The organism is Candidatus Methylomicrobium oryzae (genome assembly GCF_016745425.1).
GTDB classification, from domain to species: Bacteria; Pseudomonadota; Gammaproteobacteria; order Methylococcales; family Methylomonadaceae; genus Methylomicrobium; species Methylomicrobium oryzae.
On record NZ_JAERVK010000011.1, the window covers coordinates 1 to 57,671 of the forward strand.

Annotated in this window: 47 protein-coding genes, 2 tRNA genes and 1 other RNA gene; 33 read left to right on the top strand and 17 right to left on the bottom strand. The window is 56.1% G+C overall.

Annotation, left to right across the window (positions count from 1 at the left end):
* The first annotated feature begins 227 nt into the window (after positions 1 to 227).
* Positions 228 to 1,700 (top strand): apolipoprotein N-acyltransferase, encoded by a 1,473-nt coding sequence (lnt, locus tag JJL52_RS12965; RefSeq protein ID WP_436231523.1) that lies wholly within the window; start codon positions 228 to 230, stop codon positions 1,698 to 1,700.
* 328 nt (positions 1,701 to 2,028) lie between these two features.
* Entirely contained in the window at positions 2,029 to 2,337 is a 309-nt protein-coding gene (locus JJL52_RS21660; RefSeq protein WP_336885073.1) for a septal ring lytic transglycosylase RlpA family protein, read from the top strand.
* A gap of 124 nt (positions 2,338 to 2,461) precedes the next feature.
* Here the strand turns inward: JJL52_RS21660 and lspA are convergent, their stop codons facing one another.
* The 4 genes from lspA to JJL52_RS12990 form a co-directional block, all read right to left on the bottom strand.
* Positions 2,462 to 2,935 (bottom strand): signal peptidase II, encoded by a 474-nt coding sequence (gene lspA / locus JJL52_RS12975; protein WP_202052888.1) that lies wholly within the window; start codon positions 2,933 to 2,935, stop codon positions 2,462 to 2,464.
* Positions 2,936 to 2,943: 8 nt separating this feature from the next.
* The gene (gene ileS, locus JJL52_RS12980) at positions 2,944 to 5,772 is read right to left on the bottom strand and encodes an isoleucine--tRNA ligase (RefSeq protein WP_202052889.1); all 2,829 of its coding nucleotides are present in this window, start codon (positions 5,770 to 5,772) and stop codon (positions 2,944 to 2,946) included.
* The gene (gene ribF, locus JJL52_RS12985; RefSeq protein ID WP_031430928.1) at positions 5,756 to 6,709 is read right to left on the bottom strand and encodes a bifunctional riboflavin kinase/FAD synthetase; all 954 of its coding nucleotides are present in this window, start codon (positions 6,707 to 6,709) and stop codon (positions 5,756 to 5,758) included. The genes ileS and ribF overlap by 17 nt, the downstream gene beginning before the upstream one ends.
* A 218-nt stretch (positions 6,710 to 6,927) precedes the next feature.
* Entirely contained in the window at positions 6,928 to 7,200 is a 273-nt protein-coding gene (locus JJL52_RS12990; protein WP_236994243.1) for a hypothetical protein, read from the bottom strand.
* A 345-nt stretch (positions 7,201 to 7,545) separates the two neighbouring features.
* Here JJL52_RS12990 and JJL52_RS12995 point away from each other — a divergent pair, with 345 nt between their 5' ends.
* From JJL52_RS12995 to JJL52_RS13035, 9 genes are all read left to right on the top strand, one after another.
* On the top strand, positions 7,546 to 8,475 hold the full coding sequence (locus JJL52_RS12995; protein ID WP_031430933.1) for an SPFH domain-containing protein: 930 nt from the start codon (positions 7,546 to 7,548) through the stop codon (positions 8,473 to 8,475).
* Between the two features lie 9 nt (positions 8,476 to 8,484).
* Positions 8,485 to 8,931: an NfeD family protein gene (locus tag JJL52_RS13000; protein WP_031430935.1), complete on the top strand. Its 447-nt coding sequence runs from the start codon at positions 8,485 to 8,487 to the stop codon at positions 8,929 to 8,931.
* 142 nt (positions 8,932 to 9,073) lie between these two features.
* Positions 9,074 to 10,783 (top strand): type I secretion system permease/ATPase, encoded by a 1,710-nt coding sequence (locus tag JJL52_RS13005; protein ID WP_031430937.1) that lies wholly within the window; start codon positions 9,074 to 9,076, stop codon positions 10,781 to 10,783.
* 18 nt (positions 10,784 to 10,801) lie between these two features.
* Positions 10,802 to 12,124 (top strand): HlyD family type I secretion periplasmic adaptor subunit, encoded by a 1,323-nt coding sequence (locus JJL52_RS13010; RefSeq protein WP_202052890.1) that lies wholly within the window; start codon positions 10,802 to 10,804, stop codon positions 12,122 to 12,124.
* 10 nt (positions 12,125 to 12,134) lie between these two features.
* On the top strand, positions 12,135 to 13,484 hold the full coding sequence (locus JJL52_RS13015; RefSeq protein WP_202052891.1) for a TolC family outer membrane protein: 1,350 nt from the start codon (positions 12,135 to 12,137) through the stop codon (positions 13,482 to 13,484).
* A gap of 1,172 nt (positions 13,485 to 14,656) precedes the next feature.
* A complete protein-coding gene (locus JJL52_RS13020; protein WP_202052892.1) occupies positions 14,657 to 21,874 on the top strand; it encodes a hypothetical protein in 7,218 nt (2,405 codons plus the stop codon).
* Between the two features lie 186 nt (positions 21,875 to 22,060).
* Positions 22,061 to 22,261 carry a DUF6447 family protein gene (locus JJL52_RS13025; protein WP_202052893.1) on the top strand — a complete coding sequence of 67 codons (201 nt, stop codon included), beginning with the start codon at positions 22,061 to 22,063 and terminating at the stop codon, positions 22,259 to 22,261.
* Positions 22,262 to 22,397: 136 nt separating this feature from the next.
* Positions 22,398 to 22,925, top strand: coding sequence for a hypothetical protein (locus tag JJL52_RS13030; protein WP_202052894.1), 528 nt, complete (start codon positions 22,398 to 22,400; stop codon positions 22,923 to 22,925).
* Between the two features lie 117 nt (positions 22,926 to 23,042).
* Positions 23,043 to 23,846, top strand: coding sequence for a SapC family protein (locus JJL52_RS13035; RefSeq protein WP_202052895.1), 804 nt, complete (start codon positions 23,043 to 23,045; stop codon positions 23,844 to 23,846).
* A 339-nt stretch (positions 23,847 to 24,185) separates the two neighbouring features.
* On the opposite strand, the gene JJL52_RS13040 is transcribed toward JJL52_RS13035, so the two are convergent.
* Entirely contained in the window at positions 24,186 to 25,349 is a 1,164-nt protein-coding gene (locus JJL52_RS13040; protein WP_202052897.1) for a slipin family protein, read from the bottom strand.
* Positions 25,350 to 25,441: 92 nt separating this feature from the next.
* Between JJL52_RS13040 and JJL52_RS13045 the strand changes: the two genes are divergently transcribed.
* Positions 25,442 to 25,639: a hypothetical protein gene (locus JJL52_RS13045; RefSeq protein ID WP_202052899.1), complete on the top strand. Its 198-nt coding sequence runs from the start codon at positions 25,442 to 25,444 to the stop codon at positions 25,637 to 25,639.
* Between the two features lie 99 nt (positions 25,640 to 25,738).
* Here the strand turns inward: JJL52_RS13045 and JJL52_RS13050 are convergent.
* The 3 genes from JJL52_RS13050 to JJL52_RS13060 all read right to left on the bottom strand — a co-directional run bounded on the left by JJL52_RS13050 (position 25,739) and on the right by JJL52_RS13060 (position 27,209).
* A tRNA-Ile gene (locus tag JJL52_RS13050) sits at positions 25,739 to 25,808 on the bottom strand.
* Positions 25,808 to 25,880: transfer RNA gene (locus JJL52_RS13055), tRNA-Trp, on the bottom strand. Before JJL52_RS13055 ends, JJL52_RS13050 begins: the two co-directional genes overlap by 1 nt.
* 102 nt (positions 25,881 to 25,982) lie before the next feature.
* Positions 25,983 to 27,209, bottom strand: coding sequence for an RtcB family protein (locus JJL52_RS13060; RefSeq protein ID WP_202052903.1), 1,227 nt, complete (start codon positions 27,207 to 27,209; stop codon positions 25,983 to 25,985).
* 275 nt (positions 27,210 to 27,484) lie between these two features.
* On the opposite strand from JJL52_RS13060, the gene rtcR reads away from it, so the two are divergent.
* From rtcR to JJL52_RS13115, 11 genes are all read left to right on the top strand, one after another.
* Positions 27,485 to 29,080, top strand: coding sequence for an RNA repair transcriptional activator RtcR (gene rtcR / locus JJL52_RS13065; protein ID WP_202052904.1), 1,596 nt, complete (start codon positions 27,485 to 27,487; stop codon positions 29,078 to 29,080).
* A gap of 40 nt (positions 29,081 to 29,120) precedes the next feature.
* On the top strand, positions 29,121 to 30,674 hold the full coding sequence (locus tag JJL52_RS13070; RefSeq protein ID WP_202052905.1) for a SulP family inorganic anion transporter: 1,554 nt from the start codon (positions 29,121 to 29,123) through the stop codon (positions 30,672 to 30,674).
* Between the two features lie 80 nt (positions 30,675 to 30,754).
* Entirely contained in the window at positions 30,755 to 31,474 is a 720-nt protein-coding gene (locus JJL52_RS13075; RefSeq protein ID WP_202052906.1) for a flagellar brake protein, read from the top strand.
* A 7-nt stretch (positions 31,475 to 31,481) separates the two neighbouring features.
* Positions 31,482 to 32,552 carry a glycolate oxidase subunit GlcE gene (gene glcE, locus JJL52_RS13080; protein ID WP_202052907.1) on the top strand — a complete coding sequence of 357 codons (1,071 nt, stop codon included), beginning with the start codon at positions 31,482 to 31,484 and terminating at the stop codon, positions 32,550 to 32,552.
* A complete protein-coding gene (gene glcF, locus JJL52_RS13085; RefSeq protein WP_202052909.1) occupies positions 32,552 to 33,757 on the top strand; it encodes a glycolate oxidase subunit GlcF in 1,206 nt (401 codons plus the stop codon). Before glcE ends, glcF begins: the two co-directional genes overlap by 1 nt.
* Before the next feature lie 64 nt (positions 33,758 to 33,821).
* The gene (locus JJL52_RS13090) at positions 33,822 to 34,076 is read left to right on the top strand and encodes a PA3496 family putative envelope integrity protein (protein ID WP_202052911.1); all 255 of its coding nucleotides are present in this window, start codon (positions 33,822 to 33,824) and stop codon (positions 34,074 to 34,076) included.
* A gap of 131 nt (positions 34,077 to 34,207) precedes the next feature.
* Positions 34,208 to 34,789 carry a PilZ domain-containing protein gene (locus JJL52_RS13095; protein WP_202052913.1) on the top strand — a complete coding sequence of 194 codons (582 nt, stop codon included), beginning with the start codon at positions 34,208 to 34,210 and terminating at the stop codon, positions 34,787 to 34,789.
* 34 nt (positions 34,790 to 34,823) lie between these two features.
* Entirely contained in the window at positions 34,824 to 35,819 is a 996-nt protein-coding gene (gene birA / locus JJL52_RS13100) for a bifunctional biotin--[acetyl-CoA-carboxylase] ligase/biotin operon repressor BirA (RefSeq protein WP_202052915.1), read from the top strand.
* Complete coding sequence (locus JJL52_RS13105; protein ID WP_202052917.1) at positions 35,816 to 36,538, top strand: type III pantothenate kinase; 723 nt, start codon at positions 35,816 to 35,818, stop codon at positions 36,536 to 36,538. The genes birA and JJL52_RS13105 overlap by 4 nt, the downstream gene beginning before the upstream one ends.
* Before the next feature lie 4 nt (positions 36,539 to 36,542).
* Entirely contained in the window at positions 36,543 to 37,949 is a 1,407-nt protein-coding gene (locus JJL52_RS13110) for a hypothetical protein (protein ID WP_202052918.1), read from the top strand.
* A gap of 438 nt (positions 37,950 to 38,387) precedes the next feature.
* The gene (locus JJL52_RS13115; RefSeq protein WP_202052920.1) at positions 38,388 to 38,576 is read left to right on the top strand and encodes a hypothetical protein; all 189 of its coding nucleotides are present in this window, start codon (positions 38,388 to 38,390) and stop codon (positions 38,574 to 38,576) included.
* 310 nt (positions 38,577 to 38,886) lie between these two features.
* Here JJL52_RS13115 and lpxD read toward each other — a convergent pair whose 3' ends face one another.
* Together lpxD and moaC are read right to left on the bottom strand one after the other, a co-directional pair.
* A complete protein-coding gene (gene lpxD, locus JJL52_RS13120; protein WP_202052922.1) occupies positions 38,887 to 39,927 on the bottom strand; it encodes a UDP-3-O-(3-hydroxymyristoyl)glucosamine N-acyltransferase in 1,041 nt (346 codons plus the stop codon).
* 345 nt (positions 39,928 to 40,272) lie between these two features.
* Positions 40,273 to 40,749, bottom strand: a complete 477-nt coding sequence (gene moaC / locus JJL52_RS13125; protein WP_202052923.1) for a cyclic pyranopterin monophosphate synthase MoaC — start codon at positions 40,747 to 40,749, stop codon at positions 40,273 to 40,275.
* Between the two features lie 75 nt (positions 40,750 to 40,824).
* Here moaC and moaD point away from each other — a divergent pair, with 75 nt between their 5' ends.
* Genes moaD through JJL52_RS13140 form a run of 3 tightly spaced genes read left to right on the top strand, consistent with a single transcriptional unit; the run spans position 40,825 to position 42,336 of the window.
* Positions 40,825 to 41,058 carry a molybdopterin converting factor subunit 1 gene (gene moaD / locus JJL52_RS13130; RefSeq protein ID WP_202052925.1) on the top strand — a complete coding sequence of 78 codons (234 nt, stop codon included), beginning with the start codon at positions 40,825 to 40,827 and terminating at the stop codon, positions 41,056 to 41,058.
* A 4-nt stretch (positions 41,059 to 41,062) separates the two neighbouring features.
* The gene (locus JJL52_RS13135) at positions 41,063 to 41,512 is read left to right on the top strand and encodes a molybdenum cofactor biosynthesis protein MoaE (protein WP_202052926.1); all 450 of its coding nucleotides are present in this window, start codon (positions 41,063 to 41,065) and stop codon (positions 41,510 to 41,512) included.
* A 29-nt stretch (positions 41,513 to 41,541) separates the two neighbouring features.
* Positions 41,542 to 42,336: a DUF2797 domain-containing protein gene (locus tag JJL52_RS13140; RefSeq protein WP_202053075.1), complete on the top strand. Its 795-nt coding sequence runs from the start codon at positions 41,542 to 41,544 to the stop codon at positions 42,334 to 42,336.
* Between the two features lie 82 nt (positions 42,337 to 42,418).
* Here the strand turns inward: JJL52_RS13140 and JJL52_RS13145 are convergent, their stop codons facing one another.
* The 5 genes from JJL52_RS13145 to ffs form a co-directional block, all read right to left on the bottom strand.
* Positions 42,419 to 42,757 (bottom strand): histidine triad nucleotide-binding protein, encoded by a 339-nt coding sequence (locus JJL52_RS13145; protein ID WP_202052927.1) that lies wholly within the window; start codon positions 42,755 to 42,757, stop codon positions 42,419 to 42,421.
* A 203-nt stretch (positions 42,758 to 42,960) separates the two neighbouring features.
* Positions 42,961 to 43,557 (bottom strand): recombination mediator RecR, encoded by a 597-nt coding sequence (recR, locus tag JJL52_RS13150; protein WP_202052928.1) that lies wholly within the window; start codon positions 43,555 to 43,557, stop codon positions 42,961 to 42,963.
* 2 nt (positions 43,558 to 43,559) lie between these two features.
* A complete protein-coding gene (locus JJL52_RS13155) occupies positions 43,560 to 43,883 on the bottom strand; it encodes a YbaB/EbfC family nucleoid-associated protein (protein WP_005370012.1) in 324 nt (107 codons plus the stop codon).
* 15 nt (positions 43,884 to 43,898) lie between these two features.
* Complete coding sequence (gene dnaX, locus JJL52_RS13160; RefSeq protein ID WP_202052930.1) at positions 43,899 to 45,527, bottom strand: DNA polymerase III subunit gamma/tau; 1,629 nt, start codon at positions 45,525 to 45,527, stop codon at positions 43,899 to 43,901.
* 41 nt (positions 45,528 to 45,568) lie between these two features.
* An RNA gene (ffs, locus tag JJL52_RS13165) (signal recognition particle sRNA small type) lies at positions 45,569 to 45,665 on the bottom strand.
* Positions 45,666 to 45,847: 182 nt separating this feature from the next.
* Here ffs and hemL point away from each other — a divergent pair.
* The gene (hemL, locus tag JJL52_RS13170; protein WP_202052932.1) at positions 45,848 to 47,128 is read left to right on the top strand and encodes a glutamate-1-semialdehyde 2,1-aminomutase; all 1,281 of its coding nucleotides are present in this window, start codon (positions 45,848 to 45,850) and stop codon (positions 47,126 to 47,128) included.
* Positions 47,129 to 47,339: 211 nt separating this feature from the next.
* A complete protein-coding gene (locus JJL52_RS13175; protein WP_202052934.1) occupies positions 47,340 to 47,726 on the top strand; it encodes a hypothetical protein in 387 nt (128 codons plus the stop codon).
* Between the two features lie 88 nt (positions 47,727 to 47,814).
* Here the strand turns inward: JJL52_RS13175 and JJL52_RS13180 are convergent, their stop codons facing one another.
* Both JJL52_RS13180 and JJL52_RS13185 read right to left on the bottom strand, forming a co-directional pair.
* Entirely contained in the window at positions 47,815 to 49,404 is a 1,590-nt protein-coding gene (locus JJL52_RS13180; protein WP_202052936.1) for a DHA2 family efflux MFS transporter permease subunit, read from the bottom strand.
* A 2-nt stretch (positions 49,405 to 49,406) separates the two neighbouring features.
* Positions 49,407 to 50,432: an HlyD family secretion protein gene (locus tag JJL52_RS13185; protein WP_202052937.1), complete on the bottom strand. Its 1,026-nt coding sequence runs from the start codon at positions 50,430 to 50,432 to the stop codon at positions 49,407 to 49,409.
* A gap of 85 nt (positions 50,433 to 50,517) precedes the next feature.
* Here JJL52_RS13185 and JJL52_RS13190 point away from each other — a divergent pair, with 85 nt between their 5' ends.
* The 5 genes from JJL52_RS13190 to JJL52_RS13210 are packed head-to-tail and all read left to right on the top strand — an operon-like array spanning position 50,518 to position 57,527.
* Positions 50,518 to 51,126 carry a TetR/AcrR family transcriptional regulator gene (locus JJL52_RS13190; protein ID WP_202052939.1) on the top strand — a complete coding sequence of 203 codons (609 nt, stop codon included), beginning with the start codon at positions 50,518 to 50,520 and terminating at the stop codon, positions 51,124 to 51,126.
* The gene (locus tag JJL52_RS13195) at positions 51,116 to 52,531 is read left to right on the top strand and encodes an efflux transporter outer membrane subunit (protein WP_202052941.1); all 1,416 of its coding nucleotides are present in this window, start codon (positions 51,116 to 51,118) and stop codon (positions 52,529 to 52,531) included. Before JJL52_RS13190 ends, JJL52_RS13195 begins: the two co-directional genes overlap by 11 nt.
* A 21-nt stretch (positions 52,532 to 52,552) precedes the next feature.
* Positions 52,553 to 53,623, top strand: a complete 1,071-nt coding sequence (locus tag JJL52_RS13200) for an HlyD family secretion protein (RefSeq protein ID WP_202052942.1) — start codon at positions 52,553 to 52,555, stop codon at positions 53,621 to 53,623.
* A complete protein-coding gene (gene rbbA / locus JJL52_RS13205; protein WP_202053076.1) occupies positions 53,620 to 56,400 on the top strand; it encodes a ribosome-associated ATPase/putative transporter RbbA in 2,781 nt (926 codons plus the stop codon). The genes JJL52_RS13200 and rbbA overlap by 4 nt, the downstream gene beginning before the upstream one ends.
* Before the next feature lie 2 nt (positions 56,401 to 56,402).
* The gene (locus JJL52_RS13210; RefSeq protein WP_202052943.1) at positions 56,403 to 57,527 is read left to right on the top strand and encodes an ABC transporter permease; all 1,125 of its coding nucleotides are present in this window, start codon (positions 56,403 to 56,405) and stop codon (positions 57,525 to 57,527) included.
* The last annotated feature ends 144 nt before the right edge of the window (positions 57,528 to 57,671 follow it).

Genomic DNA, 57,671 nt, shown 5'->3' on the forward strand with positions numbered 1-57,671 from the left:
CCGTCCTCTCCCCGAGGCCGGGGGTTTTTTTATGGCCGAGGTTCAGGCCGCTCGCTAAAATAATGTTTCATTTGCGTATGCACGGTAAAATGGCGCTGTTCTCTTGATAGTTCATTCGTGCAGCCTTCCCCTCCCAGACTCAGTGTAGCCGGCGTGTGAGCACCTTTCCAAAAAACCGTATATCATCCGCTAACAGTCTTTGGGACGTTCTATCGTTCGCTGCAGGCATTGCCTATACCCTAGCATTTGCGCCTTTCGATTTATATCTTACCGTTTTTCCCGCGCTGGCGTATTTGTTCTGGACCTGTATGCCGCTTACGCCGAAGCGTGGGTTACTGAGAGGCTATTTGTTCGGGCTTGGACAGTTCGGTTTAGGCGTTTCCTGGGTCTACGTCAGCGTTCATGATTATGGCGGAGGTGGCGCATTCGGCTCACTTCTCATAGCCGGCCTTTTTGTCGGATTTTGGTCTGCGTTTCCCGCTATTGCCGTTTACATGACGGCAAAGCTGCCGGGAAAACAATCCGGCCGTTTGATTTTCTATCCTCTGGTCTGGATATTGATCGAGTATCTGCGGGGAAAAATTGTATTGGAAGGCTTTCCGTGGCTGCAGATTGCCTACTCGCAACTGGATGCGCCTTTAGCAGGCTATATTCCGCTGATCGGCGCTTATGGGGCGGGGCTGCTTGGGGCTATATCGGCCGCCTTGCTCACTGGGATATTCATCCGGCCTAAATCCGCCTTATATCTATTGATCGGTATTATGAGCATATGGTTTGGCGGCGGAGTTTTGAAAACTGCCGAATGGACTCGCCCTTACGGTGAGCCGCTCAAAGTGACGCTGATCCAAGGCAATATTTCGCAGGATAAAAAATGGCTACCGGAAACCCGCGTCAGCACGATTCTGCAATATATCCGAATGACCGAGGCGCATTGGGACTCGCAAGTGATCGTCTGGCCGGAATCTGCAGTACCTGCTTATTTGCCGGATGTTTACGAGCCTTTTCTGAAGCCTCTGCATCAGAGCGCGAAAGCCCACCAGGCCGATTTGATCGTCAGCGTACCCTCCTATGGCGATGCGGAAGGAGAGAAATATAATTCGGTCATCACCTTGGGTCGGAATGAAGGCATTTACCGGAAGGTGCATTTGCTGCCTTTCGGGGAATACATGCCGTGGCAGCCGGTTTCTGGCTGGATACTTGAACATTTCAATTTGCGGCTGAGCCATTTTACTCCCGGAAGTGCCGATCAGCCGTTGCTGCGAGCCGGCGGCTATCCCTTCATTACTTCGATTTGTTATGAAGACGCGTTTTCGGAAAATGCTCTGCGTGGGCTCCAGGATGCGGCCTATCTGGTCAACGCGACCAACGACGCCTGGTTCGGCGATTCGATCGAACCGCACCAGCATTTGCAAAACGCACGGATGCGAGCATTGGAAACCGGGCGTTACCTGCTGCGTTCGACTAACACCGGTGTGACCGCAATCGTATCTCCAGACGGGCGAATACTGAAGCAGGCCCCTCTATTTACCACAACCGCATTGACGGGCACGATCAGACCGATGACCGGATTGACGCCTTATGCGTGGATAGGGGATAGGCCGGTCGTGGCATTTATAGCGGCGCTATTGTTTTTGATTTTACTGCTGACTCGTTCGGACAAAATGAGGTTATTTCGTATCGACGAAAAATGCCCGATATAATGTTCGAAAGTTAATTTTATATCCCAGCACTAGCTCATCCTGAGCAAGTAAGGCATTATTAAGCATTGTGCTTTATATTCACGATGTTTTTATCATCGTACTGAGTTGCCGCGTTATGATAATGCCTTTCTTCTCCACAATAGATCGGAAGAAAACCGCTCTGTTCTGTATCGTATGGACTGCGCTGCTATTTAACGGCTGTGCTACAGAGAAGGCCGTATCGCCGACTCTGCCGCTATATCGGCCTCAGGTTCAGCGCGCCGAACATTCCAAGCATAGGGCGGCTTATAACCGGCCTTACCGGGTTAAGGGAAAAACCTATTATCCGATGGCTTCGGCAGCGGGTTATAAAGAGATCGGTACGGCTTCCTGGTACGGCTCGGAGTCGGGAAATCGGACCGCGACCGGGTCACGGTTCAGGTCGCAACACATGACGGCTGCACACAAAACCTTGCCGCTGCCTTGCAAAGTTAGGGTGACTAATCTCCATAACGGCCGTTCGGTCGACGTGCTGGTCAATGATAGGGGCCCCTTTAAAAAAGGGAGGTTGATTGATTTGTCGCAGGCTGCGGCGAGAAGAATAGGGTTGCGGGGACTCGCTAAAGTCAAGGTCGAGTACCTGAGCAGTCTCGAATGACGAGATTGCGCCTTCGAATACTTAAGATCGCTTTTGTCGGCAGGGTCAATAGCTTGCGAAAATCAGGAAACTCTCAAATAAGGCCGTTATTGGGGTGCCGTTAATCGACATCCTGAACTTTTAACTAGGCTTTTTTAGCCGCACCGAACCAGCCGAACGATTCGGCCAGCATCAGGATTACGCCCAGATTGATTGCCGCATCGGCGATATTGAAAAACGGAAAATGCGAATTTCCGTAATATACGTCTATGAAATCAATTACATAACCGTAGGCAACCCGATCGATCAAATTGCCGATCGCGCCGCCGAGGATCAGCGCCAGCGCTGCCGCGAGCAGCGTTTCATGCTTTTGCAGTTTGGTGAGCCATACCGTAATTCCGGCACTGATGACCAGCGCGAGCCCGGAGAAGAACCAGCGCTGCCAGCCGCCCGCTTCGCTTAAAAAGCTGAACGCCGCACCGGTGTTATGCACGTAAGTCAGATTCAGATAGGGGATTAGCGGAATCGATTCATATAAATGCATCGAAGCGTCGATCGCCAGCTTGCTGCCCTGGTCGAGCAGGACAGCCAACAAGGTTAACCAGAGCCATTTCAACATCGGCATCATCACGCGAATTGGCGAGTTTCGCCGGCACCGGCAACGTTTTCGACACAACGTCCGCAAAGTTCCGGATGCTCGGGAGCGATGCCTACATCAGCACGCTGATGCCAGCAACGGACGCATTTGGGATATTCAGAAACATTAACCTTGATACGGACTCCCGGAATGTCGGTCGAAGCTGCATCAGTCGGGTCGTCGGCTTGCTCCGCCATTACCGAAGCGCCGGAAGTGATCAGCACGAAACGCAATTCCTCTCCCAAAAGCTTTAACGCCTGGAAATAGTCGCTGTTGCAATACAGTTCAACTTCGGCATTTAGCGACGCGCCAATATCGCCTTTGGCGCGGCTTTTTTCAAGTTCTTTGCTGACTGCGGTGCGTACGGCCATCACTTTTTGCCAGGTGTCGCGGCTGATCGCCGCATCGGCGTCGAGCTGGGCCAGTCCGTTGTACCAGGTTTCGAGAAACACCGATTCGCTGCGTTTGCCCGGCATGAAATGCCAGATTTCGTCGGCTGTGTAGCTGATGATCGGGGCGAGCCAGCGTACCAGGGCTTCGAGCACATGATACATCGCCGTTTGCGCGGAGCGCCGGGCCAGGCCGTCGGTTTTCGCGGTGTACTGGCGGTCCTTGATCACGTCCAGGTAAAAGCCGCCGAGATCAATCACGCAGAAGTGATGCACTTTCTGGAAAATCGATTGGAATTGATATGCCTCGTAGGCGGCTTTCACTTCTTCCTGCAATTGCCAGGCCCGATCCATCACCCAGCGGTCCAGCGCGAGCAGGCTGCCGGTTTCGACCAGATGCTGCGCCGGATCGAAATCGTTCAGGTTCGACAGCAGGAAGCGGGCGGTATTGCGCAGCCGCCGATAGCCGTCGGCGGTCCGATTCAAAATTTCAGCCGAAACGTTCATTTCGCCGCGGTAATCGGCCGAGGCGACCCATAGTCGCAAGATGTCCGCGCCGAGGTCTTTCATCACCGCTTGCGGTGCGACCACGTTGCCTTTCGATTTGGACATTTTTTTGCCTTCCGCATCGACCGTAAAGCCGTGCGTCAGCACCGCCTTGTACGGCGCGGCATCATTCATCGCGGTCGAGGCCAGAAGCGACGACTGGAACCAGCCGCGATGCTGGTCCGAGCCTTCCAGGTACAGATCGGCCGGAAATCTCAATTGCTCGCGCCGTTCGAGTACGCAGGCATGCGTTACGCCGGAGTCGAACCAGACGTCCAGCGTATCGGTGATCTTGTCGTAATACGCCGCTTCGTCGCCGAGTAATTCGGCCGGTTCCAGATCAAACCAGGCATCGATGCCGCGTTCTTCGATCCGTTTGGCGATCGGCTCGATCAATTCGACTGTGCGCGGGTGCAATTCGCCGCTCTCTTTGTGCACGAAAAAGGTGATCGGTACGCCCCAGGTGCGCTGCCGGGAAATACACCAGTCCGGGCGGCCGTTCAGCATGCTTTCGATGCGCGCCTGGCCCCAGTCCGGAATCCAGGCGACGTGTTTGACTTCGGCCAGCGCGGTTTCGCGAAGGTGCTTCTTTTCCATCGAAATGAACCATTGCGGCGTCGCGCGGAAAATGATCGGCGTTTTGTGCCGCCAGCAATGCGGATAACTGTGCTCGATCGCATGGTGATGCAGCAGCTTGCCGTTCGTCTCCAGCACTTCGATCACGTGCTCGTTGGCCTTGAACACATGCTCGCCCGCGAACAGTTCGGTATTCGGCAAAAATACGCCGTCCGCGCCGACAGGGTTGTCGACCGGCAGATCGTAGCGAAGGCCGGCAACATAGTCTTCCTGGCCGTGGCCGGGGGCGGTATGCACCGCGCCGGTACCCGCGTCGGTCGTTACGTGATCGCCGAGAATGACAGGGACCTGGCGTCTGTAGAAAGGGTGATGCAATGCCTGGTGTTCGAGCGCGGAACCTTTGCAATAGGCGATGACCCGGAAGTCGTCGATGTTATAGCGCGACATCGCATCCTTCAGCAGCGCCTCGGCGATGACCAGACGCTCCTTGATGCCGCCTTTTTCGCACTGCACGACCGCATAGTCCAGTTCGGGATTCAACGCGACGGCCTGATTTGCGGGCAGGGTCCACGGCGTAGTGGTCCAGATCACAACCGACAGGGGGCCTTCGCCTTCGCCGACATGGTGGCAATTGGCCAAAAGAGCGATCGGATCCACGGCTTCGAAACGCACGTCGATCGCCGGCGAATGCTTGTCCTCGTATTCGACTTCCGCTTCAGCCAATGCGGAGCCGCAGTCGGTGCACCAGTGAACCGGCTTCGCGCCGTGCGCGATATGGCCGTTTGCAGCGATCTTGCCGAGCGAACGCACGATGTCCGCTTCGAATGCGAAGTCCATCGTGAGATAAGGATTGTCCCAGTCGCCGAGAATGCCAAGGCGGACGAAGGCTTCTTTCTGCAGCGCGACCTGCTTGCCGGCATATTCGCGGCAGGCTTTACGGAACACCGCCGGCGTGACTTTGACGCCGGCCTTGCCGACTTTCTTTTCGACCATCAGCTCGATCGGCAGGCCGTGGCAATCCCAGCCGGGTACATACGGCGCATCGTAGCCGGCCAGCGTTTTCGACTTCACGATGAAGTCTTTCAATACTTTGTTCACCGCGTGGCCGATATGGATCTCGCCGTTCGCGTAGGGGGGGCCGTCGTGCAGGACGAATTTGGGGCGTCCGGCCGCCGCTGCGCGGATCTTTTGATACAGTTTGGATTCGTTCCAGATTTTCAACCGTTCCGGTTCGCGCTGTGCCAGGTTCGCTTTCATCGGGAAAGCGGTCGTCGGTAAATTAAGCGTTTTTTTATAATCCATAGTCATAAGCGTTTGAATCGGCAAAAATCTTTTGGGTTAGAGCCACATCTTTCTCGATCTGGGCTTGTAATTTATCAAGGGAATGGAAACGCATTTCGTCGCGGATTTTGTGCTTGAAATGCACTTCCACATAACGTCCGTAAATTTCCCGGTCAAAATTGAACAAATGGGTTTCCAGGACCACTTTCGAGCCGCCGTCGACGGTCGGCCGCGTGCCGACGTTCGCGATGCCCTGGATCTCACCTTCGCCGAGGCCGGTCATCGTTACCGCAAACACGCCGTGAAGTGGCGTATTCTTTCGGTGCAGCTTGATGTTGGCGGTCGGAAAACCCAGGGCCCGGCCGCGTTTCTCGCCGTGCACGATCCGGCCGCAGACCGAATAGCTGTGGCCCAGTAATTGTTCGGCCTGCGCGAGATTGCCGGCCGCCAACGCATCCCGGATCAGTGTACTGCTGACGCGAAGGCCTTCGATGGAGAGCGAACCGGTGTCCTCGACCGTAAATCCCCATTGCCGGCCCTTATCTTGCAGCATCGCAAAATTGCCGCGCCGGGCCTTGCCGAAATGAAAATCGTCGCCGATCACCAGATGTTTTACGTTCAGCTTTTTGGCCAGGATGTCATCGATGAATTTTTCGGCATCCAGGTTGGCAAATTGCCGATTGAAGCGGGCAATCAGCAAATAATCGACCGGCAATGTCGAAAAGCCGAGCACTTTTTCGCGCAGGCGCATCAGCCGCGATGGCGAGTTGTCGCCGAGAAAATATTCCAAGGGCTGCGGTTCAAAAATCATCACGGCGACCGGAAGCCCAATGGCTCGGCCTTTTGCGGCAAGTTTGTCGATTACCGCGCGATGCCCCAGGTGCAAGCCGTCGAAATTACCGATCGTCAGCACGCAGCCCTGCTCGAGGGATTCCAGATGGGATAGGCCTCTAATGACACGCATCATCAATGCTTGGGAAACGCAAATTGAGCAAGAAAAGCTCCGCCGCTATGCTATCAGGCATGATTCGAACCGTAACGGCGGATTCGGAAAAGGCATAAATCAGCGTTTCATTTAATTAAAACCGCTGATTTTATCATGATTTACACGGTAAGGTAGGCGCCGTGTGCGAATTGGAACATTCTGTTGCGGAGCAACTACGGTTGCTCCTCGCGGAAAGTTTATTTTTTGGGAGCGGGTGTGCTTGGCGGCGCATCCGTGGCCGGAACCGGAACAGGCACCGGCACGGGTTCGGCGACTTTCGCAGGCGTTTCTTGCATCGCCTTTTCTTCCCGTTCGCGTTTCAGGCCTTCGCCGTACAGCGTCACCGTAATCATGATCAGGATCGGCGTGATCATCAGGATCATGAAGCGGCTGGGCTCCTTCAGAAAAAATAGGGGCCATTTCGGCTTGATCATTCCGAGCACGAAGAAAAGAAGCGTAAAAGCCGCCATGTTGAAAGAATAAAATACCATATTGAATTACCGATAAAAGTGGTTCAAAACCGGGTAGTGCCGGAGAGTCGGCTCCGCCGTCCATAACTTTATAATATACCACCATCCCTCCATGAAATTAAACTTAGCGCCGAGCAGCCGGTTTGACCGGCAAGGATTTCCGGAAGCCGGAAGGCCGCTGAGCCTGTTCGATATCCGATCGAGTTTAAGATGGAGAATTGGCTGGCTCTTTATGGTATAAGGGCAAGGAATTTCGGATTTCTATTGAGACCGATCAGCGCGGATTTTGATCGATAGGCTATTCTTTAACATGCGTTTTTTAATCTACCCTTCTTTGGAGGCCTCATGGGCGGTTTCGGGATTTTTGTCTTAGCGTTATTGGTTCTCGCCGTATTAGGCGTGTTTTTGGCGGTCAAATCGGTTCCGCAGGGGATGGAATATACAATCGAGCGATTCGGCCGCTACACCAATACATTGACACCCGGATTGAACATCATCGTCCCGCTGGTCGACCGGGTCGGCCGCAAAATGATCATGATGGAGCAGGTGCTGGATGTGCCGTCGCAGGAAGTGATCACGAAAGACAACGCGATGGTCACCGTCGACGGCGTCGTGTTCTATCAGGTGATGGACGCTGCTAAAGCCGCCTATGAAGTCAGCAATCTCGAGTGGGCAATCCTGAATCTGGTGATGACCAATATCCGGACCGTGATGGGCTCGATGGATCTGGATGAGCTATTGTCCCGCCGCGACGACATCAACGCGCGCCTGCTGACGGTCGTCGACGATGCGACGACGCCGTGGGGTATCAAGGCGACCCGTATCGAAATCAAAGACATCGCGCCGCCGAAGGATCTGGTCGAAGCGATGGGCAAGCAGATGAAAGCGGAACGGCTAAAACGCGCTTCGATTTTAGAAGCGGAAGGCCTTAGGCAATCCGAGATCCTGCGTGCGGAAGGCGCCCAGCAGGCAGCGGTTCTGGAAGCCGAAGGCCGCAAGGAAGCTGCCTATCGCGACGCGGATGCCCGCGAACGTCTGGCGCAGGCCGAGGCCCGGGCTACGCTGATGGTGTCCGAAGCGATCGGCAAGGGCGACCTGAACGCGATCAATTATTTCGTCGCACAAAAATACATTGAGGCGCTGCAAAACGTCGCTGCCGCGGATAACAGCAAACTGATCCTGATGCCGCTGGAGGCCTCGAGCGTGATCGGCGCAATTGGCGGGATTACCGAACTGGCGAAGGAAGCGATGGCCAAGAATGCCAAAAGCGCATAGGGGGGGACGATGGAATTCGACTTTGTCTTCTGGTACTGGTGGATATTGGCGTTGATTCTTCTGGTCGTCGAACTGGTTGCGCCCGGCTTCTTTTTCCTGTGGATGTCGGCAGCAGGCTTTGTGACCGGCTGCCTGGTTCTGCTGTTTCCGGCGACACCGGAAAATTTTCAGATTTTCGAATTTTCGGTACTGTCGATCCTGGCGATTGCGGCCTGGCGGTTTTATGTCAAGAAACACCCGATCGAAAGTGACCGGCCGCTGTTGAACAAGCGTGGCGCGCAGTATATCGGCCGAGTGTTCAATCTGTACGCGCCAATCGAGAACGGGCAGGGCAAGATCAAGGTAGACGACACGATCTGGAAAGTACACGGGCCCGATTGTCCGGTTGACGCGAAAGTCCGGGTGGTTTCGGTCAACGGTACAGTGTTTGAAGTCGAAAAAGTAGAACATGGCTAAGGTAAACCACAATGCCACATTCGGCACGGAGGGTGTGGGTTGCGGCTCTGGTTCAATGACTTATGTTTTTCACCATAATATTAAAAAAATGTTCTTTATGAGATAATAAACAGTTTGTTGGCAATCGGCATTATTTCTGCGCATGAATATCGTCAAAACCGATCTGGAAAAGGCTCTAAATCTTTGCAAAGGAGCATTTTTGTCCGCGGCTGGTTTTAGTCTATTGATTAATTTCTTAATGATTGCTCCCTCGATTTATATGCTGCAAGTGTATGATCGAGTGGTCACAACCGGAAATATGACAACATTACTGATGTTGACATTAATTGTGTTGTTGTTATTTATCACGATGGCCTCTTTGGAGTGGGTGCGCTCCCAAATACTCGTAAGAGTCAGTACGCGCTTGGAAATGCTGCTGAATACACGATTATTTCGCGTTGCTTTCAAACAAGCCTTATTTACGGGGGGGAGGCAGGCTACGACCCAGGCGCTCGATGATTTGACCGGTTTGCGCCAATTTCTCACAGGCAATGGGCTTTTTGCGTTTTTTGATGTACCTTGGATGCCGGTTTATCTGGCTCTGCTGTTTGTATTCCATCCTTGGTTCGGATGGTTTTCCGTAGCTACCGCAATATTGCTGAGTCTGGTTGCTGTTGCGACCGAAAAAGCAACGAGTAAAACGTTGAGCGATGCAAATAATGTCGCCATTGCCACTCGGGCCCAATTAAGCAAAAACTTACGTAATGCCGAAGTAATCGAATCAATGGGCATGTTAGGTAATTTGCACCGGCGCTGGATGGAGGGGGCTGTAAAAGTTTTGAATTTGCAGGCCGTGGCCAGCTCGCGGGCAGGGCTATTGGCTGCGTTGTCAAAGATCATCCGTATGTCTTCACAATCGCTGATTTTGGGATTAGGTGCTTATTTGACGATCGAACGCGAGATTTCTCCAGGCCTGATGATTGCCGGTTCCATCCTAATGGGTAGGGCCTTGGCTCCTATTGATTTAATGATTGGGACCTGGAAAGGCTTTATTAGTGCTCGCGGCCAGTACAAACGGTTGAATGAAATTTTACAGCAAATTCCTCCCGAAAAGGAGCAAATGCAGCTTCCCGATCCTCAAGGACGCATTCAATTCGAAAATACCGTTGTCATTCCGCCGGGCGGTAAAGTACCCGCTATAAAGGGGCTCAATCTGGTGATCGAGAAAGGAGACATCATTGGCGTAATAGGGCCCAGCGGAGCTGGTAAATCGACATTGGCGCGGGCGGTATTAGGTATTTGGCCGACCGCTAACGGAGTGATTCGATTGGATGGTGCGGAGGTTTTCAACTGGGAGCGCGAACATATCGGCCGGTTCATTGGCTACTTGCCTCAGGATATAGAGTTATTTGAAGGCAGTATCAGCGAAAATATCGCTCGTTTTGGCGAAATTATTCCGGAAAAAGTTGTTGAAGCCGCAAAAATGGCTGATGTGCACGATATGATTTTACGCCTGCCGGAAGGCTATGATACTGTTATTGGCGCGACGGGCGGAAACTTGTCGGGAGGCCAGCGGCAAAGAATAGGTTTGGCGCGGGCTTTGTATGGCAATCCGGTTTTGGTTGTTCTCGACGAACCGAATTCCAACCTGGATGAACAGGGCGAAAGCGCCCTCGAAAAGGCTTTGTTGCAGCTCAAACAAAAGCAGACAACAGTAATTATCATCACGCACCGAAATAATGTCCTGTCCAAAGTTGACAAAATGATGATCCTGAATGACGGTGCGCTAGTTGTTTACGGGCCGAAGACGCAGGTTATCGAATATCTGCAGCAACAGCAAAAGCAACAACGGCCCGTAGCGTCCCTAGCTTAATTCCTTACATAAGCAAATATGACACAAAATACTAGGGGCAATATATCGTCCCCGGATTTGCACACTAATGACTGGTCGATACGGCTCATCGGTACAGTAATAGTGATACTGACATTCGGCATCTTTGGCGGATGGGCATTTTTGGCGCCGATTGATAGTTCCGCATTGGCACCCGGGGTTGTTGTTGTAAAGTCGCATAGAAAAACCGTGCAACACCTGGACGGGGGAATTGTTGCCAGAATACTGGCCAAAGACGGAGATTTGGTCAATGAAGGCGATCCATTATTGATTCTTGACGATACGCAGCTAAAAGCCCAAATGGAAATTGCGCGTAGCCAGTTCATTAGTTTGGCTGCGCAGGCGGCTCGGTTGCGTGCGGAAAAAGATCAACTCAATCAGATCGCTTTTCCTGACGAGCTGAAAGATGACAGTGACCAAAAGGTAACTGAAGCCAAAAAGGCTGAAATCAATGTTTTCAAATCCAGAAAAACCACCCATGACGGCGAGGTGGCGGTGCTGAGAGAAAGGATCAGCCAGATATCCAGCAAAATAAAAGGCTTGCAAGCCCAAGTCGAAAGTAAGAAGGTCCTGGTCGATTCGTTTGGTGAAGAAATTCATGATTTAAAAGAATTATTGGCGGAAGGATATGCCGATAAATTACGCTTGCGAGACATGGAGCGTAGTCATGCGATGCAAAATGGTGAAATCGCCCAACTGAATGCGGAAATCGCTACCAATCAGATGTTGATCAGCGAAACTCGCCTGCAGATTATGCAGATACAAAAGAAATTTCAGGAAGAGGTTGCCAGCAAGCTTAGCGAAGTACAGGCGCAGCTGAACGATGTCAATGAGAGACTGTCCGCGACAAAAGACAAGCTTGACCGCATCATCATCAAGGCACCCGTCAGCGGCATGGTAATGGGCTTGTCGGTGCATACCCAGAACGGAGTCATATCGCCAGGCCATGCGATTCTCGATATCGTACCGAGAGATGCCGAGTTAATTATCGAGGCCCAAGTATCTCCTAATGATATCGATCGCGTTTCGGTTGGTCTGCATGCCGAGGTGCGTTTCAGCGCCTTCAAGCAATCGCAGACCCCGAAGATGGACGGCACCGTTATTCAATTATCGGCAGACCGGTTTGTGGACGATCAATCGGGCACGCCTTACTACCAGGCGCGTGTCGAACTGACTCCGGAAAGTCGGAAAAAGCTCGGCAAGCTTCAGCTGGTCCCGGGGATGCCGGCAGAGGTTCTGATCAATACGGGAGAAAGAACCTTGTTCGAATATTTGGCGCAGCCTGCAACCAATGCGTTCGCACGTGCATTTATCGAAGATTAATAGGTGCCGAATGACTAAGTCCAATCTTCTATGGGGGGTGGTATTCTGCTTGTTTAGCGCGGTAGCGTTGGCCGATGATTTGCTTACTGTATATCGCCAGGCCTTGGAGGGCGACCCTACGTTGAAGTCCGCGGAGGCTAAATCGGAAGTCGGAGCTGCACAAAAAGGCCAAGCACTCGGTCAAATGCTGCCGCAGATCAATGCTGTCGGCAACTGGTCGAAAAACCAACAAAGAACAGATACCGGCCCGCGAGCCGCGAATAGCTCTTATGTCGGTACCCGCTACTATGTTTCGCTTAGCCAGACCTTGATCGACTTTGCGAAATTTTGGGAATGGCGGCGCGCGTCCAAGGTGGAAGATCAATTTGCCTCCGAAGAAATTGAGTCGCGGAATGAATTAATCTTCAATGTGGTCGATCGTTATTTTGCTGTGTTGGAAGCCGAGGATCAATTGGAGTTTACGCGCTCGGAAAAACAAATGACCCAGCACGAATTGGATCAGGTGCAAAAACAATTCGCCAAGCAGGTGTTAAAAATAACCGATGTGTATGCCGTGGAAGCGCGTCTCGATCAAGTGGTTGCCGACGAGATAAAGGCGGAAAGTCAACTGGTAACCAGTCAGCAAGGTTTGCGTGAATTAACGGGGATGGCACCTTCGAGTTTGTGGAGGCTTCGTGAAAACATCGAGTTTAAAGAGCTTGAAGGCAAATTGCAGCAATGGATCGATATGGCGCAAAGTCAAAACCCTCTCTTATCGGCCAAGCGTATTGCTATAGAGGCAGCGGAGAATAATGTTGCCGCACAAAAATCCAAGCATTTGCCAGTCGTAGATCTGCAATTGAATTTCTACGATACCAATACCGGATACAATAGTCAGCGTTTAGGGGCGGATATACAGACCCAAGTTGCGGCGATCAACGTTAATGTGCCGATATTTTCGGGTGGAACCACCACTCATCAATTATTTGAAGCCAAAAGCAAATTGCGATTGAGTCAATACGACAATGAAATCGCCTTGCGTTCCTTGACTAAAGAAACCAGCGATGCGTTTCTCACCACTAATGCCGATGTCAAGCGCATCAAGGCGGGCCGAAAATCGCTCGAATCGGCGGCCAAATCGCGTGAATCGATGGCGCGAGGACTGTATTACGGTATAGTTACCATCAGCGACTTTCTCAAGGCGCAAGAAAATGAATTTGCTGCGAAAAGGGATTTGGCGCAGGCTAAATACAGCTATATTCGCAATCACATTCGCTTTTTGTTGGCCATCGGTTCGCTTGATGAAAACAACTTGCGCGAAATCAACGACTGGCTGGAATCGGCAAAATCGAGCCCGGCTGCAAACGCTGAAGAATCATAAGCTATAAAAGTCGCTGCAGAAGCTTTCGCTTTTTCGTGCCCGAGCTGGAACTTAGGAGTCGGAAGAGGCGTGTCAGAATCCCTCCCCCCCCCTTTTTTTTTTGTTTCTTGTGCTCTCCGCTGCTGGGTTTTCAATTTCTTCCTGGCAAGTACTTCTAATCTGGAGATTGGGATGCAGCGACCTGACAACCGGCCATGCGCACGAATTCGGATGGAGTCCGAATTTAGCCGGATTCGGAGTATCTCTACCTAAACTGTAACAAATGAAATGCCCCGTCTGTGATATATTGAGAAAGATGGATGAGTCCTAAAAAATGCTGGCTTATATGCAAATCTAATCAATAAACTGATGGGGTCGGAATAAAACGCGAGGCTTTCTAGAATCACTGCGCTCACTTCGAGTGAAGTATGCAAGATAGAGGTGTGAATTTGTTCGTACAGAACGATGCCCGAAAGGCACAGATAAATTCGCGTCTGCAAAAAATAAAAGAATTCTGAAATATCTCTAAAAGCCAATTGAGATTGGACGAATTTTATTAATATCCATAACCTGGGTGTCGTAGTTCTGTTGGGCTTTACGTACTTGTATTTTTCCCTGTCTGACCCCTTTGTCTTTAAGGTGAAAAAGCCATTGTTAGGGTATGATTGACCCAGCGTGGTGCAAGAGCTGGCAAAAGTAGTGCAAAGCTGCTTTGTTATCCCCATTTTGTGTTGGTCGACTGTTGGACGAAAGTATTTATCGACCTGGGTCCGGGTCATTCAGCGGCGATACAGTTAAACTAATATATGATTCATAAAGGGAAGATTATTAGTGGCATGAAATCTGCATTTATATTGCTGTCGATGCGGTTTGGGAAAACGCAACAATCTTTGGAAGATGGGCAACAAAGTGGATCGTATGGGGCTGTCATAAAGCCTTTTGGGGAAGTAATCCGAAAATAATTTGATAAAAATCATCAGTTTGTCTGCGTAACTGAATGATGTTCTAAGAAAATCCCCAAAAAGCTAGACAAAGTTGCTTAAATGTCACTATACTTTATACCGCGACAATGGACTGAAATTACCAATCTGCATGATGCCAGCGAAAAGCCAAGTCAGTCGATAACCGTTTGGGCGTGGCGTTGCTCATCTTTAACTGTTATAAAACAGAAATTTATGTAACCGGAGTAAATTATGACAATTAGTTCTACAGAAAAAGCTCAAGCCATCATTGGCGCCCTTGAGGGATATGGGATCGACTTTAAGCCAAGCCAAAAAGCGGCACTGAGCAAAACCATCGTCAGGCTGTATGAAAAAGCCCATAGAGATGACGCTTACGTATCTAACTATGTCGGAAGCCGCCTCTTTATACAAAAGCAGTTAATAAAGAATTTTAAGGACCTGGGCCTGGGGGATACCGATGGAAACGGTAAGCTTTCAAAAGCCGAAAAAGCGGTTTTGTTGGCCGACGTAAAAGCGGATCTGAAAACGGCCGCCGAAACTGGCCTTGGCGGAGGCGGAGAGCCGACTTCCGGTTTGACGTTAAGCGCCGATAAACAGGCTATTACCGAAGGTCTTGACGGTGTTACCTTTACGGTTACAGGTACGGCAAATACCACCTTGGTATGGGAAGTCGATACCAGCCACAGCGAAGACGTTAATTCTGCAGTGGGTTCCGTTGTTTTGGATGCAACCGGCAAGGCCACTTTCACTATCAGCGCCCTGCAGGATTTGCTTGCGGAACCGTCCGAACTGTTCACGGTTACCTTGAAAAATACCACCGGCGAAGTACAGACGACTAAAGTCGTTCAGATCAACGAGAATCAAAACCTCAACAAAACCTTCAATCTTACCTCGCAGACTGCTGCCGGTGCAGACGTAATGCGGTTGACCGGTGATCAGGATGCGCGCATCGATGTAACCGCCAACGACAATCAAGTCAAGGGTCTGGATCTGGACGGAGACGGCGTCATCGAATTGAACGGTGTTGAAAACAACAACCCGACGGCGTTGGATGACGGCAAGGACTTCGAAATCGTTGATGCTTACAGCCGTGATTTGCTTAATCAGGGCAATATCGCCCAAAACTATTTGGGCGACATCGCGTTTGACGGCACCGGTTTCGCTGGCGATGGCGTTAATACCGACGGCAACATTTTCCTGGGCGGCCTGGGTGCGGACACCGCATTTGGCGGCATCGGTAACGACTTCATGGCGGGCGGTGGTATTGCCCAAGCCCGCGGTTGGGGCCAAGATTCCCTGAAGGGCGGTCGTAATGCCGACTTCTTCTTTGCTGAGTTTTCCGGTCTGGACGCTACCGATGGCAGCAGTCTGTGGATAGACGGCGGCAATACCGCCGATGACAACGCAGCGGGCGTAGGCCAAAGTGCGCAGGACTCTGACTGGTTGCTCTTTGAAGCCTCTGATGATGACGAGCCAGTGCAAATTTGGCTGACTGACAGCAGCGGCGGCATTGATCCGGGTCATGGTGAAGCAGAATCCCGTTCGGGTGAGTTCATGGATCTTGACGATGTTGAAAACATCGATGCCTCAGGCAACCTGTACGGATTCCTGGACGATGTGAATGTCGCGATCGGCGCTGGCGGTAAAATGGTCAACGGCGAAAACGTTGGCATCGGTACTTCCGCACAATTGCACATAACTGGCAGCACTGTTCGCAATATCCTCATCGGCGGTTACGACAACGATTATATCGAAGGTCGTGATGGCGATGACTTACTGATGGGCGGCAACCTGCGTTACGCGTTGAACAACCCGAATGCGGCCGGCATTGTCAATGACGGCAGGGATACGCTGATCGGCGGAGATGGCAACGATGACATCGTATTCGAAGCGGACGGCGGCGCTATTGGCGGCGGTGAAGACGATGATACCCTGTGGCTCACTGATCAATCTCTCGGTACTCAAACAGCCGACGATTTGACTACCGACGGCGTATTGCGTTTCGATCTGAGAGGTCAAAACATCAATGATTCCGCTGGTTACGGCGGCGCGGACGTAGACGGCACGCAAGACCAGACCAACTACAGCGGCAGTGCCCGCGTGACCGTGACCGATATGGAAAACGTGATCGCCACCGGCCTGGGATCGATCGACTATCTGGCGTCCGGCGCGAATGATCCGGAGCTGCATTTCGCAAATCAACAAAACCACTTCGCTTATGAAGGCGATCTGGATTTGCGCGGCACGTACGGTGACAACATCTTGTATGCCAATACGGGCGACGACGTGATCGAAGGCCGTAAAGGCAACGATTTGTTGTCGGGCGGCGAAGGCAACGACGACTTCATCTTCCATTTGGGTTCTATTGTCAATAACAATGCTCAGGAAGTTGCTGCGGATGGCGTGGATGTAATCTGGCGTCAAGTCGATGCGAACGGCGACAATATTTGGGATACGGATGCCGACGGCAATTACCTCTATGGCCAGGATTTCGGCTTGGATGCAACCGCCACCGTAGGTTCTTCCGTGCTCAAGATCGCGATTGAAAAAGCAGGCGGCAATGCGCCGGGCGACGAGTTGTCCGATGTGGTCAATTTCGTGTCCGAAATCACCACGGGCGTCAAGGTTGGGGATACTTTCCAAAGCATCACCTTGAATACCGCTGCGATCAAGGCGGCGACGACCTACCAAGGACTGACCGATGCGATTAATGAAGCCTTGGATGCAACATCGTTTGGTACGGATCTGCAAGCCACCCTGCAATCTGATGGCGTAACGATCTACATTACCGACGCGCTGGGCCGCGAGTTGGCGGATACGACCACGGAAGTGGCGGGCGCGGGCGTTACCGTACAGCAAAAGGCAAACACGCAGACCGCCAATACGTTTGCGTTTGGGGAAGCCGATGTAACGGTATCTCAAGATCGTCTGATCTATGCCGCCTATGAAGACCGTGCCGATGGCGAGTTGCGCGACGATGATGCCGTGCTGGGTTCCAACGTCAGTCTGGGCCAAGAAGGCTATGCCGAAGACTTGGTGATCAATTTCGCCGAGGATGGTACGCGTATTGCCGAAGACCAGACTTATACCCTGACGTTTGACAATCTCACGACTCAGGATAAAGTGACCATCCTGGTCAACGGCGTGGAATACTCCCTGCAAGTGGGCGTGGATCTCGACGGTAACATCATCGGTAACGAAGATGGTCCGTTCGATAGCCAGGCGAATATCCAGGCAAATTTCCTGGATCGTTTGACCGACTTCATCAACACTTTTATGGACGATGACACGGCTTCCGGTGAGTTGAGTGCGTCTTTCAATGGTACTGACACCATTACGCTGACCCAGGCCGACTATAACGGCGAAGAAACCGTGTTCATGATCGAGCCGACCGTGACCATTCAAAATCTGTCCAATGGCGAGCCGGCTACTGTCACGGTTGAGAATACTTCGCAGCATGAAGTGCTCCTGTACCAATTCGACGGCCGCGACGGCAATTTGAATAACGACAACGTGTTGTTCATCGGCGATAGCGGCATTAACCGCTCGACCCTGGAAACCGCTGAAGATGCAGGTTCCACCATCGTTGGTAAAAATGCCGTGCTGATCGACAACAAGGTCGATACGCATGCGGAAAGCGTTGCCAACACTGGGGAAACCATTGTCAATAGCCAAGCCACCAATGCCTGGCTGGACAACCAAGTGGAAATCTATTCCGTACACGGCGATGATTTCCTGCTCGGCGGTCAAGGTAACGACACGATCAGTGGCGGCACCGGTGACGATCGTGTAATTGGTTCCTTGGGCGCGGACGACCTCGACGGTGGTAAGAACTACTATGCCGTTAAGGTATTGGGTGAAGCCAAAACCCGTGTTTATGAGCTGAACAAGTGGGAAGCGGCCAATCCTTCGAAAGTGGCGGCATTGACCGGTCTGAACATTTCTTCGATTGCCCTGATCTCACAAGCGGAGACCGGCGTCACGTTGGCGAGCGGCGTATTCGATGATACGTTGCAATTCCAGCAGGCTGATTTCGCGGCGGGTCAAACCGAGTTCACCATTACGCTGAACGATTATGTAGTAAACGGTGGCGCGATCGAATTCCGCAACGACGGTGCCGGTACGGTTGGCGTAGACGTGGACGGCGATGGCGATTTTGAATCCACCAGCACCTTCACCAACTTCGAAAACATCCGTACGGTATCGGGTGTCGGCAAGGCGGTAGCAGGCGATGGTCAAGGTAACGACACTCTCGATGTGTCCGGATTGTCTACGGATGCAGGCGGCATCAGCTATAACTTGACCAACGACGCGGGCTTCAGCGGTCCGGGCGATGTGCGTTACAGCACCGATGCGTTCGTTACTACGGACGGTGATAGACCGGCCGAGACCGACTATGAGCAGCTCGTTATCAAGGTCGATGGTGTGGAAAACGTCATCGGAGGTTTGGGTAACGACTTGGTAATCATCGACGAAACCGAAGCGGCCAAAAACAACACGTTCCAGGCAGGATTGGGCGTTGACCGTATCGAGTACCGTAATGACTATAACGGGTCCGAAACGGCTGAGCCAACGGTTACCATTAAAGTCAACGTTGCGAACGATACCGACCATGTCGTCATGACGGGAGGTCGTGTCGGCTCGACTGTGGCAACAGACATTTTGACCGGCGTCGAGTACATCGCGCTCAACGGCAATACGGCCGAAAGCGTCCGTGCGGACGACGTGATCGATGTGACGGCCATGACCACCGGTGCCGTAGTTGACTACACCAACGGCGAAGTACGCGACCTCAACGGAAATGTCCAGCTGACCATCGAAGGAATTTATGAGATGGAAAATGTTTGGGCCGACGGCAATGATACGGTTATTGTCGCTGACGAAGACATCATGAGTCAGAATGCGCAATATGACAATGACGACGAAGATGTTGCCTTCGCGACATTCATTGACTACGATGAACTGGATGCCAACAATCAACGTGTCGCGTTTGCGGATCAGGATTCTGCTCAAATCGTGGATGTAGAGAATCAGAACTTGTTCACCTTCGACCTAAGCCGCGTGGGTAACGATGCTGATGTCGATACCGTGGATTACAGCCAGGCGCTGGACTCCATCGCCACCGTTGTAAGAACCGGTAGCGATCAGTATGTACTGGTTGATGAAGACAGCAGCCCCGATGACAGCTTTGGCGGCAACTGGGTTACCCGCGTCGATCACCTGATCAGCGCGGAGCGCATTGTAGCTTCGCAAGCTGAATCGGTACTGGACTTCACCAATTTCGGTCAAGCCGTCGAAATCAGCTTCCAATTCGATCCGCTCAAGGCCAATGCGTCGACAGATCAGTTCGAGAGCACGATTCGCATTGCCGATGCCAGCAGCAATGAAATCGCGGGCGTGCCGACCTACGTGGAACGCTACGACCTGAATAAGAATGTATCAGTCGATCCATTCAACAATGCTACCTGGAACCGCATCGAAGGCAGTGACTTTGGTGAAAGCATCAAGTATGACGGCAGCGAAGACCTGACCAACCTGGCCGGTGTGGATCACCGTTATTCCGACGACACGCTCAACCTGCGCGGCGGTAATAACGTGGTTTCCTACTTCCAGCTGGAAACCAGCATTAACGCGGTAATCAATGTCTCTGAGTTCGATGCTGAAAACGCGACCACTACCGGTTTGATTGATGCCACTGTGTCCTTTGAAGACGGCACCGGCACCAATACGATCCTGGCGGGTAGCGGCGAACACCATATCACGTCTTATACCAGCGACAATGGGATTGCGGCGGGTAGCTTGAAGCTGGAAGCGTCTCAGGATGCGGAAGACAGCCTGACCTTTACGGGGACGACCGACAAGATCTACTTCCTCGGCACGTCGGCCGGCGTAATCGATGTCAAAATCGGTGATCTGGACACCATGCGTCTGACCGGATTCGAGATTCTGAAAGATGCGGAAACCAACGATGTCTATGACATGAAATCGCTGGCCAACGTTCATGGTAACTTGACGCTTGTTGACGGTTTGCAAGGCTTTGGTGGTGACCACGACACGATCAAGGTCTACGACGACGCCATTAACTTTAATGGTGCCGGCGCAAATACCATCAGCCTAGCAGCACTGGACGCTCCGGCTCCGGGTGGCTTTGGCTTCGACTTTGATGTACTGGACGTGACCGGTGTGACTTCCGCTCTGGTTACGACATTAGTCGGTGCAACCGGTCCGACCGATGAAGTAGTACTGGGAGCTGTCAACAACATCGCGACTGTCAACGACTTCGAAAGCGTGGTTCTGACCGATGCGACGCTGGCCCAAACCGGTACTACGTTCGTGCTCGATACCACCGCCAATAAACTGACCGGCGGCGCCAAATCGCTGACGTTCAACAATGACATGAACACGGTGAGCTTCCGTGGTCTGGTGTTGGAAGCAGGCACTCTCGACGGCGGCCAAGTTGCCAACGTAACCAGCGGCATCACCTTCACGGTGGCGGGTACGGCTACGGATGCGGTTACCGTCTATGGCGGCGACGGCAACGATAGCATTACCGGCGGTGCCGGCGATGACACGCTGGTCGGCGGCAAAGGCAACGACACGCTGGATGGCGGTTTTACGGCGGAAGTCACTGAAAAAGTTGTTGTTACACTGAGCGGTGGCGCAGCTACGCTTGAAGCGGGTGATGATTTGATCATCGCTGGTGTCACAATCAGCGACGCCGGTGGCGATATTACTGTTGTCGCTGGATCTGATGCTGATCAAGTCGGTTCTGCGTTCGTAACGTGGGCAGGTACCAATCTTGCTACGATCGAAACCAATTTGGGGCTGAACGCTGGCGATTTAGGTTCTGTATCTTATGATTCCGACAGCAATAATATTATCTTCAACTTTACCAGCCAAGCTGGCGATGTGGCAGCAGCTACAGTGACTGTCGATGACACGGGCATGACAACAGGTACGTTGACAGGAACTGTATTTGAAGATGGAACCGATGCTGCCCAACAGTCCGTAGCTTATGCGGCCCGGGCCGAAAGCGCCGACACTTACGTGTTCGAAGCCACGGCGGCGGACAACGGCGTTGACACGCTGAACAACGTGGATGCGAGCGATACGCTGGACTTCAGCGCCTTCTTCGGCACAGCTGCGGTTGCGGGTATCACTGACGACGCTAGCGATGGCCTCGTGTTGACCAACGGTCAGGTAACGGTAGGTTTCAACCTGGCTAACTTGGTAGTCGGCAGCGTCTCGGGCTTGGGAGACAACGAAAAAGCGGTAGTGTTGTTGACCGCCGACGCAGACGGAGCTGCGGATGTCACCAATAACCCGTATCAGGTCTACTACGTGGAGAACGGCGATACTGCCGGCACGTCCGACCTGACGGTGACCTTGGTCGGTACTGTCAACAGCGCTGCGGAGTTGACTGCGGCACAAGCTCTCGGTCTGGTCTAAGACCGCTGAGACACCCCCGGATTTACTCCGGGGGGAATCCCTACAACCCCGCCTTCCTATAAGGCGGGGTTTTCTGTTATTTTATTCCTGGTTTCCGGGCGCAAGTTTGGAAGCCGCCTTCATCATGTTCCGGTTTCAAGCGATTGGCGCCGTAACGCATTGCACTAAATTGTTAGGATTTCTCTTATGGCTCAAGCAAAAACCATTAAAATCGATAATAAAGAATACGCCCTCGATGCGCTGCCGGAGGTCGTCAAGCAGCAATTGGCCAGCCTGCGCGTGGTAGATCGTGAAATTGCGCGTTTGCAGACTCAGTTGGCGATTGCCCAGACCGCGCGTTCGGTCTTTGCCAATGGCATCAAAAACAATTTGCCGGCTAGCGAATAGCTTTGGCAGAATAATATCCGAATTTTACGGAATTTCTTCGGGTTGGGAGAGTTGCCGGCGTAAAGTCGGAGTTTGATAAATCTTGTCCCGTGCCTGTCTTAGCCCAGCACCTCGATCAGTTTCATTACTCGCCTGAATGCAGATTCAAAAAATCACCACCCGTTACAGCATTTACCAGGATCGCCTGTCTATCGACGGACAGTTTGCCAATGGCGAAATCGTAAGGCTGTGGCTCACTTACCGGCTAATGCGGGAGTTGTTGCCGCCATTGTTGAAACTGATTACCCCTCAGGCCAAGACCGAAGCCAAGGCAGCCATCTTGGCGGAATGGGCGCTAAGCCATGCACGCTCGCGGCAGCAGTCGGAAAAACCCGTAAGCCCGCCAGCCGCTGGCGCCGAAAAGGGCAGCCGGCAATCGCCCCCGCCGGCAAGTTGTCTTGTCAGCGCCATCGAATTGAAGACGACACCCAAGTCGGTGACGCTGGCATTCAAACGCTGGGGTAATCATCCGGTCGCCGATCTGGCGTTTAAACCGGAACATTTGCGGCAATGGTTGAGCATCGTTTATGGCTTGTGGAATCAGGCCGGCTGGCCCGATAATGAGTGGCCCGACTGGGTTAAAAAGATGCCGACGCTCAAGCCGGACGACGTGATCGTGCATTAGGGTGCACTATTTAAATTAATGGGTTGTAGGCCGGATAAGCGAAGCGCATCCGGCGATTGCGTTGTGGATGCGCTTCGCTTATCCGGCCTACGCAACAACTGACTGAATCGACAAATCATGTCCAATTATCAGGCACTCTCCTTTAAACATCATGTCAATAAGCGCTGGTTGCGGCCGGCGAACTATGCCTTCGCAGCGGCCGATACCGTGGCGGTTTTGTCTCTGAATGAACTTTCGCATGCCCTTGCTGCGATGCCGATCGGCTTTATTAAGCAGGACGAGCGTTTTCTGCCGGCAGCCATTCAAAGTTTGCATTCCGGCCGCAATTGGTTCGTAGGCCCGGATCAACGTTGGCTGGGCGATTATATTCCTGCCGTGTATCGTGCCTATCCTTTTCGGTTGGCAAAAACGGAAGAGGATAAACGGATTTTATTGATCGATGCGGATAGCGGACTGATTGCCGAGGGAGTTGCGGGGGAAGCGTTTTTTACCGCAGAAGGCCAGCCTACGCCTTTTATTCAGTCCATCGTCGATTTCCTCAGTCTTTTAGAGCAAGATCGGCAGCGTACGGTCGATGTATGTGAGGCTTTACAAAGCTATGACCTGATTCAGCCGTGGCCGATTACTGTAAAAGTCTTGGATCGGAATATACCCTTCAAGGGTTTATATAAAATCGATGAAACGGCCTTAAATGCCTTGTCCGGCGAGGCGTTGCGAGAACTGATGCAGGTAGGCGCGTTATCGGCGGCCTACTGTCAGCTCTTTTCAGTGCGGAATTTGACATTGCTCGGCCGGCTTGTCCAAGTTCATGGCAAGGCCGGTGATGCCGCACAGGAAATCGAAAAGACCGTCGCTCAGGAAGAATCGGATACGGATTTTTTCAGTAAGGACGGCATAGTGAGTTTTAAAGGATTATTTTGAGGCTTCCGCGTTCAGCAGTTCTTGTTGACTCTCCTAATCGTGCAGGTTGGGTTGGGCGCTAGAGCATTTTCGTTTTGGGTGTACGGTCATAAGCAATGCCGCAAAGTTAGGGCAAACTCGTCATTCCGGCAGGGATTGCCGGAATCCAGAAGCCAGGGACGGCAAGCTTTAATGCATCCCTGCAGTCTGGATCTCGGCAATCCTTGCCGAGATGACGGTTTGACTTAACGGCATTATCTTCCTATAAGCGATATGAAAATGCTCTAGCCGTAGCCCAACGCATCGAAGTCGAATGTCGTCGGGTTACGCTTCGCTAACCCAACCTACACGATGATGGCGCTAAGCCGGATTTGTCTTATCAATTAACTTCACCATCCCGTTCATTACACTATCCAGCCCGCCATATACATTCAGCGTATTGATTCGTGCGGTGATCTTCTCCAGTGCTTCCAGTTCCTTCAAGCGCAGCAGGATCGGATTGCCTTCCATCACCTTGGCGGTATTGTGCAATGAGCGGGTCGCCTGGGTTTCTTCCTGGCGCTTGATCAGGTTCGCCTCGGCCATTTTTTGCGCTTCGACAACCTGCGTCAAAATCGCTTTCATCTCGCCGGGCAGGACGATGTCGCGTGCCCCGACCGATTTGACTTCGATCCCGTAAGCCGATGCTTTTGCTGCTGCGATCTCGAGAATCTGCCGGTTCAGCGAGTTCTTGTCGGCCAGGAGTTCATCCAGCGTTTGCGTGCTGACGACCGTGCGCAGAGCCAGTTGCAGTTCGCGGTACAGAAACTCTTTCGCGTCGGCCAGTTCTGCGCGGGTCTTTTCCGGTTCGCGGATTTGCCAGGTTGCAGACAGGTTCACGCGTAGGCTGACCCGGTCCTTGGTCAAGATTTCCTGGCCGTTCACTTCCATGTTCTGCAGGCGCAGATCGAACAAAGTCAAGGTCGGGCAGTGGTTGAACCGCCACCAGGCATGTATGCCTGCGTTCAGTGCCGCCCGGATTTCGTTGTCTACGGCCAGGAAGCCTATGTGCTGGTCCGGGATGTTGAAAAACGCGACTGCATTCAGTGCGGCTTTACGCAGTATCTCATCTTTCGCGTTGGCCAACTGTGTAGCGAGCGGCTTCGGCAGGGCCGGTTGCGCACCGATATCGATCTTCTCGATCCGGATCGTATTCTGTGTTTTCCAGTACGCACCTTGCTGGCCCGGCGCCTTGATGTCCTTCAGTGTTCCGTTCTGATAGACCAGTCCGGCTTCCATGTCGGACGTTTCCCAAAGCTGCAGGTACGGCGCGAAGGCTTTCGGGTGCAGTTGTGCGAGATTCAGCAGATCGTCGCCGACAGTTTGCTGCAAGGGGGTCGTAATCGTGACGATTTGCAACCGGTAGCGGTTCAGCCAGTCCCAAAGCCGGTAAACGCCGGGCGGCAGGATTTTCACGAATTGCTGGTCCCTGAACAGCAGCCCGCGCTGGGCTTCGGTGATGATCAGTTTCTTGTTGATGGACATTGGATTTCTCCGTAAAAATATGACCATGGAGATTCATTACTAAAGTAGGGTGGATAAGCGAAGCGCATCCACCTTTTAGGTCACTGTGGCGGATGCGCTTCGCTTATCCACCCTACGCCTTAATTTATGAATTGGGGGTGACGGAGCCTCCGCACCGGCGCGGGCTGCTGGCGCTCCAACCGGCGGGCGTCGCGCATCCTTCGCGGCGCGCGCCGGCCGATCTTCACCAGCAGGCTTTGCCGATGCCGGCTTGGGACCGGACTTGTTGCGTCCTTGCTGCAATGCGCTGAACGAGCCGCACGCCGAGATCCTCGCGGTCCGAACCCGCGCCCGGAGGTCCGCCGTGGCCCTTGCGGACCGGTTTGTCAAGCTGCCTTGACAGGCAGGTTTGCTAGCCGGGCTCGAACCGGCGCCAGACTGATGATGAGTCAGTTGCTCTACCCACTGAGCTATAGCAATGGAGCCGCCGGCAGGATTCGAACCTGCGGCCTCCGCGTTGGGCGCGGCGCTCTTCCGCTGAGCTACGGCGGCGATTGGCGTCTTGTTACGGACGATACGCCGGTCGTCAAAGACGGTGGCGTCAGGCAGGCTTTGGAACCTGCTCCGCGGGCCGCAACGGCTCGCCAAATTCATTTAACCCTTCACGCAGACAACCTGCTTCAGGGTATGCACGACCTCGACCAGATCGGCCTGCGCGGCCATTACGCGGTCGATCGGTTTGTAGGCGGACGGCGTTTCGTCGATCACCGCCTCGTCCTTCCGGCATTCGATGCCTTGGGTTGCCTCGATATGTTCTTCCAGCGATACGCGCTTCTTCGCTTCGGTGCGCGACATCACTCGTCCGGCGCCATGGCTGCAGCTGCAAAAGCTTTCGGCGTTGCCGAGTCCCTTTACGATGAACGACTTCGCGCCCATGCTGCCCGGGATGATGCCCATTTCGCCGAGCCGTGCGCTGACCGCGCCTTTCCGAGTTACCCAGACGTTCGCGCCGTAATGATGTTCGCGGCGGATGTAGTTGTGATGGCAGTTGACCGCTTCGAGATGCGCTTCGATCGGGATCTTCAATACCTCGCGCAGTGCCTGGACGGTCCGCGCCATCATCACCTCGCGGTTGATCCGCGCAAAGTCCTGCGCCCAGGCGACCGCCTGAATGTAGTCATCGAAATGCGCGCTGCCTTCCGGTATATAAGCTAAATCCCGGTCCGGCAGGTGGATGAACCAGCGCTCCATGTCCAGTTTCGCCTGTTCGATGAAGTGCGAGCCGATCCGGTTGCCGATCCCGCGCGATCCCGAGTGCAGCATGATCCAGACCGCATCGTTCTCGTCGAGGCAGATTTCGATGAAATGGTTGCCGGTGCCGAGCGTTCCTAAATGCATCAGATTATTCGTGTTCTTCAGGAACGGATGTTTTTCGCACAGATATGCGAAGCGTTCGCTCAGTCCGTTCCAGGCAGTCAGCACGTCGTGCGGCGGCTCGCCCCAGCTTCCCTTGTCGCGGCCGCCGCGTACGGTTCTTTGCATTCCATGCGGCACCAGGATTTCAATCCGGCTGCGCACTGCTTCCAGGGAGTCGGGCAACTGATTGGCGGTCAGGTCGGTTTTGACGGCGATCATCCCGCAGCCCAGATCGACCCCGACCGCAGCCGGAATCACCGCGCCGACGGTCGGAATCACGCTGCCGATCGTCGCGCCTTTTCCCAGATGCACGTCCGGCATCACCGCAATCCATTTGTGGATGAACGGTAGCGCCGCGAGGTTCTGCAATTGATTTTTCGAGTTATCGTCGAAGCTGACGCCGCGCGTCCAAGCTTTGATCGGGTGCCGGCCGGGTTCATGCAGAACTTCGTAGGGAGTAGTCATCGTTTTTTCTCGTTGTTTCACTGATGAGTTTGTTAAGGCAACGCTTGTGCCAGTATTGATTCTTGTGTAATGGATGGGTATAAGTTTATGTTTTTAAAGATGAAAAAAATAACGATTTTGAGCGGTAAGAAGCTTAGATATCACAGTTGGTTATTCTTTATTTATCGATTAAGATAAATATCTATCGAATTAGATAATATGGGTTGTGTAGATTGGGCTAGCGTAGCGTAACCCAATCCAATCCAATCCAATCCAATCTACACGGGGGCATTGAGATGAAAACGGTGATTATTGGTTTGCTCGGCGCGCGGCTCGATCATGGCGGCTTCGGCAGAAGACGCCTGGAACGCTGGCGGCCGACCGTGTCGTTGATGATGCACGAAAGTCTGCCGGTCGATGAATTCGTGCTGCTGCATCACCCCGAAGAACGAGAATTGGCTGGCATTACGATCGGCGATATGCGCGCGTTGTCGCCGAACGTGCATATCACGACCTATCCGGTCGATTATGCCGACCCGTGGGATTTCGAGCAGGTTTACAGCCGCTTGCTCGATTTTACGCGCAGCTATGTATTCGATCCGGAACAGAACGACTATTATGTACATATCACGACCGGCACCCATGTCGCGCAAATCTGCCTGTACTTGTTGACCGAGGCCAATTACTTGCCGGGCAAATTGATTCAAACCTCGCCGAGCAAGGAAGGTCCGCAAGGGACTTACCGCGTTATCGACCTGGATCTGTCGCAATACGACCAGATCGCTTCGCGCTTTCAGAAGGAGGCGCGCGACGGGATCGCCTATCTGAAAAGCGGCATCGAGACGCACAACGCCGCTTTTAATCGGCTGATTTCGCAGGTCGAGCAGGTTTCGATCCAGTCGTCTGCGCCGATGCTTTTGACCGGGCCGACCGGTGCGGGCAAATCGCGGCTTGCGCGGCGTATTTACGAATTGAAAAAACAGCGCGGGCAGCTGACAGGACGGATGGTCGAGGTGAATTGCGCGACGCTGCGCGGGGATAATGCGATGTCGGCGCTGTTCGGGCATGTGAAGGGCGCTTTTACCGGCGCCTTGGCGGCGCGGACCGGGCTTTTGCGCGAGGCGGACCAGGGGCTCCTGTTTCTGGACGAGATAGGCGAGCTGGGCCTTGATGAACAGGCGATGCTGCTGCGTGCGATCGAGGACAAGGTGTTCATGCCGCTCGGCGGTGACCGCGAGACCGGCAGCGATTTCCAACTGATCGCGGGCACCAACCGGAACCTGTACGCAGAGGTGCAGAGCGGCCGATTTCGCGAGGACCTGCTTGCACGGATCAATCTCTGGACTTACGAGCTGCCGTCTTTGAAGCAGCGCATCGAAGATTTCGAACCGAACCTTGAGCACGAGCTGCAGCAATTTACCGTCAAAGCCGGCCATATGGTCAGCTTCAACAAGGCGGCGAGGGCGCAATACCTGGCTTTTGCGTATTCCCCGGAGGCGTTATGGCGTGCCAATTTCCGCGACCTGAATTCCAGCGTGACCCGGATGGCGACGCTGGCGGCCGGCGGACGTATTACCGAAGAGATCGTGGCCGGGGAAATCTCACGGCTTAAGCAGGCCTGGTCCGGATTTGTTCAGGAAAAGCCCGATGCGGACGATACGTTAGCCGCTCTCCTGCCGGCGGAGGCGCTGGGCGAGTTGGACCTGTTCGACCGGATGCTGCTGGCCGAAGTCGTAAAAGTCTGCCGCGGCAGCCGCAGCATGGCGGAGGCGGGGCGCAAGTTATACAACGCCAGCCGCAACCTGAAGGCCAGCATGAACGACAGCCATCGGTTGAAGCAATACCTGCATCGCTTCGGGCTGACGTTTCAGGCAGTGTGCAAAATCGATTGATTTCTTTATACTTTATGCCTTTTAAAGATAGGAATTCACGGTGAAATGGTTCGTGCGCGCCGACATTGACGGTTTTTTCGGCCTGGCGCTGGATAATCTGGTGCAGTTGCTGGTGATCGTCGGCCTGTGCGTCCATGTGCTGGGCTTTTCGGAGCAGCTGATTTACCAACACATTCTGCCCGGCGCGGCGGTGTCGGTGCTGTTCGGCAATCTCTATTATTCCTATCAGGCCAAACGGCTGGCCGAGGCGACCGGACGGCAGGACATTTGTGCGCTGCCTTACGGGATCAACACCGTCTCGCTGTTCGCCTACATCCTCCTGGTGATGTTGCCGGCGAAACTGGCCGCAGAGGCGAACGGGGCGGCAGATCCGGAGAGGATCGCCTGGCAGGCTGGCCTTCTGGCGTGTTTCGGCTCGGGCCTGATCGAGTTCTGCGGTGCGTTCGTGGTCGAAAGGCTCCGTAAGGCGACTCCGCGCGCTGCCTTGCTGTCGACCTTGTCCGGGATCGCGCTGACGTTCATTGCGCTGGGCTTCCTGTTTCGCACCTACGCGCATCCGGTTGTCGGTTTGGTCACGCTGGGCGTGATCCTGTTGATTTACTTCGGACGCCTGCGCTTCCGCGGTAATATTCCGGGGGGGTTGGTCGCGATAATTCTGGGCGTCCTGTTGTCCTGGGTAATCGGCCTCGCGCCGGTCGGCGAATTACCTGCCGAATCGCTCGGCTGGTATCCGCCTGTGCCGGTAACCGGCGATTTATGGCAGGCGTTCACGTCCGGGCAGGCGCTGGGCTATCTGTCCGTAATCATTCCGATGGGACTCTTCAATGTGATAGGCTCGCTGCAAAACATCGAATCGGCCGAGGCGGCCGGGGACAGTTATCCGACACATACTTCGCTGGCGGTGAACGGGCTCGGCACGCTGGCGGCCAGCCTATTCGGCTCCTGTTTCCCGACCACGATCTATATCGGTCATCCGGGCTGGAAAGCGATGGGCGCCCGCGCCGGCTATTCGGTCTTGAATGGCGCATTCATCACGGTGATCTGTCTGACCGGCAGCCTATCCTACATTGCGTGGGCGGTGCCGATCGACGCCGGGATGGCGATTATCCTGTGGATCGGGATCGTGATCGCCGCGCAAGCGTTTCAGGAAACGCCGAAAAGCCATGCGCCGGCGGTCGTGATGGGGTTGCTGCCGGGCATCGCGGCCTGGGGCGCGTTCATGGCCAAGAGCGGCGTTAGAGCGGCGGATTACGGGAATGCGGAGATGCCCGCGTTTTCGGAAGCGATGCTGACGCGCTTTGCCTCGGCGGATGTCTGGATCGGCGGCGCGTTCGCACTGGAGCAGGGCTGTATATTTACCGCAATGATCCTGGCGGCGCTGACGGTTGCGGTGATCGAGCGCAAATTCATCCAGGCGGCGTGCTGGAGCGGATCGGCAAGCCTGCTGTCCGCCTCGGGCCTAATTCATTCCTATCGCTGGACGCCGGCCGATACCGCCCTGTCGCTGACGCCCGCATGGGAGTGGGCAATGGCTTATGCGCTGATGGCGCTGATATTTTGGTCGGCGAAATGGTTATGCATTGCGGGCGAATGACTATGATTTCCTTAGTTTTTGAATCCGAGACGCTGACGCGTCTTTTACGATGAGTCTTAATTATTTATAAATTGCATCTTATGTTTAATGACACGGATTATATGGTTCATAACAAGTCCCAGATCCTCAATCATCTGACTTCATTGTTTAAGAAAAAATGTCTGATCTTGTTGAGCTTCGATAAAAATGGGACATTCGTTACGACGCTTGCCGCGATAGAACCGCAAAAGGATCTCATACTTTTCGACTGCGCACCTACCGAGTATTTAAATTCGCAGGTGCTCAGCGCTTCCCAAGTAGAATTCAATTCGAATTTTTCAGGTATTAAAGTCCATTTTCAAGGCAAAAATATCAAGAAGGCCTATTTTGAGGGAGAAGCCGTCTTTTCAATGCCGATACCCAAATCCATTCAATGGGTACAGCGCCGCCAGTTCTACCGGATCAGATTGCCTTTACTGCGTTCAACCTTGGTAAAACTGTTTGTGGACGATCAATTCGTAGCCGATATACCGCTCTACGATATCAGTATTTCCGGTTTTTCCTTGGTAAATGATTTTAGCGGTCTGGCGCATTTTTTTGAAATTGGCCGACAATTTTCGGGCTGCCGACTCGTTTTAGAGAATGCTTTTAATCAAGAAATTGAGTTTCAAGTCGTGAACGTTGTGCCGCTCAATCCGAATCAGCATGAGTCGGCTCAAAAAATAGGGTGCAGATTTATCGGTTTAAGGCCTGCTGCTGAATCCGGAATTCAGCTTTATATGCAGCATCAGGAAAGAAAAAATCTGAGTAAAAAATCATAAGTTCTTTATGTCGGTTTCGGCTAATGACCAGACCTTAAAACTGCAACAGGCCGTTGCACAGGCGTTGGCTCATAATACACCGCTCAATATTCGCGGAGGCGGCAGCAAGGCGTTTTATGGCCGGGCTGCTTCCGGCGAACCCTTATGCCTGAGGGAACATTGCGGCATTGTCAATTATCACCCCTCCGAACTGGTAGTGACCGCGCGGACCGGCACCTTGCTGACGGAGCTTGAACGGATTCTGGCGGAAGAAAGCCAGATGCTCGCCTTCGAGCCGCCGCATTTCGGCGAAACAGCGACTCTGGGCGGCACGATTGCCTGCGGTTTTTCGGGGCCGCGGCGTCCTTTCGCCGGCTCTGCCAGAGATTCCGTGCTCGGCTGCAGGATCATCAACGGCAAGGCGGAAGTGCTCTCGTTCGGCGGCGAAGTGATCAAAAACGTGGCCGGCTTCGACGTATCGCGGCTGATGGCCGGTGCGATGGGGACTTTGGGCGTGTTGCTCGAAGTGTCGCTGAAAGTCTTGCCGCAGCCCGAAGCCGAACGGACCTGCCGTTTCGAATTGCCCGTCTTCGGCGCGCTCGACAGGATGGCACGGCTGGCTTCGGAGCCGTTGCCGGTTTCCGGCCTCAGTTACGACGGGTGCGCATTGCATGTCCGATTGTCCGGCGCCGAGAAGGCGGTCAGGGTAGCCGCGGCGCGTATCGGGGGGGATCAGACCGAGGATGACGGCGGTTATTGGCGGGCGCTGAACGAACAACGGCTCGATTTTTTCCGGGCCGAAACGAATGTATGGCGCTTGAGCCTGCCGCCCGCAAGCCAACCCCTGGCGCTCTCGGGAGACTGGTTCTATGATTGGGCCGGCGGCCTGCGTTGGCTGAAAACGGACGAGCCGGCCGAGGCGGTGTTTACGGCGGCCGAACGGGCACGCGGACATGCGGTGCTGTTCAAGGGCCGAAATCGCGGGGCGGACGTGTTTCAGCCGCTGACAGGCAAGCTCAAAGAGCTGAATCGAAACATTAAGCAGGCATTCGATCCGGGCGGCCTGTTCAACCCCCAGAGAATGTATCGGGATTGGTAATGTACACCCGCCTGGACGATCAAATCGAAGCATCCCGACGCAGCGAACTGGAAGCGATCCTACGCTCTTGCGTGCACTGCGGGTTTTGCAACGCGACCTGTCCAACCTACCGATTGCTCGGAGACGAACTGGACGGACCGCGCGGGCGCATTTATCTGATCAAACAGGTGCTGGAAGGCCAGGCTGCGACGCGTTTGACGCAAGAGCACCTGGACCGCTGCCTGACCTGCCGCGCCTGCGAGACGACATGTCCTTCCGGCGTGCAATACGGACGTCTTTTGGACACAGGCAGGGAAATCGTCGACCGGCAGGCGGGACGGAGCTTTTGGGATAGGGGGATTCGCTCTGCGATCGTGCGAACTTTTCCTTATCGGCGCCGATTTGCGTTTGTCCTGAAGGTTGCCCGCCGGCTCGGCCCGCTGCTGTCGGAGGCGGTGAGGCGTAAAATTCCGACTGTGCCTCCGCAGCCGCAGCCGGCTCAGTGGCCGGAGCCTCGTCATCACCGCAAAATGCTGATTTATCCGGGCTGCGTGCAGCCCGCGCTGGCGCCTGCGATCGATCTCGCAGCCGCGAAGGTGCTGGATCGGTTGGGTATTTCGCTGCTGCAAGCGAAAATCGGCAGCTGCTGCGGCGCCTTGCCTTATCATTTGTCGGCGCAGGAGAGGGCGCTTGCTCTGGCGCGCCGAAATATCGATGTATGGGAACCTTATCGCCGGCAAGGTATCGAACCGATCGTTTCGACTGCCTCGGGCTGCGGCGTAATGATGAAGGATTACGGGCGGCTATTGAAAAACGATCCTCGCTATGCCGAGAAAGCCGCACGTTTTTCGGCGGCAGTCAGGGACATTGCGGAAGTGGTGGCCGGTGAGGAACTGTCCGTCTTTCGGGCCGACGGCCGCCGCATTGCCTTCCAGTCGCCCTGTACCCTGCAGCACGGCCAGCGCCTCAATGGAATGGTTGAGGCGATTCTGCAAAAAATCGGCTACCGATTGGCGCCTGTCGGCGATGCGCATCTGTGCTGCGGTTCGGCCGGCGTTTACTCGCTGCTGCAGCCGGATTTGGCGGCGAAACTGCGCGATAATAAGCTGCAGGCTTTGCAGGCCGGGCAGCCGGATCTGATCGTTACCGCAAACATCGGTTGTCTGACGCATCTTCAGACCGGTGCCCGGCAGAAAGTCGTGCATTGGATAGAATTGCTGCAGTAATTATTTTTCTTTACAACAGTCTTTTAGATAATTATAAAACGCATTTTTAACAGCTTATTTTGCTATGACGAAAGACACACAGCCCTCCGTAGTGGAAACTTCCAAAGCCGAGCCTGAGATTGAAAAAAGCAAGCACGATGCCGATATCGAGATCGAAGATTACGATTTGCATCTGATCGACGAATACATTTCGTTTCCCACCGAAGACGAAAAAGCGGTGAAAAAAATGGCGGCGCGCCGGAAAATCGAAATGTATTGGGAGAAAAAACGTCTGAGGGAACAATTAGGCGATTTCGACGAAGACGAGCTCGATTTTTGATCGAAGCGAAACCTTATCGTTGGGACATCGTGCCGACGTTCTCCGGAAGAACGCGGCCATTTTCCGGAATTTTAGCATCCGCCGCCGTCCCGCGGCGCCATAACCCAACAAATGACCAGGAGACCTGCGTTATGCCAGAAGCCGGAGACAGACGGCGGTTTTTTCGCATCAACGATGAAGTCGATCTTTATTTTCGAAAAATCGCTGCGCAAGAAGCGCGTGAAGCCAGCTATATCGACGAGAATGTGTTGACTAGCGCTGCCCTGCCGCAGATCATGGCGGCGGTGGAGCGGGAGATGGAACGTCTTATGACACGGATTGAAGCCGCTCAGCCCGAAGCCGCCGAGTATTTGAAACTGCTCAATTACAAAGTCGACATGCTGGCTCAATGCCTCCTGAATCAGAGCGACTTGGCCCGGGAAAAAAATTCCTACCAGGTGAATCTAAGCGCCTCGGGCCTTGCCTTCGGCAGCGAACAGTCGTTGAGCGAAGGCGATTTTCTGGAGTTGAAGATTCTGCTGCCTGCGTCCCGGGCCTTGGTTACCACCTGTTGCCGAGTTGTTCAATGCCGGCGAAATTCGGTGAAAGAACACCGTTATCCCTATGTCGTCAGCGTCGATTACATAAACATGAAGGAAGAGGATCGGGAAATCCTGATCAAACATGTAATCAAACGCCAGCTGGCGCAGATCCGGGAGCTAAAGGCTTGCTGAGTACCGTCATGGGCTATTGGAAATACCCGAATCCGTGCTGATTGCAGACAACCAGAAAAAAATCCTGAATTTGCTGTCCGACGGCGAGTTTCATTCCGGTGCCGAGCTTGCGGAAGCTCTGGGAGTGACCCGTTCCGCCGTCTGGAAACACCTGAACGGACTGGATTCCCTCGGTATCCGGCATGCGGCGGTCAGCGGCAAGGGCTACCGGCTTTCCCATCCCATCGAACTGCTGCACAGCGACAGCATCCTGGCGGCTCTTGACAGCGAAACGCGCGCTCTGGTTTCCCGGCTGGAAATCCATGATCAGATCGACTCCACGAACACTTACCTGAGCCAGTTGGCGCGGCAAAATGCGCTTTCCGGCTATGTCTGCCTTGCCGAACGGCAAATCGCCGGCAAGGGCCGGCGCGGCAGGCAATGGGTTTCGCCGTACGGCAGTAATATTCTGCTGTCGATCCTTTGGCGCTTCCAGCAGGGCCCGGCCGCGATCTCGGCGTTGAGCCTGGCGGTTGGCGTCGCGGTGATCCGGGCACTGCGCCGGTTGGGGATCGACAATGCCGGCCTGAAATGGCCGAACGATATTTTCAGCGAAGGCAAAAAACTGGGCGGAATCCTGATCGAAGTGGCGGGCGAAAACGAAGGCCCCTGTTATGCGGTGACCGGCCTGGGCTTGAATCTGTTTCTGCCGGAGGAAGAGGCAGGATCGATCGAGCAGCCGTGGACCGACCTGAACCGGATCGCCGATGGGCAGCCTATCGGCAGAAACCGGCTGGTCGGGGAGTTGATCGGCCAGATAATCCCGGTATTGGCCGGGTTCGAGCGAACGGGGCTTGCGGCCTACCTGGACGAATGGCGGGAGTATGATTGTCTGCGCGGCGAGTGGGCCAGCGTTTTTATCGGGACCCAGCAATTCGACGGGACGCTGGAAGGGATCGATGCGCAAGGTTTTTTATTGATGCGCGATGCGGAAGACAAACTGCGCGCCTTTGCTTCCGGCGAAGTCAGTTTTCGGCGCCCGTTTCCGTGAATCTGCTCGTCGACATCGGTAACTCCCGCCTGAAATGGGCGACTACAATGCCGGGCGGGTTTGTCGTCGGTACCGCGATAGAAAATCATGCGCTGACCGAAGTGCGTCTGGCTGAGGCCTGGGGGCGTCTTCCTAAGCCGGACAGACTGGCGATCTCCTGTGTCAGCGCGCGTCGGCTTGCGGAAACCGTGCACTTGGCGGCTGCCCGGCTATGGCCCGGCATTGCGGTATTCGAGGCGAAATCGGAAGCGCAGGCTTTTGGAGTGACGAATGCCTATCTTCAGCCCGAAAAGCTCGGCGTCGACCGCTGGCTGGCCTTGCTGGCGGCGCGCCGCCATTATGCCTCGCCGGTCTGCATTGCCGATTGCGGGACCGCGATTACCCTAGACCTGCTCGACGAACATGGCCGCCATCTGGGCGGAATGATCAGTCCCGGCCTGGAGCTGATGAAAAAATCGCTCAGTGCGGGAACGGCGGCATTAATCTACGAGGATTCGGCTTTTGCCGTGGGTCCCGCGAATCATACCGGCGCAGCGATTTACAGTGGGGTCGTGTCGGCGGCGGCGGGCCTGATCGAACATGTTTTCTCCGCTCAAGCGGACTCCTGCCGGTTGCTGCTGACGGGCGGCGATGCGCCGCTGATCGCCAGCCAGCTCGGCTTCTCCTACCGGATCGATCCCGATCTGGTGCTTCGCGGTCTGTCTTTGCTTCTGGAATAATCCTATGAAAATCGCCTTTTTTCTTGTATTGCTGGCGAATCTGGCGCTGCTGATGCATCAGTATCATCGCGAGGCTCTCAAGGGGGAAACCGAAACGCCGGCGCCCGATCCGGCGATGCTTCAAGAGCCGATCGTGCTGGCGCGGGAGCAGGAAAACGGGCTGCCTGCGGCGCAGGACGCTCTTGCGGGACCGGTTAGGGAAACGCCGTCAGAGCCTGAAGCCGTGTTGCCGCCGCAGATTCCGCAATCTTCTCCTTCAGGCTCGTTCGCCTGTTATGAGGCCGGCCCTTTTACAAATGAGCGGATCCTGAATGCCTGGAATCAAGCGCTCAAGGAAGCTCAGGGCGAGCTCAAGCCGATTCCGCATCATGCACAGGAAATCAGCGATTACCTGGTGCTTTACCCGACGGAGGGCAGCCAGGAAGCTATTAAAACTGCGATGCAAGCATTGCGCAATCAGGGAGTCGGCGACGCCTATCCGCTGGCTGCGGGTGAACTTAAGGGTTATATATCGCTCGGCGTGTTTCGCCGGGAAACCCGCGCAGTGCGTATGCAGAACGATTTGCAGGCGAGGGGCGTCGAGTCCGTTGTAAAGCCCCGTTTCAAGGAATCGGTGCAGAAATATGCGCTGATCAAAGGGCCTTTGGCTATGGCTGGGGCTCTGGATGTGTTGGAAAAACGCTATCCGGACGTTCAACTCAAGGCGTTGCCCGATGGCGATCCGAATTGCCGGGCAGAAGATGTTCCCTCTGCGGAAGTTCCCGCGACGGAACCGAAAGATAACAGCATGAAGCCGGTGCTTCCGGAGTCTCGGCTTGCCGGCGAGCCGTCCCTGGCGGCAGGCGTTGGCCGTGTCGGGAAAGAGCCCGCTCAAAAGGCACCGGCGCAGCCTTTTGACCAGAAACCGCCGCATCATGCGGCAGAAGTAAAATCGGTCAGGCTTGCGTGTTACGAGGCGGGACCGTTTCCGAATGAACATAGCCTGAACGTCTGGCAGAAACAGATTTCAGGCGCCCAGGCAGCGGTCAAGCCCGTTTTGCGAGACGGTAAGGCGATCAGCGATTATCTGGTGCTGTACCCTTCCACGGGCGGGATGGAAGAAATTAAGGCCAATGTGAAAATGCTGCGCGAGCGCGGTCTGAACGGTGTCTGGCCCCTGCCTTCCGGCGAGGAGAGGGGGCAGATATCGCTGGGCGTTTTCAATAGAGAAGAGAACGCCGTGCAAATGCAGAAGAGTTTGCTCGACAAAGGCCTTAATTCGGTCGTGAAGCCCCGCTACAAAAGCAAACGCCAAAAGTACGCGCTGATTACCGCTCCCGAATCGGTAGCCGGAGATTTGCAGGCACTGGAAAAAAAATATCCCGACATCAAGCTCCGCCGGCTGCCGGAAGCCGGGCAAGGTTGTCCTTAAACTTTTACGGGCTGTCTAGGTGGAACGCTACTCGAGCCATACGCCGCTGCGGTCGGCCGAAAATTTCTGAGGCTTGAAGGCGGGAAGATAAGTTACCCGCATCCTCGAAAACTTGAGGGAGGTGGAATGGGCCGCGGTTTACCCAAAAGCTGCATTGCCCGGTGGTAAAAGGATAAGTTTTTAAAATTATGATGTTTTTCAGTTTGTTATTATGGTTTGTTTAGTGCTGAGATGAGGTATGTATTGCGGCAGGCTGCTTCAGGGCTGCGCGAAGATGGATTTTTTTTCGATATGGCTTTGACAGAGGCCCTTATCTCATGATAAAAATTATACCGTTGTTCAAATATAAACCGACAACCAGCTCATTAAAACACTTGATGGGTTGCTCTCTTGAGGAGAGGGGCTTATAACATTAATAACTATATAGAGGATTTAAAAATGGCTGAAGCACAAGAAAAAGATTACACTTGGACCGTCGTTGGCGTTGCAATCGCATCAATCATTGTACTGGTTGTTCTGTTGAAGAAAGACGAAACCAAGCACCTTGCAAGCGGCGCTGTTGCTGCCAGCAACGCAGAAATTGATGCTAAATTGTCACAAAGAAAAACCAAAAACGTAGCACAATAATGATGGTGCCCCCTGGCGGCGTTTGTCGGCAGGGGGTCATTCCGTTCCTAATAAAAAATTCCCACTCCTCAAAACTTATCTTGATCCGGTTCCTCAGGGCATCGCGGAAACGGATTAAATCCTCCTGATCGTCAACCGAGTAATGGTTCCGCTTTTTCCAGCTTTACGGGAAAAAACGGGCCTCACGGTTTTTTTATGACCAGACTGTATCATGGCGTCGATGCCGTCGGTACAGCATTCTTCCCCCCCCCCCCCCCAGGAAGAGAGGCGCGCATGCCCCTCCTCCTCCGAATCCTGTCGCTACAACCGCTTAGGCCTGTTTCGCCAGTTCTTGTAGCTGTTCTTCCAACTGTTTGACTTTTTTGATCAGCTCGGGCAATTTCTGTATCGCAACCTGTTCTTTGTAGGCCGTCTTTTTATCCTTGGCCGGACTGCCGAAATAATGCGCGCCTGGAGGAATGTCGCCGGCTACGCCGGAGCGTGCCAGTACCACGGCACCCTGGCCGATCGTGACGTGGTCCGCAATCCCGGAGCTGCCGGCCAGAATCGCGTAGTCGCCGATCGTGCAGGAGCCCGAGACGCCGGTCTGCCCGCACATGATCACATGCCGACCGACCTTGTTGTTATGGCCGATCTGCACCAGATTGTCGATCTTGGAACCCGTGCCGATCACGGTGCTGCCCAGAGCGCCCCGGTCGATGCAGGTATTGGCGCCGATTTCGACATAGTCCTCGACTCTGACATTGCCGATCTGCGGCACTTTAACATGCGCGCCGTTCCTGAATTTGTAGCCGAAGCCGTCCGCGCCGACGACTGCGCCCGAATGGATCGTAACGTAATCCCCGATCTCCACATCGTCGTAGACGACCGCGTAAGGATAAATGCGGCAGCCTTTACCGATCTTGACGTTGTTGCCGAGGTAGGCGCCGGCCAGTATTGCGCTGTGATCGCCTACCCTTGTTCCTTCTCCGATCACCGCATAAGGGCCGACATGGACGGCCTCGCCCAGTGCGACATCGGCTGCGAGTACCGCTTGAGGCGCTATACCGGGAGTATAGATGCGTTCCGGGTGCAGGTGTTTAACCGCTTCGATGAAGGCCAGCTCCGGGTCCCGGCAGACCAGCAGTGCCAGTGCGCCGGGAGCATCCTGTACCGCAAAGCCTTCTGCGATCAGGCAAGCCGAAGCCGCAGAGTTTTTAAGATGCGCGGCATATTTGCTGTTGGTCAATTGTGTGACCTGGCCCGGCTGTGCAGAGCTGATATCGGCGGCGGAATGGATGAGCTGGTCGGCATCTCCGCCTTCGACCCGGGCTCCGCAGAGTGCGGCGAGTTCTTTAATCGTTATCGGCATGGGTTTCTCGTTTATGCTTCTGTGTGAGGTTAATCGGTCGCGAGACAGGAAATTTAATGGAGGTCCAAACGATCTCACCGGCTTCGGAGTCTAACGGTGCGATCGGCAGGAGGGTTAACTAACGCCCCAAGGGTACGGCACAATGTCGTTAAGTTAACGGGCCTACGCGATGCCTTAGCTTAACAGGCATAAAGCCGCTCTCCCATACCCCGGCAGATGAAGATCTGTAGGATGGACTGACGAAAGAAGCCCATCTTCCGCGAATGATGCGCCTCCTGCGTCGGCACATCCTGTAGAATTGACTTTCACGGTAACGGTATTGGAGACGGCATCGACATGCGGCCCTCAATTGCGCAGCCAATGGCCGGATTTGCCGCCGGTTTTCTCGATCAGGCGTACGGCTTCGATCGTCATCCCTCGGTCCACGCCCTTGCACATGTCGTAAATGGTCAGCAGCGCGATTTGCACGGCGGTCAGGGCTTCCATTTCGATGCCGGTCTGGCCGTTGGTTTTGACCAGCGTTCGGCAGCGGATGCGGCTCACTTCCGCTTCGGTACTGAATTCGACGGATACATGGGTGATCGGCAATGGGTGGCACAGCGGGATCAGGTCGGACGTCTTCTTGCTGGCCATGATGCCGGCGATCCGGGCGACGGCCAGGACATCGCCTTTTTTATGTTCGCCTTTCAGGATCATGTTCAGGGTGGAAGGCTGCATTTCGATGTAGCCCTCCGCAATCGCGGTGCGTTGGGTAACGGCTTTTCCGCCGACGTCGACCATGATCGCTTCGCCGGCCTGATTAAAATGTGGAGTATGCGTCACAATTCGGTAGAATGACTGATCGGTTTCGCTCTTTGTGGAGCATAAAGGCTGATTTTTATCATTGCGTAAAGGTTTATGTCAATCAAAGTTCGCTATTTTGCCAGTTTGAAGGAGCGCATCGGGCGTGCGGAAGAAAATGCGGCGATCGCCGAGCCGGTGACTGCGAAGTCCCTTTGGCAGCAGTGCGTGCCCGAGCTGCCGCCGCCGGAGCAGGTTCTAGTCGCGATCAATCTGGAATATGCCGACTGGGACAGCCTGGTCCGGGACGGCGACGAAGTCGCGTTTTTCCCGCCGGTGACCGGAGGCTGACGGGGTGGTCAAAATTTCCCCGCGGCCGTTCGATCCCTGGGTCGAAGTCCGTGAGTATCAGGACGCCGCGCAGATGGCCGGAAAATTCGGCGCAACGAACCTGTTTGTCGGCACGATGCGGGATTTCAATGAAGGCGACGACGTGGTCGGGATGACGCTCGAATATTATCCCGGCATGACCGAGAGAGCGCTCGAAAACATCGTGCGGGAGGCCGGCGAGCGCTGGCCGATCATCGACGCCCTGGTTGTACACAGGGTCGGCGATATTCGGCCGGGCGAGCCGATCGTGTTGGTGGCGGTGTGGACCTCGCACCGCGGCGATGCGTTCGATGCGGCCCGGCATATCATGGAGGCGCTCAAATCCCGGGCGCCGTTCTGGAAAAAAGAATTGTTGAAAGCCAAAGGGGAGCGCTGGGTCGCGCACAATACCGACGGCTATTTGAAAGGCGAGTGAGGCAAAACAACGTGGGTCCACTGGATAAAATGCAGGCGAGGCTGGAAGAGACGGTGCAGTACCGCCTGCCGCTCGGCGAAGAAGCGGTCGAGCTGAACCCGCTGCTCGGCCGGCCGATCCGGCTGCGTTATACCGGCAATATTTTCTGCACGCATTGCGGCAAGGCGACGAAGAAAAGCTTCAGCCAGGGCTATTGCTATCCCTGTTTCATCAAGCTGGCGCAATGCGACATGTGCATCGTGAAGCCGGAAACCTGCCACTACGCCGCCGGGACCTGCCGCGAACCGGCCTGGGGCGAACAGTTCTGCATGCAGCCGCATATCGTCTACCTGGCCAATTCGAGCGGGATCAAGGTCGGCATCACTCGGCAGTCGCAGATTCCGACGCGCTGGATCGACCAGGGCGCGGTGCAGGCCCTGCCGGTTTTCCGGGTGTCGTCGCGCCATGTCTCCGGCATGATCGAAGTGATCCTCGCCCAACACGTCAGCGACAAGACCAGTTGGCAGCAAATGCTGAAGAATCAGGTCAGTCCGATCGATCTGGCGGCAGAGCGGGATCGGTTGCTGGCGCTATGCAAGGCGGAGCTAGACGAGCTGGTCGGGCAATTTGGAGACAAGGCGGTCGAGTTGTTGTCGGATCGGCCAAGCGTCGATATCCGTTATCCGGTCGACCGTTATCCGGTCAAGGTCGTCTCGTTCAATCTGGACAAGAATCCGGAAGTGGCGGGGGTGCTGCACGGGATCAAGGGCCAGTACATGATGTTCGATACCGGCGTTATCAATATTCGCAAGTTTACCGGCTACGAGATCGAGTTCTCAGGGTAGACTCGCCAGGTTTTCAAAACCTGGCAGGTCTTGTCATGCCGGCTTAGGCGCGTGCCAATTGCGTGGGAAGCGCAGAGGGTTTTCACCCCGGCGGCCAGTGCAGCGCCCGCCCGCCCAGCAGATGCAAATGCAGATGATAAACCGCCTGGCCGCCGTTCCGGTTGCAGTTGAACAAGGTCCGGTAACCCTCTTCGGCGATACCTTCCTGCTCGGCCAGTTTGACCGCGGTTTGCAGCATTTTGCCGCCCAGTTGACCGTCGTCGAGTTCGTTCAGCGTGGCGATGTGGCGTTTCGGGATTACGAGAATGTGTACGGGGGCTTGGGGGTTGATGTCGCGGAACGCCATCAAGGCATCGTCTTCGTAAACCACGTCCGGCTTGATATCGCCGGCGACCATTTTGCAGAATAAGCAGTTCGTCATCGTTTTTCCTTCTGTCGACTGAAAATAAAATTTATAGGACGATGGACTAAGTAAGGCGCATCGTCTCCGCATTTTATAACGATTTGACAGTAGGCGGGGGTGGAGGTTGCTGATTGGGTGGGTACGCTGTGCGTACCTTGTTTGAGATTTGAGTGTGCGCGAGGTTGTGGGATGGTGCGCACAGCGTGCCTTACGCGAAGAGGCTAAATCGTCCGGCGTCCGTTAAACGCGTGCAGCAGCGTGCCGCTGTCGATGAATTCGAGCTCGCCTCCCATCGGTACGCCGTGTGCGATCCGGCTGGCCTGGACATGGTGCTTGTGGGCGAGCTCGCCGATGAAGAAAGCGGTGGCTTCGCCCTCGACGGTCGAGTTGGTCGCGAGCACCAGTTCTTTGATGCCGTTTGTTGCCAACTGGCGTTCCAGCTGGTCGAGCCCGAGCTCGCCGGGGCCGATTCCATCAAGCGGCGAAAGGCGCCCATGCAGCACGAAATACAATCCTCTAAATACGGTCGCCTGTTCGATGATCCAGACGTCGGACGGATTTTCGACAATGCAGACGGCGGATTTGTCGCGGGCCGGATCCGCGCAAATGTCGCAGAGCGGCTTCTCGGTCAGGGTGCGGCAACGGCTGCATTGGCCGATGCGGTCGATCGCCTGCAGCAGCGTTTCGGCCAAGGCGCGGGCGCCTTCCCGGTCTTTCTGCAGCAGATGGAAGGCCATCCGCTGCGCGGTCTTCGGTCCGACGCCGGGCAGGCAGCGCAGGTGCTGGATCAGGCGGCCCAATAGGCCTGTGTCGCGCATACTTAGAAAGGCATTTGAAAGCCGGGCGGCAGAGGGAGTCCTGCGGTAATTTCGGCCATTTTCTCCTTCTTCATTTTCGCGACCTTATTGACCGCGTCATTGATCGCGCCCGCGACCAGGTCTTCGAGCATATCCTTGTCGTCGCCGATCAGCGAGGGGTCGATCGTCACCTTGCGGGCTTCGCGTTTACCGGTCATCAGGATAGTGACCAGTCCGCCGCCGGATTGGCCGACGACTTCCGTGGCTTCGATTTCCGCCTGGGCGCGTTTAAAGTCTTCCTGCATTTTCTGGGCTTGCTGCATGATGCTGCCGAGAGGGTTTTTCATGATGGTTCTCCTTGATTAAACGGGTTCGATGGTGCCGGGGATGACCCGGGCGCCGAAATGTTCTTTGAGTGCCTGAATGTTTTGATCCGCTTCGATCGCTTCGACGGCGGCCTGCTGACGGTCTTCTCTCTGCTTGATCAATTGCTCGGCCGGTGTTGCGGTGGTCGGTTTTTCGACCAGAACCGTCAATTTGACCGGTGTGCCGCGCAAAGTGCGCAACGCGGTTTGCAGCTTTTCGATCCGCATCGGCGACAGCATGGTTTGAAATGCCGGATCCAGCAATAACGTGCAATTGTGGTTGTCGATCGAGTGCAGGGCGCATTGCTGCGCCAACTGTTTGGTGATGCTTTCGAGCCGCATCGCCGCGATCATTTCCGGCCAATCGCCGCCGGCGGGCAAAGGCTGGGCCGCCGGCGGTGTAGCCGGATTTTCGGGTAACGGCCTGGCCGGTGCTTCGCGTGGCGGCGGACTTGCTACGGGTGCGGGTCTCGGTGCGGGACGGGCCGGCGGTACCGGTATGGGTTTTACGTCAGGCTGCGGGTGGGCTTCCAGGTTGCCCGTCATAACCGGCCGAAACGCCAGCATGCGCAACAGCGCCATTTCAAAGCCGCTTCTGGGGTCGGGAGCGAGGTCCAAGTCTTTCTGGCCGAGCAGGCCGATCTGGTAATAAAGATGCACGTCTTCGGGCTGCAGTTTGGCGGCGAGCGACTTGATCAGCTCGCTGTCGAGTCCGGCATCGATATGGATCGGGGCCTGCTGCAGGACGGCGATCGCATGCAGGGCCTGCAGCAGCTGCCGCAGTACGCCGCCGAAATCGGGCGCCAAGTCGGCCAGGTCGGCGATGACTTTTAATAGGCCGGGTCCGTCCTGAGCGGCCAGTGAGTTCAACAGGTCGCCGACCGGCTGCTGCGCGACGACCCCGAGCATTGCGCCGACTTCGTCGGCGGTAACCTTGCCGTTGCCGTGCACGATCGCCTGGTCGAGCAGGCTCAGGCCGTCGCGCATGCTGCCATCGGCCGCGCGGGCCAGGAGTTTCAGGGCAGGCGCGTCGAAGGCGATCGCTTCCTGGTTCAGGATGAATTCCATCTGTCCGAAGATCTGCTCTTGGGACAAACGCTTCAGGTTGAACTGTAGGCAGCGCGATAGCACGGTGACCGGAATCTTGTGCGGGTCGGTCGTGGCGAGTAGGAATTTAACGTGCGGGGGCGGCTCTTCGAGCGTTTTCAGCAGCGCGTTGAAGCTGTGCCCGGACAGCATGTGCACTTCGTCGATCAGATAGACTTTGAAGCGGCCCTGATTCGGCGCATATTGGGCGTTATCGAGCAGGTCGCGGGTATCCTCGACCTTGGTGCGCGAGGCCGCATCGACTTCGATCAGGTCCAGAAAACGGCCTTCGTCAACGTCACGGCACACTTGGCAGGCGCCGCAAGGGTTATAGTCCTGGAGGTTCGCGCAGTTGATCGCTTTGGCCAAGATTCGGGCCAGCGTGGTTTTGCCGACGCCGCGCGTGCCGGTAAACAGATAGGCGTGATGCAGGCGGTCATGCTGCAAGGCATTGATCAGCGACTTGACGACATGTTCCTGGCCGACGATTTCGGAAAAATTATGCGGGCGCCATTTGCGGGCGAGAACCTGGTAACTCATTTCAGGCTCAGCAAGGGGTAGAAAGCGGAGTAGGGCGGTAACCGCACCAGCCACATCCCGGCACACGAATCTGCTGCTACCGTTGCTCCCTTCCGGGCCTGGCGGGGTTTACAGCGTATCGTTGCGGGAGGACCGGTACGATTACCATAATCAGCCTTGGCGGCTGTGAGTTGGCTATTATGATTGGATTTGGTGAAGAATGCAAGTCATCTTGAAATAATTTTTTTCGAGGCCTGCATCGGGGGTAACGGTGCGGGCGAATCATGCTAAAGTTAGCCGTTTCGAGAAGCTCATACGATTTTAACCTTGAAACGATCAATATGACTGAAGCAACACTCCTTTTTTCCGAAGCAAAACGCGTGATTCCTGGCGGCGTGAACTCGCCGGTGCGCTCGTTCAGCGGCGTCGGCGGCACGCCGGTATTTATCGACCGCGCACAGGGCGCCTACATTTACGACAGCGAAGGCAAGGCCTATATCGATTATGTCGGCTCCTGGGGGCCGATGGTACTGGGTCATGCGCATCCCGAGGTGATCGCGGCTGTCAAGGCGGCGGCCGAAAAGGGGCTGAGCTTCGGCGCGCCGACCGAAATCGAGACGCGCATGGCGGAGAAGGTGATCGAGCTGGTGCCTTCGATCGAGCTGGTGCGCATGGTCAGTTCCGGCACCGAAGCGACGATGAGCGCGATCCGTCTGGCCCGCGGTTATACCGGCCGCGACAGGATCGTGAAGTTCGAAGGCTGCTATCACGGCCATTCCGATTCATTGCTGGTCAAGGCCGGCTCCGGCGCGTTGACTTTCGGGGTGCCGAGCTCGCCGGGCGTGCCGGCGGCGGTCGCGGAAAACACGATCACGCTGACCTACAACGACAGCGAAGGGGTAGCCGAGTTGTTTACACAAATCGGCGAACAGATCGCCTGTGTGATCGTCGAGCCGGTAGCGGGCAATATGAACTGCATTCCGCCTGCGCCCGGTTTTCTCGAAACGCTGCGCAAAGTCTGCGACGAGTACGGCAGCGTGCTGATCTTCGACGAAGTGATGACCGGCTTCCGGGTCGGCCTGCACGGCGCGCAAGGCGTTTACGGCATCAAGCCGGATCTGACTACGCTCGGCAAGGTGATCGGCGGAGGCATGCCGGTCGGCGCGTTCGGCGGCAGCCGCAAGATCATGGAATGCCTGGCGCCGGCGGGTCCCGTCTATCAGGCCGGCACTCTGTCCGGCAATCCGGTCGCGATGGCGGCAGGCCTGGCGACCCTTGAGTTGATCGCAAAGCCGGGTTTTTACGAAGAACTCGGCGCCAAGACCGAAAAATTGATGACTGGCTTGCAGGCAGTGGCGGATCAGGCCGGGATTGCGTTCACGACCAACTGCGTCGGCGGGATGTTCGGGCTCTTCTTCACCGCGAAGGACAAGGTTGCCTCTTTCGTCGACGTGATGCAATGCGACCAGGACCGTTTCAAGCGCTTCTTCCATGGAATGCTCGCCGAAGGCGTGTATCTTGCGCCGTCCGCGTTCGAAGCGGGCTTCGTGTCGGTGGCGCACGGCGAGCGGGAGTTGAACGCCACATTCGAGAAGGCGGCGCATTGTTTCAAGGCGCTGTAAGTGCCTGTTGATCAACTGTTTCATGCTTTCAATGCAGAGTTTTAAAGTGATCTAACAATTTAGCGTCAGCCGTGCCGGCCAACTTGAGCAAGGGCTTGTTAAAAAAATTATAAATTGTGGTAAAATTCGCGCCGGTACTTTTATTACCGTTCCATGACCGTTACTGATTTGAAAAAATCAAATAACAAAAAAAACAGAGGACTCTACAAATATGAAAATCTTGAAAAAAATCGCACTTGCTGCATTGGTCGGCGCTTCCATGGGTGTTTTCTCAACCTCTGCAATGGCGGAAGCTTCTGACGGCAGAATCGTTTATGCACCAAAAGAAGCGATTGATTTGACCCTTAAGAAAATCGAGACTGCGCTTGCGACAGCCACCTCCGGCGGCGATGCTGAAACCGTTGCCACCCAAGCTAAAGACGCGCTGGATGCCAGCAAAGAAATCAATGCGAACGACAAAGTGGATATCGCTCGTTCGCGCGCCAACAACCACTTGAAGGCCGCTCGCAGCTCAGCTAAAGCCGGCAACATTCCTGAAGCCGAGCAACATTTGAGACAAGGATTGCAGGCTTTCACCGCGTTGAAAGACTTGCTGTAATTTTTGTTTGAAAGGCTATCGGGAGGCTTCGCGCTTCCCGATATTTTTATATTTTTACCTTTCCGCGTTCCTCTTCCTTCCTTCCTTTTTAGTGTCCTTCCGCTTTTCCGTCATCGGCGGAAACCTTGATGACCCAAGGCATCAGCAATAGTGCGGCAAAAAACACCAGCGCCAGCAGGTGAAACATCGTATTCAGCGTCAACACTTCGGCTTCCCGCATCGTCAGGCCGTAAAGCTGCTTCAGCGCAGCGAGTTCGGCATCGGGCAGGGCGGCGCCGGACAGGCGTTGAGTCAATCCGCCCAGCAGGGCCCGGGCCTCGGGCGATGCCGGCGTGACGTGTTCGCGCAATACCGCGTAATTTTCCTTGTTCAGCTGAATCATCAGTGTATTCGCGACCGCGAGGCCGATCGCGCCGCCCAGGTTGCGCATCAGGTTATACAGTCCGCTTGCGTTCTTGACTTCTTCGTGAGGCAACGTGCCGAGCGCCAGCGTGTTGATCGGCAGGAAGCAAAACATCATCGCAAAGCCGCGCAGCGCCTGCGGCCAGAAAAACTCCCAGTAGCCCGCGTCGTGCGTCAGGTTGCCGTTCAGCCAGCAGCCGAGGCCGAACAGCATGAGCCCCAAAGCCAGCATCAGGCGTGAATCGAGGACTTTCACGAGCATGCCGGCCGCGAAGGCCGAGACGAATTGAAACAGACCGGTCACCATCACGTACTGGCCGATCTGCAGGCTGTTCAAACCCTTCACGCTGGCCAGATAGACCGGCATCAGATAGATGATCGTATAGAGTCCGCTGCCGAGGATGAGGCTGAAAATGCTGCCGACCGCGAAGTTGCGGTTCCGGAAGGCCCAGAGGTCGACGATCGGATGAGCGATCGTCAGTTCGCGGTAGAACATCGCGATTCCGGAGACGAGCGCCACGACGGTAAAAAACACGATTTCCCGGCTCTCGAACCATTCCTCCTTCACGCCCTCTTCCAGAACGAACTGGGCGCTGCCGAGGAATATCACGATATACAGGATGCCGAGAAAATCGATCCGTTTCAGCAATGTCCAGTCAGGATCGTCGACCTTCAGGAACAGCCAGGTCGACAGCGTCACCAGCAGGCCGGGCAGCAGATTGATCAGGAACAGCGCTTTCCAGGACACCACTTCGGTCAGGTAGCCGCCGAGCACGGGTCCCGCGGTCGGAGCGACCGTCACGACCATTCCGACGACGATGCCCATCACCGGCTGCAGGCGGGGCGGGAACAGCGTGTAGATCATCGCAAACACCGACGGAATCATCGCGCCGCCGAAGAGGCCCTGAAATGCCCGGAAGACGACCATCGACGGCAGGTTCCAGGCCAGCGCGCAACACAGGCTCATCAGGGTAAAGCCGCCGCAGGCCAAGGCAAACAGATAACGGGTCGACAGCGCCCGGCCGAGCCAGCCGGACAGCGGAATGACCACCACTTCCGCCACCAGGTAGGCGGTCTGCACCCAGGTGATCTCCTCGCGTGTGGCGGACAGGCCGGCCTGGATCTGTTCGAGTGAGCTCGCGACGATCTGGATGTCCAGCACCGCCATGAAGATGCCGAACACCATTCCTGTGAAGCCGAGCCATTGTTCGGGAGTGACGCCGCCCGGACTCTTCTGGATTTCCGGCGCCGGAGCGGCTTCGAGTACGGCCGCCATGGTCAGCGGACGCGAACCTGAACGACGGCGGACAGCCCCGGCCGAAGCCTGTTGAGGTCAGCGTTCTGTTCGAAACGGATCTTGACCGGCACCCGGCGCACGATTTTGGTGAAATTGCCGGTCGCGTTTTCGGGCGGCAGTAGACTGAATTCGGAGCCGGACGCCGGCGCGAAACTGTCCACGGTGCCTTCGAAACGTCGACCGGACAGCGCATCGACCGAGATCGTTGCCGTCTGGCCGGCCTGCATCAGGCCGATTTGCGTCTCCTTGAAGTTGGCTTCGACGAACAGTCCGTCGGCCGGAACCAGATAAGCCAGTGCGCTGCCCGGCTGCACCAGCTGCCCGACCTGCACGCTGCGGTTGCCGACCACGCCGTCGAACGGCGCCACGATCCGGGTATTGGCCAGATCGATCCGGGCCAGCTCCAGTGCGGCTTCCGCCGCTTTCAGCCGGGCCCGGCTTTCGCTCAGACGGGCGTCCAGCGAAGCCAGCCGGCTTTCCTCGCCTTGTCTGGCCGAAAGAAATTTATCGTGCTCGGCCTTGGCCTGTTTATAGGCCGACTCGGCGGCATCCCGGCTTTGCGCGGAAACGGCGCCTTCTTTGGCTAGAGTGGTAAAACGGTTCAGATCTTTAGCCGCTTTTTCGACGTTGGCTTCAGCTGCGGCGATGTTCGCGCGTTCTTCCAGAATCATTGCCTGTTGTGCCCGTTTGTCCGTTTCCAGCGTTTCGGCGCTCGCCTTTTCCAGCAGGACCTGCGCCTCGGCCTGGGCGACTTTGGCCCGGAAATCGTGGTCGTCGATCACGACTAGCAGGTTGCCGCGTTTTACCGTCTGGTTGTCTTCGAACAGCACTTCCTTTACATAACCGGTTTCTTTCGGGCTGATCAGGCTCATGTGCGACTTCAGATAGGCATTGTCGGTGCTTTCGAACGGACGGATGGACTGGAGCCAATAAAATGCGCCGGCCGAGGCGAAAAGCAGCAGCATGCCGATCGAGAACAGCGGTGTCTTGTAGAACTGTGCGCGCATAAAGAAACGATTGCTAAACTGAACGGTTTAGTTTATTTTAATCTCGAAATCGATCTCTAAGCAATCAGTTTTTTTGGCTATTTTCATGACCCACGCTCCCAAATCCAAACGACAGAGCATTCTCGCCGCCGCCCGGCAGGCCTTTCTCGCGCACGGCTACAGCGGCGCCAGCATGGAAGCGATCGCCGAAGCCGCACCGGTTTCGAAGCCGACCCTGTACAGCCATTTCCGGGGCAAACAGGACCTGTTCGCGGCGGTGATCGCCGAACAGTGCGAATCCCTGCTCGGGACGCTCGCCCGCTCGCTCGGCGGCAACCGGAATCCAGAAGAAGGACTCAAAGCGATCGCGCGGGCTTTCGTCGACCTGATCTATGCGCCCGAGTCGTTGCAGCTGTACCGGCTGATCATTTCCGAGCAGCAGCATTTTCCGGATTTGGGCCTCCTGGTTTACCGTTCGGGGCCCGAGCCGGTATTGAAACAATTGGCCGCCTACCTGGCCGAATTGGCCGTCGGCGGCGCTCTGAAGATCGTCGACGTCGAGGGTTCGAGCCGGCTGTTTCTGAGCATGTTGAAGGGGGACGAGCATTTCCGCTGCCTGCTCGGGCTTCAGGACGGGTTGAAGGAGGGCGAAAAGGACTCTATGATCAGCGCCGCCGTGGCGTTTTTTCTGAAAGGACATGGGTATGAAGCCTAGCCTTGCGTGGTATTTGCTGATTGCCGGGATGGCCGGCTGCGCGGTCGGGCCCGATTATAAAAAAACCGCGCCGAGCGTCCCCGACCATTGGTTGGCAGCCGAAGCGATGCCGCCCAGAGCAGGTGTCAGGATAGCCGATGCGGAGGCGTTGAAACGCTGGTGGCAAAGTTTCGGCGATGCGGAACTGGACCGGTTGATGGATCAGGCGCTGGCCGGAAACCTCGACGTCAAAATCGCGCTGGCCCGTATCGAGCAGGCACGCGCCGAACGGCGGGGAACGCGCGCGGAATTGTTTCCGAAGGTCGACATCGCGGCGGGCGCGGAGCGCAACGAGAATCCGTTTCCGGGATTCGCGCCCGGCATCCGCTTCAATCTGTTCGAACTCGGCTTCGATGCGCTGTGGGAAATCGACCTGTTCGGCCGGCAGCGGCGGCGCCTCGAAGCCGCCGCTGCCGATCTGGAAGGCGCGGAGGATCTTTACCGCCAGGCGCAGGTCGTGCTAACTTCCGAGATAGCGCGCAGTTATGTCGAATTCCGCAGCGTTCAGAACCAGCTCAAAATCACGCGCTCGAACCTCGAATCGCAGCGGCGTACGCTGGGACTGACCGAACGGCTCGATGCCGAGGGCGTCGGCACCAAGCACGATGTGGTGCGGGCGAGGGCGCAGACGGCTCAGACCGAAGCGCAGATTCCGGCGCTGGAAGCGCAGCGGGTGTCGGCCTTGCGCCGGCTCGAAGTGCTGGCGGGACGGCGGCCCGGGGCGCTGGACAGCCCACTGAACCCGGAAGGCAAAGTCCCGGCGGCGGTGCCGCTCGGGATTCTGGATACCCCGGCGGAAACACTGCGCCGCCGTCCGGATCTCCGCGCCGCCGAACGCCGCCTCGCGGCCGCGACCGCGATGCAGGGCGCGGCGATCGCGGAGCTGTTTCCGAAAATTTCGCTGTCGGCCTTTTTGGGGTTTCGCAACACCGACATCGAACAGTTGTTCAGGTCGGCGGCGTTTTCCTACGGCACTGCGGCCAATCTGCTGCAGCCTCTGCTGAACTTCGGCCGGATCCGCGCCGGGATCGATCTGGCCGATGCGAAGCAGAAGGAAGCCTGTCTGGCCTACGAAAAGGCGGTGCTCGAAGCGCTTCAGGAAACCGAAACCGCGACGACCCGCTACCTGAAAGAAGAAATCCGCCGCCAGACGCTCGCGCGCTCGGTGGCGGACTTGAAAGAATCGGTGCGCCTGTCGAACCTGCGTTACCAGGAAGGGGTCATCTCGTTTCTGGATGTGCTGGACGCGCAGCGTGCGCTCTATGCGGCCGAAATCGAGCTGGCCCGTTCCGAAGCGGAAGCCGCGACCCATTTGATTGCGTTGTATAAAGCGCTGGGCGGCGGCGCGGGCACGCAATCGGCATAATCCCGGTCGGCGGAGCGGCTCATGAGGATACAGACGAAATCGACATTGACCTGGATTTTCGCCGCTGCCGCCCTGTTGGTCGCGGCGGTCGCCTGGCGGTTGCTGCGGCCAACAGGGCTGCCCGCGGGCATCGTTTCGGGCAATGGCCGGATCGAAGCGACCGAGATCGACATTGCGACCAAGACGCCCGGACGCGTCGTCGAAATCCTGGCGCGCGAAGGCGACTTCGTGAAGGCAGGGAAACTGCTTGCACGGATGGATACGGACGTGCTGCTGGCTCAAAAAGCCGAAGCGGAAGCCCAAGTTCGGCAGGCCGAAAACGCCTATCTGAGCGCGAAATCGCTCGTTGTTCAACGCGAGAGCGAACGCCGCGCCGCGCAGGCGGTCGTCGCGCAGCGCCAGGCCGAACTGGAGGCCGCGCGCAAACGCCTGAAGCGTTCGCAGCGGCTCGTCGGCGAAGGCGCGACGCCGCAGCAGGAGGTCGACGACAACCGCGCCCGGATGTTGGGTGCGGAGGCGGCCGTGCGGGCTGCCGAAGCCCAGGTCGCGGCCGCGCAGGCGGGGATCGAGGCTGCGAAGTCGCAGGTGGTGGAGTCGCAATCGGTGATCGAGGCCGCCAGGGCGACCGTCGTGCGCCTGAAGGCCGATATCGACGACCGCGACCTGAAGGCGCCCCGCGACGGCCGAATCCAATATCGCGTCGCCGAGCCCGGCGAAGTGCTGAACGCCGGCGGCCGGGTGTTGAACATGGTGGATCTGTCGGACGTTTACATGACTTTCTTTTTGCCTACCGAAGCCGCCGGCAGGGTCGCGTTGGGCAGCGATATTCGCCTCGTGCTCGACGCGGCGCCGAATTATGTGATTCCGGCCAGGGCCAGTTTCGTCGCCAGTGTCGCCCAGTTTACCCCGAAGTCCGTCGAGACCGAGGTCGAACGCCTGAAGCTGATGTTCCGGGTCCGCGCGGCGATCGATCCCGAGCTGCTGAAAAGGCACCTCGAACAGGTCAAGACCGGCCTGCCCGGGATGGCCTACGTCAAGATCGATCCCGCCGCCGAGTGGCCGCCCGAGCTCGCCGTCAGGCTGCCGCCGTGAATGCCGGGACGCCTGCTGGGCCGGTGGTCCGGGTGCGGAACGTCAGCCTGCGTTACGGCAGGCGTCTCGCCTTGGATGATTTGAGCCTGGAGATTCCCGGAGCCCGGATGGTTGGCCTGATCGGTCCCGACGGCGTCGGCAAGTCCAGCCTGATGTCGCTGTTGACCGGCGCCCGCAAAATGCAGCAGGGCCGCATCGAAGTTTTGGACGGCGATATCGGCGAGGCGGCGCACCGCCGCGCGGTCTGCCCCCGCATCGCCTACATGCCGCAGGGGCTGGGCAAGAATCTCTATCTGACATTATCGGTTTACGAGAACGTCGATTTTTTCGGGCGCCTGTTCGGGCACGCGCCGGCCGCGCGCCGCCGGCGCATCGCCGAACTGCTCGACAGCACCGGCCTCGGGCCGTTCCGCGACCGTCCGGCCGGAAAACTGTCGGGCGGTATGAAACAAAAGCTCGGGCTTTGCTGCGCGCTGATTCACGATCCCGATCTTCTGGTGCTGGACGAGCCGACCACCGGCGTCGATCCCTTGTCGAGAGCCCAATTCTGGGAGCTGATCGAGCGGCTGCGGGCGCGCCGCGAAGGGATGAGCGTACTCGTCTCGACCGCCTATATGGACGAAGCCGAACGCTTCGACTGGCTGGTCGCGATGGATGCGGGGAAGGTGCTCGCTACCGGCACGGCGGAAGAGCTCAGGACCCGAACGGATGCCGAAACGCTGGAAACGGCGTTCATCCGGCTGCTGCCCGAAGCAAAACGCCTGGGACACAAGGACATGGCGATTCCGCCGCGCGAGCTTTGCGGCGAGCCCGAAATCGCGATCGAGGCGCACGGCCTGACCATGCGCTTCGGCGATTTCGTGGCGGTCGACCGCGTCAGCCTGCGCATCGAACGGGGCGAGATCTTCGGCTTTCTCGGCTCCAACGGTTGCGGCAAGTCGACCACGATGAAAATGCTGACCGGGCTGTTGCCGCCGAGCGAGGGCGAAGCGCGGCTGTTCGGGCGGGTCCTCGACGCCGGCAATCTGGCCACGCGCAAGCGCGTCGGCTACATGTCGCAGGCCTTTTCGCTGTATTCGGAACTGACCGTGCGCCAAAACCTGGAACTGCACGCGAAGCTGTTCCATTTGCCCGCGGCCGACATTCCGGCGCGCGTCAATGAGATGGCCGAGCGCTTCCTGCTCGGGCCGGCGATGGAGGCACTGCCCGATGCGTTGCCATTGGGCGTTCGCCAGCGCCTGTCGCTGGCGGTTGCGGTGATCCATAAGCCCGACCTGTTGATCCTCGACGAGCCGACCTCCGGCGTCGATCCGGTCGCGCGCGACAGTTTCTGGAAGCTGATGGTCGACCTTTCGCGCCGGGACCGGGTCACCCTCTTTATTTCCACCCATTTCATGAACGAAGCCGAGCGCTGCGACCGGATATCGCTGATGCACGCGGGCAAGGTGCTCGCCAGCGGCAGGCCCTCGGCACTGGTCGAGCAGAGCGGCCAGCCGACCCTGGAAGCGGCGTTTATCGATTATCTGAAGAAAGCGGGCGGGATCGGTGACGAGTCGGCGGACGTTCCTCGCAATGGGAATGCCTCGTCCGCTTCCCCTTATTCCCCCCCACTCCCGGCAGGGGAGAGAGGGCCAAGGCTGAAGGATGGACGTTTCAGCCTGATGCGCCTGTTCAGCTATACTCGGCGCGAAACGCTGGAGCTGCGCCGCGATCCGTTGCGCAGTTCGATTTCGCTCTTCGGCACGCTGCTGTTGATGTTCGTGATGGGCTACGGGATCAGCATGGACGTCGAGAATTTGCGTTTCGCGGTGCTCGACCGTGACCGGACCCTGCTCAGCAACAATTATGCGCTCGATCTCGGCGGCTCGCGCTATTTCATCGAACGGCCGCCGATTGCCGATTACGACGAACTCGACCGGCGCATGCGTAGCGGCGAGCTGAGCCTGGCACTGGAGATTCCGCCGAATTTTGCGCGTGACCTGGAGCGCGGCGGCAACGTCAGGATCGGCGCCTGGATCGACGGGGCGATGCCGAGCCGCGCCGAGAATGTGATCGGCTATGTTCAGGCGATGCATCAGGTCTGGCTGGCGGAGCAGGTCCGTCGCCGGGCGACCGACAAAGTTCCGCCGGAGCCGATCAGGATCGAGACGCGCTATCGCTACAATCCAGACGTGAAGAGCCTGCCCGCGATCGTGCCGGCAGTGATTCCGATGTTGTTGATGCTGATCCCGGCGATGCTCAGCGCGCTCAGCGTCGTACGCGAAAAAGAGCTCGGCTCGATCCTGAACCTGTACGTGACGCCGGTGACCAGGCTTGAATTTTTGCTCGGCAAGCAGATCCCCTACATCGCACTGGCGATGGTCAATTTCTTCCTGCTGTGCGCATTCGTCGTCTTCGTATTCGGTGTTCCGCACAAAGGCAATTTCCTGATGCTGACCGTTGCCGCGCTGCTCTACGTGACCGCTGCGACCGGCCTGGGCCTGTTGATCTCGGCGTTCACGCGCAGCCAGATCGCGGCGATCTTCGCGACGGCCCTCGCCACGATCATCCCCGCCTCGCGCTTTTCGGGGATGATCGATCCGATCGGCTCGCTGGAGGGCGGCGCGCGCTTCGTCGGCGAGATCTTCCCGACCACCCATTTTCTGACGATCAGCCGCGGCACGTTCTCGAAGGCCCTGGGCTTCGTCGAGCTGGCGCCGTCGCTGGTGCCGATCGTGTTGTCGATTCCGGTGATCGTCGGCTTGAGCGTGATGCTGCTGAACAAGCAGGAGCATTGATGATGCAGACGCTGCTCAACATTTTCCATCTCGGCGTCAAGGAACTGCGCAGCCTCGCCCGCGACAGACTGATGTTGGCCCTGATCGCCTTCGCGTTTACCGGCCAGGTCTACCTGACCGCGACCGGCTTGCCGGGCGCCTTGCACAAGGCGCCGATCGCGGTCGTCGATGAAGACCGTTCGCCCTTGTCGTACCGGATCGAGAATGCCTTTTATCCGCCTTATTTCCAGACGCCGGCGGTCATCGATCCGTACGCCGCCGATCCGGGGCTGGATATCGGCTTGTACACTTTCGTGCTCGATATTCCTCCCGACTTTCAGCGCGACATGCTGGCCGGGCGGGCGCCTGCGATCCAGGTCAATATCGATGCCACGCGCATGTCGCAGGCCTTCGTCGGCAACAATTACATCCAGAACATCGTGAACGGGGAGGTGGCCGCCTTTCTGCAGGGGCATCGTGCGCCGTTCGTGTTTCCGGCCGAACTCGAGATCCGCGCCCGCTTCAACCCGAACCTGGAGCCGATGTGGTTCGGCTCGGTCATGGAAGTGATCAACAGCGTCACGATGCTGTCGATCATCCTGACCGGCGCGGCGCTGATCCGCGAACGCGAGCACGGCACCATTGAGCATTTGCTGGTGATGCCGCTGACTCCTTTTGAAATCATGATGGCGAAGGTGTGGTCGATGGGGCTGGTCGTGGCTGTGGCGGCGACCGCTTCGGTCGTCCTCGTCGTACAGGGCATCTTGAAAGTCCCGATCGAGGGCTCGATCGGGCTGTTCGTGGCGGGCATGGCGCTGCATCTGTTCGCGGCCACCTCGATGGGGATTTTTCTCGGTACGGTGGCGCGGTCGATGCCGCAGATGGGGCTGTTAACGATCATCGTGCTGCTGCCGCTGCAGATGTTATCCGGCGGCATGACGCCGCGCGAGAGTATGCCGGAAGCGGTGCGGAATCTGATGCTTGCTGCTCCGACGACGCATTTTGTGGCATTGGCGCAGGCGATTCTCTATCGGGGAGCGGGATTCGAAACCGTCTGGCCGCAGTTTCTCGCCTTGCTTGGAATCGGCAGTGTTTTTTTCGTGCTGGCGCTGAGCCGTTTCCGGAAGACTATCGGTTCGATGGGCTGAAATCCGGTTTAGTCGGAGATTTTTTTTGACGTCCTTGTTCCGTTTGTCCGATCGCACGTTATGCTGCGGGATTTGCGATAGGCGAGAACGGGGGCATCAGCTAAATCATGCGGATTCATCAACTTTACCGGCGGCAGGAATTGA

Bases quoted from the DNA above. Each gene is read 5' to 3' on its own strand.
- moaD (WP_202052925.1), top strand. From the start codon at position 40,825: ATGTCAATCAAAGTTCGCTATTTTGCCAGTTTGAAGGAGCGCATCGGG.
- JJL52_RS13190 (WP_202052939.1), top strand. From the start codon at position 50,518: ATGACCCACGCTCCCAAATCCAAACGACAGAGCATTCTCGCCGCCGCC.
- JJL52_RS13195 (WP_202052941.1), top strand. From the start codon at position 51,116: ATGAAGCCTAGCCTTGCGTGGTATTTGCTGATTGCCGGGATGGCCGGC.
- JJL52_RS13090 (WP_202052911.1), top strand. From the start codon at position 33,822: ATGACGAAAGACACACAGCCCTCCGTAGTGGAAACTTCCAAAGCCGAG.
- JJL52_RS13035 (WP_202052895.1), top strand. From the start codon at position 23,043: ATGTCCAATTATCAGGCACTCTCCTTTAAACATCATGTCAATAAGCGC.
- recR (WP_202052928.1), bottom strand. From the start codon at position 43,557: ATGCGCGACACAGGCCTATTGGGCCGCCTGATCCAGCACCTGCGCTGC.
- JJL52_RS13200 (WP_202052942.1), top strand. From the start codon at position 52,553: ATGAGGATACAGACGAAATCGACATTGACCTGGATTTTCGCCGCTGCC.
- glcF (WP_202052909.1), top strand. From the start codon at position 32,552: ATGTACACCCGCCTGGACGATCAAATCGAAGCATCCCGACGCAGCGAA.
- JJL52_RS13075 (WP_202052906.1), top strand. From the start codon at position 30,755: ATGTTTAATGACACGGATTATATGGTTCATAACAAGTCCCAGATCCTC.
- JJL52_RS13015 (WP_202052891.1), top strand. From the start codon at position 12,135: ATGACTAAGTCCAATCTTCTATGGGGGGTGGTATTCTGCTTGTTTAGC.
- JJL52_RS13060 (WP_202052903.1), bottom strand. From the start codon at position 27,209: ATGACTACTCCCTACGAAGTTCTGCATGAACCCGGCCGGCACCCGATC.
- JJL52_RS13045 (WP_202052899.1), top strand. From the start codon at position 25,442: ATGCGCTTCGCTTATCCACCCTACGCCTTAATTTATGAATTGGGGGTG.
- JJL52_RS13155 (WP_005370012.1), bottom strand. From the start codon at position 43,883: ATGAAAAACCCTCTCGGCAGCATCATGCAGCAAGCCCAGAAAATGCAG.
- JJL52_RS13145 (WP_202052927.1), bottom strand. From the start codon at position 42,757: ATGACGAACTGCTTATTCTGCAAAATGGTCGCCGGCGATATCAAGCCG.
- lspA (WP_202052888.1), bottom strand. From the start codon at position 2,935: ATGTTGAAATGGCTCTGGTTAACCTTGTTGGCTGTCCTGCTCGACCAG.
- JJL52_RS13140 (WP_202053075.1), top strand. From the start codon at position 41,542: ATGCAGGCGAGGCTGGAAGAGACGGTGCAGTACCGCCTGCCGCTCGGC.
- ribF (WP_031430928.1), bottom strand. From the start codon at position 6,709: ATGCGTGTCATTAGAGGCCTATCCCATCTGGAATCCCTCGAGCAGGGC.
- JJL52_RS13005 (WP_031430937.1), top strand. From the start codon at position 9,074: ATGAATATCGTCAAAACCGATCTGGAAAAGGCTCTAAATCTTTGCAAA.
- JJL52_RS13175 (WP_202052934.1), top strand. From the start codon at position 47,340: ATGAAAATCTTGAAAAAAATCGCACTTGCTGCATTGGTCGGCGCTTCC.
- JJL52_RS12990 (WP_236994243.1), bottom strand. From the start codon at position 7,200: ATGGCGGCTTTTACGCTTCTTTTCTTCGTGCTCGGAATGATCAAGCCG.
- dnaX (WP_202052930.1), bottom strand. From the start codon at position 45,527: ATGAGTTACCAGGTTCTCGCCCGCAAATGGCGCCCGCATAATTTTTCC.
- JJL52_RS13115 (WP_202052920.1), top strand. From the start codon at position 38,388: ATGGCTGAAGCACAAGAAAAAGATTACACTTGGACCGTCGTTGGCGTT.
- lpxD (WP_202052922.1), bottom strand. From the start codon at position 39,927: ATGCCGATAACGATTAAAGAACTCGCCGCACTCTGCGGAGCCCGGGTC.
- JJL52_RS13095 (WP_202052913.1), top strand. From the start codon at position 34,208: ATGCCAGAAGCCGGAGACAGACGGCGGTTTTTTCGCATCAACGATGAA.
- JJL52_RS13025 (WP_202052893.1), top strand. From the start codon at position 22,061: ATGGCTCAAGCAAAAACCATTAAAATCGATAATAAAGAATACGCCCTC.
- rtcR (WP_202052904.1), top strand. From the start codon at position 27,485: ATGAAAACGGTGATTATTGGTTTGCTCGGCGCGCGGCTCGATCATGGC.
- JJL52_RS13110 (WP_202052918.1), top strand. From the start codon at position 36,543: ATGAAAATCGCCTTTTTTCTTGTATTGCTGGCGAATCTGGCGCTGCTG.
- JJL52_RS13040 (WP_202052897.1), bottom strand. From the start codon at position 25,349: ATGTCCATCAACAAGAAACTGATCATCACCGAAGCCCAGCGCGGGCTG.
- JJL52_RS13185 (WP_202052937.1), bottom strand. From the start codon at position 50,432: ATGCGCGCACAGTTCTACAAGACACCGCTGTTCTCGATCGGCATGCTG.
- JJL52_RS13000 (WP_031430935.1), top strand. From the start codon at position 8,485: ATGGAATTCGACTTTGTCTTCTGGTACTGGTGGATATTGGCGTTGATT.
- ileS (WP_202052889.1), bottom strand. From the start codon at position 5,772: ATGACTATGGATTATAAAAAAACGCTTAATTTACCGACGACCGCTTTC.
- JJL52_RS13010 (WP_202052890.1), top strand. From the start codon at position 10,802: ATGACACAAAATACTAGGGGCAATATATCGTCCCCGGATTTGCACACT.
- JJL52_RS21660 (WP_336885073.1), top strand. From the start codon at position 2,029: ATGGCTTCGGCAGCGGGTTATAAAGAGATCGGTACGGCTTCCTGGTAC.
- JJL52_RS12995 (WP_031430933.1), top strand. From the start codon at position 7,546: ATGGGCGGTTTCGGGATTTTTGTCTTAGCGTTATTGGTTCTCGCCGTA.
- JJL52_RS13030 (WP_202052894.1), top strand. From the start codon at position 22,398: ATGCAGATTCAAAAAATCACCACCCGTTACAGCATTTACCAGGATCGC.
- JJL52_RS13180 (WP_202052936.1), bottom strand. From the start codon at position 49,404: ATGGCGGCCGTACTCGAAGCCGCTCCGGCGCCGGAAATCCAGAAGAGT.
- glcE (WP_202052907.1), top strand. From the start codon at position 31,482: ATGTCGGTTTCGGCTAATGACCAGACCTTAAAACTGCAACAGGCCGTT.
- JJL52_RS13020 (WP_202052892.1), top strand. From the start codon at position 14,657: ATGACAATTAGTTCTACAGAAAAAGCTCAAGCCATCATTGGCGCCCTT.
- hemL (WP_202052932.1), top strand. From the start codon at position 45,848: ATGACTGAAGCAACACTCCTTTTTTCCGAAGCAAAACGCGTGATTCCT.
- JJL52_RS13210 (WP_202052943.1), top strand. From the start codon at position 56,403: ATGCAGACGCTGCTCAACATTTTCCATCTCGGCGTCAAGGAACTGCGC.